Annotated in this window: 46 protein-coding genes and 6 pseudogenes (1 of these 52 only partly in view); 26 read left to right on the top strand and 26 right to left on the bottom strand. The window is 69.7% G+C overall.

The features are described from left to right. The 5 genes and pseudogenes from ABD357_RS37800 to ABD357_RS37780 all read right to left on the bottom strand — a co-directional run. Positions 1-229 (bottom strand): annotated as a pseudogene (locus tag ABD357_RS37800) (universal stress protein); its annotated part reaches 351 nt to the left of the window's first position; the annotation flags it as partial. Between the two features lie 249 nt (positions 230-478). After that, positions 479-1423 (bottom strand): ABC transporter ATP-binding protein, encoded by a 945-nt coding sequence (locus tag ABD357_RS37795; protein WP_425585181.1) that lies wholly within the window; start codon positions 1421-1423, stop codon positions 479-481. Continuing rightward, entirely contained in the window at positions 1420-4233 is a 2814-nt protein-coding gene (locus ABD357_RS37790) for a hypothetical protein (RefSeq protein ID WP_344395858.1), read from the bottom strand. Before ABD357_RS37790 ends, ABD357_RS37795 begins: the two co-directional genes overlap by 4 nt. A gap of 436 nt (positions 4234-4669) precedes the next feature. Further along, positions 4670-7897: an ABC transporter permease gene (locus tag ABD357_RS37785; RefSeq protein WP_344395857.1), complete on the bottom strand. Its 3228-nt coding sequence runs from the start codon at positions 7895-7897 to the stop codon at positions 4670-4672. A 156-nt stretch (positions 7898-8053) separates the two neighbouring features. Next, positions 8054-8467: a VOC family protein gene (locus ABD357_RS37780; protein ID WP_344395856.1), complete on the bottom strand. Its 414-nt coding sequence runs from the start codon at positions 8465-8467 to the stop codon at positions 8054-8056. 723 nt (positions 8468-9190) lie between these two features. Here ABD357_RS37780 and ABD357_RS37775 point away from each other — a divergent pair. Together ABD357_RS37775 and ABD357_RS37770 are read left to right on the top strand one after the other, a co-directional pair. Next, positions 9191-10390: an AAA family ATPase gene (locus ABD357_RS37775; RefSeq protein ID WP_344395855.1), complete on the top strand. Its 1200-nt coding sequence runs from the start codon at positions 9191-9193 to the stop codon at positions 10388-10390. Between the two features lie 20 nt (positions 10391-10410). Beyond that, a complete protein-coding gene (locus tag ABD357_RS37770; RefSeq protein WP_344395854.1) occupies positions 10411-12048 on the top strand; it encodes a VWA domain-containing protein in 1638 nt (545 codons plus the stop codon). 220 nt (positions 12049-12268) lie between these two features. On the opposite strand, the gene ABD357_RS37765 is transcribed toward ABD357_RS37770, so the two are convergent. After that, on the bottom strand, positions 12269-12463 hold the full coding sequence (locus tag ABD357_RS37765; RefSeq protein ID WP_344395853.1) for a DUF397 domain-containing protein: 195 nt from the start codon (positions 12461-12463) through the stop codon (positions 12269-12271). Beyond that, positions 12460-13317, bottom strand: a complete 858-nt coding sequence (locus tag ABD357_RS37760; RefSeq protein WP_344395852.1) for a helix-turn-helix domain-containing protein — start codon at positions 13315-13317, stop codon at positions 12460-12462. Before ABD357_RS37760 ends, ABD357_RS37765 begins: the two co-directional genes overlap by 4 nt. A 160-nt stretch (positions 13318-13477) precedes the next feature. Between ABD357_RS37760 and ABD357_RS37755 the strand changes: the two genes are divergently transcribed. The 5 genes from ABD357_RS37755 (at position 13478) to ABD357_RS37735 (ending at position 17020) form a co-directional block, all read left to right on the top strand. Continuing rightward, positions 13478-14152, top strand: coding sequence for an ATP-binding protein (locus ABD357_RS37755; protein WP_344395851.1), 675 nt, complete (start codon positions 13478-13480; stop codon positions 14150-14152). Continuing rightward, positions 14073-14465 (top strand): hypothetical protein, encoded by a 393-nt coding sequence (locus tag ABD357_RS37750; protein ID WP_425585180.1) that lies wholly within the window; start codon positions 14073-14075, stop codon positions 14463-14465. The genes ABD357_RS37755 and ABD357_RS37750 overlap by 80 nt, the downstream gene beginning before the upstream one ends. A gap of 301 nt (positions 14466-14766) precedes the next feature. After that, complete coding sequence (locus ABD357_RS37745; RefSeq protein ID WP_344395849.1) at positions 14767-15234, top strand: DinB family protein; 468 nt, start codon at positions 14767-14769, stop codon at positions 15232-15234. Next, on the top strand, positions 15231-16424 hold the full coding sequence (locus ABD357_RS37740; protein ID WP_344395847.1) for a MalY/PatB family protein: 1194 nt from the start codon (positions 15231-15233) through the stop codon (positions 16422-16424). Before ABD357_RS37745 ends, ABD357_RS37740 begins: the two co-directional genes overlap by 4 nt. A 35-nt stretch (positions 16425-16459) precedes the next feature. Continuing rightward, positions 16460-17020: a CGNR zinc finger domain-containing protein gene (locus tag ABD357_RS37735; RefSeq protein ID WP_344395846.1), complete on the top strand. Its 561-nt coding sequence runs from the start codon at positions 16460-16462 to the stop codon at positions 17018-17020. A gap of 240 nt (positions 17021-17260) precedes the next feature. Here ABD357_RS37735 and ABD357_RS44960 read toward each other — a convergent pair. The 5 genes and pseudogenes from ABD357_RS44960 to ABD357_RS37710 all read right to left on the bottom strand — a co-directional run. After that, positions 17261-17440, bottom strand: a pseudogene (locus ABD357_RS44960) (transposase); the annotation flags it as partial. Positions 17441-17510: 70 nt separating this feature from the next. Next, positions 17511-18365, bottom strand: a complete 855-nt coding sequence (locus tag ABD357_RS37725; protein ID WP_425585179.1) for a ribonuclease BN — start codon at positions 18363-18365, stop codon at positions 17511-17513. Between the two features lie 412 nt (positions 18366-18777). Then, complete coding sequence (locus tag ABD357_RS37720) at positions 18778-19629, bottom strand: N-formylglutamate amidohydrolase (protein WP_344395845.1); 852 nt, start codon at positions 19627-19629, stop codon at positions 18778-18780. Beyond that, the gene (locus ABD357_RS37715) at positions 19626-20753 is read right to left on the bottom strand and encodes an amidinotransferase (RefSeq protein ID WP_344395844.1); all 1128 of its coding nucleotides are present in this window, start codon (positions 20751-20753) and stop codon (positions 19626-19628) included. The genes ABD357_RS37720 and ABD357_RS37715 overlap by 4 nt, the downstream gene beginning before the upstream one ends. A gap of 176 nt (positions 20754-20929) precedes the next feature. Next, positions 20930-21199: pseudogene (locus tag ABD357_RS37710) on the bottom strand (LLM class flavin-dependent oxidoreductase); the annotation flags it as partial. A 91-nt stretch (positions 21200-21290) separates the two neighbouring features. Between ABD357_RS37710 and ABD357_RS44955 the strand changes: the two are divergent. From ABD357_RS44955 to ABD357_RS37695, 3 genes are all read left to right on the top strand, one after another. Further along, positions 21291-21746: a hypothetical protein gene (locus ABD357_RS44955; RefSeq protein ID WP_425585178.1), complete on the top strand. Its 456-nt coding sequence runs from the start codon at positions 21291-21293 to the stop codon at positions 21744-21746. Positions 21747-22170: 424 nt separating this feature from the next. Beyond that, positions 22171-23565 carry a prolyl oligopeptidase family serine peptidase gene (locus ABD357_RS37700; RefSeq protein WP_344395843.1) on the top strand — a complete coding sequence of 465 codons (1395 nt, stop codon included), beginning with the start codon at positions 22171-22173 and terminating at the stop codon, positions 23563-23565. 117 nt (positions 23566-23682) lie between these two features. After that, positions 23683-24954, top strand: coding sequence for a poly(ethylene terephthalate) hydrolase family protein (locus ABD357_RS37695; protein WP_344395841.1), 1272 nt, complete (start codon positions 23683-23685; stop codon positions 24952-24954). An 80-nt stretch (positions 24955-25034) separates the two neighbouring features. Here the strand turns inward: ABD357_RS37695 and ABD357_RS37690 are convergent. Next, a pseudogene (locus ABD357_RS37690) lies at positions 25035-25652 on the bottom strand (DUF418 domain-containing protein); the annotation flags it as partial. Here ABD357_RS37690 and ABD357_RS37685 point away from each other — a divergent pair. Next, positions 25647-26321: pseudogene (locus ABD357_RS37685) on the top strand (sensor histidine kinase); the annotation flags it as partial. The pseudogenes ABD357_RS37690 and ABD357_RS37685 overlap by 6 nt on opposite strands. A gap of 75 nt (positions 26322-26396) precedes the next feature. On the opposite strand, the gene ABD357_RS37680 reads toward ABD357_RS37685, so the two are convergent. Beyond that, the gene (locus tag ABD357_RS37680; protein WP_425585176.1) at positions 26397-27734 is read right to left on the bottom strand and encodes a ferredoxin reductase family protein; all 1338 of its coding nucleotides are present in this window, start codon (positions 27732-27734) and stop codon (positions 26397-26399) included. Between the two features lie 331 nt (positions 27735-28065). On the opposite strand from ABD357_RS37680, the gene ABD357_RS37675 reads away from it, so the two are divergent. Beyond that, positions 28066-29118 carry a LacI family DNA-binding transcriptional regulator gene (locus ABD357_RS37675; protein ID WP_344395839.1) on the top strand — a complete coding sequence of 351 codons (1053 nt, stop codon included), beginning with the start codon at positions 28066-28068 and terminating at the stop codon, positions 29116-29118. 35 nt (positions 29119-29153) lie between these two features. Here the strand turns inward: ABD357_RS37675 and ABD357_RS37670 are convergent, their stop codons facing one another. Beyond that, positions 29154-30584 (bottom strand): glycoside hydrolase family 43 protein, encoded by a 1431-nt coding sequence (locus tag ABD357_RS37670; RefSeq protein ID WP_344395838.1) that lies wholly within the window; start codon positions 30582-30584, stop codon positions 29154-29156. 587 nt (positions 30585-31171) lie between these two features. Beyond that, a complete protein-coding gene (locus ABD357_RS37665; RefSeq protein ID WP_344395837.1) occupies positions 31172-31636 on the bottom strand; it encodes a hypothetical protein in 465 nt (154 codons plus the stop codon). A gap of 281 nt (positions 31637-31917) precedes the next feature. Here ABD357_RS37665 and ABD357_RS37660 point away from each other — a divergent pair, with 281 nt between their 5' ends. Then, entirely contained in the window at positions 31918-32871 is a 954-nt protein-coding gene (locus ABD357_RS37660; protein ID WP_344395836.1) for an expansin EXLX1 family cellulose-binding protein, read from the top strand. Between the two features lie 144 nt (positions 32872-33015). Here ABD357_RS37660 and ABD357_RS37655 read toward each other — a convergent pair whose 3' ends face one another. Next, the gene (locus tag ABD357_RS37655) at positions 33016-33579 is read right to left on the bottom strand and encodes an MBL fold metallo-hydrolase (RefSeq protein ID WP_344395835.1); all 564 of its coding nucleotides are present in this window, start codon (positions 33577-33579) and stop codon (positions 33016-33018) included. Positions 33580-33634: 55 nt separating this feature from the next. After that, positions 33635-34249 (bottom strand): TetR/AcrR family transcriptional regulator C-terminal domain-containing protein, encoded by a 615-nt coding sequence (locus ABD357_RS37650; RefSeq protein WP_344395834.1) that lies wholly within the window; start codon positions 34247-34249, stop codon positions 33635-33637. A gap of 181 nt (positions 34250-34430) precedes the next feature. On the opposite strand from ABD357_RS37650, the gene ABD357_RS37645 reads away from it, so the two are divergent. Beyond that, entirely contained in the window at positions 34431-36128 is a 1698-nt protein-coding gene (locus ABD357_RS37645; RefSeq protein WP_344395833.1) for an amidohydrolase, read from the top strand. A gap of 37 nt (positions 36129-36165) precedes the next feature. Then, positions 36166-37653 (top strand): APC family permease, encoded by a 1488-nt coding sequence (locus ABD357_RS37640; RefSeq protein ID WP_344395832.1) that lies wholly within the window; start codon positions 36166-36168, stop codon positions 37651-37653. 72 nt (positions 37654-37725) lie between these two features. On the opposite strand, the gene wrbA is transcribed toward ABD357_RS37640, so the two are convergent. Continuing rightward, complete coding sequence (gene wrbA, locus ABD357_RS37635; protein WP_344395830.1) at positions 37726-38361, bottom strand: NAD(P)H:quinone oxidoreductase; 636 nt, start codon at positions 38359-38361, stop codon at positions 37726-37728. A 56-nt stretch (positions 38362-38417) separates the two neighbouring features. After that, positions 38418-39917, bottom strand: coding sequence for an aldehyde dehydrogenase family protein (locus tag ABD357_RS37630; RefSeq protein WP_344395829.1), 1500 nt, complete (start codon positions 39915-39917; stop codon positions 38418-38420). A gap of 143 nt (positions 39918-40060) precedes the next feature. Between ABD357_RS37630 and ABD357_RS37625 the strand changes: the two genes are divergently transcribed. After that, positions 40061-40768, top strand: coding sequence for an IclR family transcriptional regulator (locus ABD357_RS37625; RefSeq protein WP_344395827.1), 708 nt, complete (start codon positions 40061-40063; stop codon positions 40766-40768). An 80-nt stretch (positions 40769-40848) separates the two neighbouring features. Here the strand turns inward: ABD357_RS37625 and ABD357_RS37620 are convergent, their stop codons facing one another. From ABD357_RS37620 to ABD357_RS37610, 3 genes are all read right to left on the bottom strand, one after another. Next, positions 40849-42795 carry a primary-amine oxidase gene (locus tag ABD357_RS37620; protein ID WP_344395825.1) on the bottom strand — a complete coding sequence of 649 codons (1947 nt, stop codon included), beginning with the start codon at positions 42793-42795 and terminating at the stop codon, positions 40849-40851. Positions 42796-42856: 61 nt separating this feature from the next. Then, positions 42857-44326 (bottom strand): APC family permease, encoded by a 1470-nt coding sequence (locus ABD357_RS37615; RefSeq protein WP_344395824.1) that lies wholly within the window; start codon positions 44324-44326, stop codon positions 42857-42859. A 331-nt stretch (positions 44327-44657) separates the two neighbouring features. After that, entirely contained in the window at positions 44658-45437 is a 780-nt protein-coding gene (locus ABD357_RS37610; protein WP_344395823.1) for an IclR family transcriptional regulator, read from the bottom strand. Between the two features lie 111 nt (positions 45438-45548). Between ABD357_RS37610 and ABD357_RS37605 the strand changes: the two genes are divergently transcribed. From ABD357_RS37605 to ABD357_RS37560, 10 genes are all read left to right on the top strand, one after another. Beyond that, positions 45549-47141, top strand: a complete 1593-nt coding sequence (locus tag ABD357_RS37605) for an acetolactate synthase large subunit (RefSeq protein WP_344395822.1) — start codon at positions 45549-45551, stop codon at positions 47139-47141. An 11-nt stretch (positions 47142-47152) separates the two neighbouring features. Further along, positions 47153-48715, top strand: coding sequence for an aldehyde dehydrogenase family protein (locus ABD357_RS37600; protein ID WP_344395821.1), 1563 nt, complete (start codon positions 47153-47155; stop codon positions 48713-48715). 76 nt (positions 48716-48791) lie between these two features. Then, positions 48792-49586 carry an SDR family NAD(P)-dependent oxidoreductase gene (locus ABD357_RS37595; RefSeq protein WP_344395820.1) on the top strand — a complete coding sequence of 265 codons (795 nt, stop codon included), beginning with the start codon at positions 48792-48794 and terminating at the stop codon, positions 49584-49586. 61 nt (positions 49587-49647) lie between these two features. After that, a complete protein-coding gene (locus ABD357_RS37590) occupies positions 49648-50670 on the top strand; it encodes a WD40/YVTN/BNR-like repeat-containing protein (RefSeq protein WP_344395819.1) in 1023 nt (340 codons plus the stop codon). Between the two features lie 2 nt (positions 50671-50672). Next, positions 50673-51200 carry a VOC family protein gene (locus tag ABD357_RS37585; protein ID WP_344395818.1) on the top strand — a complete coding sequence of 176 codons (528 nt, stop codon included), beginning with the start codon at positions 50673-50675 and terminating at the stop codon, positions 51198-51200. Positions 51201-51242: 42 nt separating this feature from the next. After that, positions 51243-51887 (top strand): amino acid synthesis family protein, encoded by a 645-nt coding sequence (locus tag ABD357_RS37580; RefSeq protein WP_344395816.1) that lies wholly within the window; start codon positions 51243-51245, stop codon positions 51885-51887. 1 nt (position 51888) lies between these two features. Further along, a complete protein-coding gene (locus ABD357_RS37575) occupies positions 51889-52761 on the top strand; it encodes an alpha/beta fold hydrolase (RefSeq protein ID WP_344395815.1) in 873 nt (290 codons plus the stop codon). Then, positions 52758-54440 (top strand): bifunctional 3-(3-hydroxy-phenyl)propionate/3-hydroxycinnamic acid hydroxylase, encoded by a 1683-nt coding sequence (locus tag ABD357_RS37570; RefSeq protein ID WP_344395814.1) that lies wholly within the window; start codon positions 52758-52760, stop codon positions 54438-54440. The genes ABD357_RS37575 and ABD357_RS37570 overlap by 4 nt, the downstream gene beginning before the upstream one ends. Continuing rightward, a complete protein-coding gene (locus tag ABD357_RS37565) occupies positions 54437-54775 on the top strand; it encodes an NIPSNAP family protein (RefSeq protein WP_344395813.1) in 339 nt (112 codons plus the stop codon). Before ABD357_RS37570 ends, ABD357_RS37565 begins: the two co-directional genes overlap by 4 nt. Beyond that, a complete protein-coding gene (locus ABD357_RS37560; RefSeq protein WP_344395812.1) occupies positions 54772-55206 on the top strand; it encodes a carboxymuconolactone decarboxylase family protein in 435 nt (144 codons plus the stop codon). The genes ABD357_RS37565 and ABD357_RS37560 overlap by 4 nt, the downstream gene beginning before the upstream one ends. 137 nt (positions 55207-55343) lie before the next feature. On the opposite strand, the gene ABD357_RS37555 is transcribed toward ABD357_RS37560, so the two are convergent. The 3 genes and pseudogenes from ABD357_RS37555 to ABD357_RS37545 form a co-directional block, all read right to left on the bottom strand. After that, positions 55344-55769, bottom strand: coding sequence for an alpha/beta fold hydrolase (locus ABD357_RS37555; RefSeq protein ID WP_344395811.1), 426 nt, complete (start codon positions 55767-55769; stop codon positions 55344-55346). Positions 55770-55771: 2 nt separating this feature from the next. Continuing rightward, positions 55772-55873: pseudogene (locus tag ABD357_RS37550) on the bottom strand (SsgA family sporulation/cell division regulator); the annotation flags it as partial. 578 nt (positions 55874-56451) lie between these two features. Next, the coding region (locus ABD357_RS37545) for a hypothetical protein (RefSeq protein ID WP_344395810.1) at positions 56452-57495 on the bottom strand (1044 nt) is incomplete at its 5' end.

Here is a 57495-nt window from a genome sequence, read left to right as displayed (position 1 = left end):
GCCCGGGCACGTTCGACCGCCTCGGCCACCAGACGGTCGGCCCTCTTCTGGAGCCCGCCCTCGGGCGGCCCAGCGGAAACGGGCCCAAGGACACATGCATGGCCGGCCAGATGAACGCGTACACCACGCGCAGCCCCGTTCCACGCGCCTGCGCCTCCCGTGCCGCCGCCTCCACCGCGGCGAGACCCGCCGCCGACCCGTCCACACCCACGACCACCAGACCACTCATCGTGCCTCCTACGTCCAGACGCCTTGCTCTCTCCTCCCAGCCCACCCCGGAAACACCCTCGTTGTCATGGGGCCTAGTGGCCACCAGGACGGGCCGGACTGTCCCCTGTTCGGTCCGGCGTCGGCCGCGCCGCGCTTTGTCGAGCATTTTCGGCGTGGCGAACGCCTAAGGGCCCCCGGGCGGCGCAGCGGTCGCCGACATGCTCGAAACACGACCTGAGGCAACACAGCGTGTGTCCACAGAACACTGCTACGGCAGACCGGCAGGCCCGGGCCGGTCGCTCTCGTCCGGCCATACGCCCACATGCTCCGCCTCCGCCGTCAGGCGGACCCGGCCGCGCAGGCCGTAGCGTTCCACGTAGTCGCGGGGCAGTTGGAGACGGCCCGTGCGATCGAGGACCGTGTACTCCTCCGCGTCCGTGCCGTCGGGCGTGCGGAGGGTCTCCGTCGACGTACGGCCGTCGCGGATGCGGACCGTGCGGCGGACCTGGCCGGAGACGAGCGGGTCGTGGGTGACGACGAGGACGGTGGCACCGAACTCCTCGTTGGCGCGGCGCAGCGTGGCGAACACCTCCTCGCCGCTCGCCGTGTCGAGCTCGCCCGTGGGTTCGTCGGCGAGCAGCACGCGCGGCGCGTTGGCCGTGGCGACCGCGATGGCGACGCGCTGCTGTTCGCCGCCGGAGAGTTCGGCGGGTCGGCGGTCGCGGCAGTGGGCGACGCCGAGTACGCCGAGGAGTTCGGCGGCGCGCGCGGCCCCTTTGCCGCGCGGCACGCGCGCGTACTTCATCGGCAGTGCGACATTCTCCAGGGCGGTCAGATACGGCAGCAGGTTGCGTCCCGTCTGCTGCCATACGAAGCCGACGGTGTGCCTGCGGTAGCCGAGCCGTTCGCGGCGCCCCATGGCGAGCAGATCGTGTCCGGCGACCCTGGCCCGGCCCGCTGTGGGCAGGTCGAGCCCGGAGAGGATGGACAGCAGCGTCGACTTGCCGGATCCGGAGGCGCCGACGAGCGCCATGCACTCGCCCTCCTCAACCACGAGGTCGAGGCCCTGGAGCGCCTGCACCTCGACCTCGTCGGTGCGGTAGACGCGGACCAGGTTGTCGCAGACGACGAGCCCGTCGTCCGCGCGCGGACGCTGGGCTTCACGGGCCCGCTCCTCCAGTTTGCGCAAGTCGTTCCCGTGAGGTTCGGTCACCGTTCCTCCGTGAGGCGCAGGACGGCGCCGAGTCCGCGGCGCCGTCCGATCCAGGTCTCCACCGCCACCGCCACGATCACCAGCAGACCGAGGCCGGCGCCCAGGGCGGCGGTCAGCAGCAGGTCGGGGCGTGGCGTGGGGGCGGCGGGTCCGCCCGTGAACTCCCGCAGTTCCAGGGCCGGTCCGAGCAGTGCGGGCAGTGTCAGGCCGAGCGCGGTGCCGCCCGCCACGGCAGCCAGCACCATCGGCAGCAGTTGGAGCAGGTGCAGCGCCGAGGTGGCACGGTGGCCGAGGCCCAGCGTGCGCAGGTAGGAGGCGGTGCGGCCGCGGGCCGGGGCGGACAGCATCAGTTCGAGTACGAGGGCCAGCAGGGCGAGGAGTACGGCGAGCCCGGTGCTCGCGGTGTGCGCGGCCGTCAGGACGTCGACCATGCCGTCCGCGTCGGCCTCGGCCTCCTCCTCGGCGCGGATGCGCAGCTCGCCGACGGCGGTGTCGGAGGCTGCGTGCGGCACGAGGGCCCGCAGGTCCGCCACGTCCAGCCGTGGGCCGTACAGCAGCAGGGCGCTCTCCTCGAAGTCGCTTCCGGGGAAGTCCTTCAGGTCGCGGTTGTCGGCGAGGAGCAGTTGGTCGCGGGGTGCCGTCGTGGCGCGGACGGGGCCGATCGCCGGGTCGCGGAGTACGTCGTCGGGTAGAGCACCGACGACGCGCAGGCCGATCTTCCTGCCGTGCGAGGTGATGGTGAGCAGGTCGCCGGCGCCGGCTCCGGTGGCCAGGACGCGGATGTCCCGGCCGCGTCCCGGTGCGGTGAGTCCGGCGTCGTCGAGCGCACGGCCCGCGGCCGAACCGGGCGCCAGCGCCCGGAGTTTCGCGCTGTCGACGCCGATGAGGCTCGCGATGCCGTACCGCTCGCCGCTGGTACCGCTCGTCGGGTCGACGCGCAGTTGCCGCACGCTGACGGTGTCGCGCACTCCGCGCACCCGGGTCAGGCGTTCGGCGACGTCGGGGTTGCGGCCCGCGCCGCGGAAGGAGGCGTCGGCGCCGACCTGCCAGGCGGCGGCCTCGCGGCGCCCTTCCGTCAGCGTCCCGGCCACCAGCCCGCCGAACACCGCTCCGGCCAGCGTCACCACCAGGACGAGCAGCGCGAGCGCCCGGGCCGGCGCCTCCTTCGCGGCCCGCGAGAGCGCGATGAGGGCCACCACGCCACGCCGCCGCGCGGACCAGCGCGCCAACAGCCGTACGGGCAGCGGATAACAGCGCACCAGTACGGCGACGGTGGCGAGCCCCAGCAGCGCGGGCACCGCGGCGAGCAGCGGGTCGGGCCCGGCGTCGCCCGCCGTGCCGCGGGTCCGCAGCGCGAACACGCCGGCCGCGGCGAGCAGCAGGACCAGTGCCTCGGCGACGACCCGGCGTCCCTCCCCCACTCTCGACTTCGCTCGAGCGGGGGGACCCCCACCGTGCCGGTTCGGCTCATGCCGGGTGCGGGTGGTGCGGTCGCGCAGGGCGTGCCAGGTGAGCGCGGGGAACAGCAGCCAGACGAGTACGGCGACGAGCACTCCGTAGTCGTACGCGGGTGAAGGGCCCGGCAGCGCCCGCGCGACGGCGAGTCCGGCTACGAGCCCGAGCAGTGCGGCGGGCGCGGTCTGTGCCGCACGTGCCAGTGCGAGGCCCGTCGCGGAGGCTCCGCGGGCGATCTGCAGCCGGTGGGCGTCGAGGCGTCGGCGTACCGCGAGCAGCGCCGTGACGGCGGCGGTGAGCAGTCCGGTGACGAGGAGGGACCCCAGCGCGAAGGAGATCACGGTGCTGCCCTGCCGCCACTGCGTGCCGAACTCCGTGATCACGTCGGGAAGTTGGGTGCTGTCCTGCAGGGTGGAGGCGGCGTGCTGGCCGAGCTGGCAGAAGTTGCCGCCGTAGTCGGCGATGTCGCCGCAGAAGACGGTCCGTGCGTCGTCCGGGTAGCGCGCGAGCAGCCGCTGGAGTTCGCGCTGTCCCTGCTCGTCGGCGAACCGCGTGGCGGTGTCCGCGTCGAGGTCGAGGCGCAGGCCCCAGTTGACGGTGAGCGGGGCGCCCGCCTGCGACTGGAGGGTGGTGACGGTGCGCGGGGCGACGAGGGCGCGGGCCTCCCAGTCGAGTCCGGAGATGCCGCGCGGGGGATGCTGCGAGGGCCGCACCAGCTGGGGCTGCTCGCGCCACAACCGGTCGCGATGCGTGGTGAAGAACCCGACGACGACGGCGGTGGCGTGGACGTGCTTCAACGAACCGGGCTGGACAGGGAGTTGCTGCCCGAGCCGCAGCTTCAGCGCATCGCGCGTGAGGGTGGAGACGGCGATCTCCACGGCCTTGCTGTCCGGATCGGGCGGCCGTCCCTCGGCGTAGGCGGCACGGCGCGGCGCGTCGGAGGCGTACACCAGCCCCAGTCCCACGTCTCCAGCGCCCGTGGCGGTGCGGACGAGCGGCAGCTCGACACGGGTCGAGTCATGCACGAGGCCGCCGTCGAGGCCATCGGGAGCCGCGTGCTCGATCACGTCCGTGACGGGACCCAGATCGTCACCCAGATCATTCGCGGGGAGGTCCTCCCCCACACTCTCCACCGGGTCGAACCGCGCGCTCAACTGAACGCCCGGCTCCGCCCGTTGCTCCTGTTCCAGCCGCGAGACAAGCGCCCGCCCGGCAAGCCGGTCGAGCAGCCCGGGCCCCGCGGCGGCGACACCGGTGAGCACCGCCACGAGCACGACGAGGCAGACCAGCAGGGGCAGTTCGGCCCGCATCTCGCGCAGGGAGACGGAAAGGTCCGGCCGCGTCGGGCGCCTCATATGCACTCCCCCGCGTGCGGCAGCTCGCCAAGAGGCGGGCCAGCAGGGGCAGTTCCGGCCACACCTCGACGCAAGCCGACGGGACTCAGCGGCAAGGCAACGCGCCTCATCGGTCCTCCCCGTCCCGCGACACCTCGCCAAGAGGCAGCCCAACAGGGGCAGTTCGGCCCACACCCCGGCCCAAGCCGAACACGGCCCGGCAGCCACACGGACGCCTCATCGGCCCTCCGCCCGCCCGCAACACCTCGCCCAGAGGCAGACACAGGGGCAGTTCGCACCGCGCCCCTGGTGCAAGCCGCCGGGGCCGGGCGGACACGCGATGTGCCGCATCGGCCCTTCCCCGCCCGCAACAACTCGCCAAGAGGCTGACCGGCAAGGGCAGTTGGGCCCGCAACCCGGCCCAAGCCGACAGCGCCCGGCAGCCACACGACGCGCCTCACCGGTCCTCCCCCGCCCGCAACACCCGCGCCAGATCAACCCGCCCCAGGAACCGCGCCGCCACAGTCACCACGCCGCAGATCACCAACGTCGTCGCCGCTGCCGTGAGCACCACCCGCCCCCACGGCACCTCGGTCAGCAATCCGGGATAGACCGGCCGGCCGGTGTCGTCGACCGTGACCACCGGCATGATCAGCGCGGCGAGCAAGGTGCCCAGCACCGTGCCGAGTACCGCCGCCACGCCGGCCAGAGCCAACTGTTCGGTCCACAGGTACCCGGCGAGCTGGCGGCGTCGTACCCCGAGGGCCCGCAGCAATGCGAACTCCCGGGCCCTGGCCCGCGCCGAGAGCGCCGTGTGCAGGGTGAAGCCGACGACGGCGAAGGCCGGAGCGAGGACGAGGCACAGGGTGAGCGCCCCGCGTGCGCCCTGCCGCAGCGGGTCGGCGGCCAGCCGGGCCCGGGTCCCCGGCACGTCGACGGCCGTGCCGAGCCGGGGGTCGGCCCGAACCGCGCGCAACGCGGCGCCCGCGTCCCCGCGCTCGGCGGCCACCCACCAGGCGGTGTCGGCGCCGGGCAGCGCACCGCCGAGTACGAACTGAGCCGCCATGGCACGGGAGTCGGCGAGCAACCGGGGTCCGTCGCGCTCGGCGCCCGGCACGGCATCGATCTCCCCGACGACCTTGATACGGGCAAGGCCGCCGCCCGCCCGCTGCAACCTGACCGTGTCCCCGACGCGGACCACACCGGAGTCCAGCAACGTCCGGTCGGCGAGCGCGGGCGCGGCAGGCCGCCCCTTGGCGCGGTCGGTGCCGAGCCTGACGCTCCATGTCGGGTACTTGAGCTCGGTATTGGGGCCGCGCAGCACCGCGTCCAGGAGGGTGCCGGGAGCAGGGCGATCGGAGCACAGTACGGGCCCCGGAGCACTACCAGGCCTCTTCGAGGGCTCGGCCGCGGGACAGCCGGCGACCCGCCGGTCCGGGGCATCGGGGCGCACATCGCGCCAGGCAGCGGGCCGCGCGAGACCGGGCACGCGGTCGACGCTGAGGCGATAGGTGCGCCGTACGCTCTCGCCGGTCATGCTCAGGCCGAGTTGAACGATGCGTACGCCATCCCCCTGGGCCGGAACCTTCAGCCGTACGGTACGAGCCGCGCCGTCCGTGTCCTCGAGCGCGACCTCGCTCGCGTGGGCGAGGCCGTCCGCGTCCACGAAGTGCACGGTGAGCCGCACAGGCACAGGGGTTCCGGGTCCACCAGCCAACAGCCGTACGTGCAGCGGGAGTTCGCGCGGAGAACCGTCGAGCGGCAGCCCGTACGCGGGGATGTTCCGGCCGAGCGGGGCGACGAGCTCGGACACCGGCCGGTCGCTGAGGTCGGGCCGCAGGGCGGGGGCGGGACCGCGCGTGGTGTCGATGCCGGTAACGGTGACCCAGCTCTGGCCGAGGTAGCCGTCGGTGTCGACGACGGGGGTGACGGCGCGGGCGCCGGGCAGTGCCGCGTACGCCGTGCGCCGCTCGGCGGGCGCGAGCCGCCCGCCGGGGTCGATCCGCAGGTCGGAACCGACCCGGAAGACCGCCTGGTCGTGATCGCCGCGGTCCAGGATCGCGAGCGCGGTGCTGCTGAGCGCGGCGACGGCCAGGGCGAGCGTCACCAGCAGCGCGGGCCCGGCGTGCCGCGCGGCACGCCGCGCGATCTGCCAGCCGCCGAGAGGCAGCACGAGCCCGGTGCCGCGCCGCGCCAGGGGCTCGGTGACCCGCGCGAGCACCGGGAGCGCCCGCAGGACGAGCAGCGCCGCGGCGGTGGTCATCGCGACGGGCGCGAGCACGAGTACGGGGTCGACGCCACCGCCCGTGACCGGCGAACGATACTGCCGCAGCTGCAGCCAGCCGAGCACGGCGACAGCCGCGAGCCCCAGATCGGCGCCCAGCCGCTGCGCCCCCGCGAACCGCCCCAGGCGCAGCCTCAGCCTCCGCACCGCATGCCGGTCCCGTACGGTCCGCACGGTCGGCAGCAGCAGCGCGGCACCGTGCACCGCGACGGCGAGCAGCGCGGCAGCCCAGCCCGCGGTCAGCGTCGCCGATGCGGGTACGTCGCCCGGGATCAGCCCGGCGCCGTCGAGCAGCCGCAACAGCGGACCGCCGAGGAACGGCGCGGCCAGCCCCGCGGGCACGGCCACGGCCGCCCACTGCACGGCCGTCGCCAGGGCCAGCCGCGAGGTTCCGGCCCCGCGCGAGACCAGCAGCGCGAGTTCGGGGCGGCGGTGCTCGGCGAGCTGGCGCGCGGTGAGTACGAGGGACGCGGCGGCCAGGGCGGCGAGCAGGGTCGCCGGGATGTAGAGGCCGGCCCGTGCCACGGCGATGGGGGCCGTCAGGTCGTCGAGCGCATCGTCAAGGGTGGACTTGGCAACAAGCTCGGTCGTGGGCTTCGTACCGCGGAACACGGAGAGCGTCACGTCGCTGCCGCCGAACCGTCCGGCCCGCCGCTCCAACGGCCCGATGTCGCCGAGCCGCAGCCCGCCTGTGTCCGGAATGCCCAGCCAGAGGACGCCCGCGTCCCGGGCCAGACCGGGCGTCGCCGTCAGCGCCTCGCGCTCCACCAGCGCAATGGAGTCGGACGTACCGAAGGTGGTGGTGCTCAGGTTCGCCCAGACGGCTGGGCTGCGGCCGTCCGCCCGGTACAGCCCGGCCACCCGCATCCGCACCTGCGGCCCTTCATCCGACTGCACCCGCAGCTCGTCACCGGGCCGCACCGCGAGCTCCACCGCGAACACATCGCTGAGCGCGGTCTCGACGACTCCTCCCGCGCCGGCCGCGCTCGGCCAGCGGCCCGCCACCAGCCGGGCATGCCGCCGCGTCTCCTGAAGAGCCACCACAGACAAGCTGGCATCGTCCCGCCGACGGCCGCCCGCCTCCGTCACGCTCAGCTCGGAGGACCGGACAGCCGGGACCCGTAACGCGGACCAGGTGTGATGCGGCACGCCACCGAAAGCACGGCCGACAGCGGCCCGTACGAGACCGTCCAGCTCCCCCACACCACCCGACGGGTATGCCCCGGAGACATCGACCACGGCCTCGGGATCACCGGCGAGCCGCCGCTGCACCCCGCCCTCGACAGCCTTCTCGGAGAGCGCCGCGAGCGCCGCCAGCACGGTGGCGGCAAGCAGCACGGCAAGCCCCGCGGCGCCCAGCACCAGCCCGTGATACCCGGTCCCCCGCACCGCGGCAGGCATACGTCTCCCGCTCAACTGCCCGGTCTCCCCCCGTAGTCCGGCACAGTATGGGTCGGTACGTTCGAGACCCGCAACGGTGTGGAAGCGGACGGGCACAGTGCATTTGGCACGAGGCGGAACCGGAGGAATCTGCTTCCGCCCCGCCCCGTTCTGCGCTCAGCTCTGCGCCTCGCTGATGTTCACCATCCACTGGATGCCGAACCGGTCCGTACACATACCGAATACGTCGCCCCACATCTGCTTGTCCAGCGGCACCGACACCGAGCCACCGGCCGACAGCTTCTCCCAGTACCCACGCAGCTCGGCGTCGTCTTCGCCGGTCAGAGCCACCGAGAAGTTGTTGCCCGGCTTGTACTCCTCCCCCGGAGCGCCGTCGGCGCCCATCAGGGTAAGGCCGCTCGGGGTCTCCAGCATGCCGTGCATGATCTTGTCGGCGAGGGGCGTGTCCCCCTGCCCGAACTCGGCGTAAGTGTTCACCGACAACGTGCCGCCGAACACCTCCTTGTAGAACTCCAACGCCTGCCGGGCGTCACCGTCGAAGCTGAGATACGGATTGAGCCGCGTGGCCATCAAAACCTCCCTGATCGGGGAAATCGGTCAGATGCGCGCAGACTAGCGCGGGGCACTGACAACGGCCTGCCGACTGCGACCGTCTTGATCGGGGGACGCTGAAGTGCGGCCGGTGTGGCTTGACCGCTCCTCCTACGTGACCGGCACGGTCCTACGGGTCGACGGCGGCGCGCGGGCCTGAGCCGGGGATGCCTTCATCCCTGTTCACAGCCTCTCGTTGATGGCCGCCATGAGGACGGTCGCCTCGTAGCGGACCGATCGGGCGCGCACAGCGACAGCGGCCACCCGTCGTGCGCCGGGAGGGCGGAGCGCGTGACATGAGCGGCGCGCCGCCTTGCCACCGACCGCTCCACCGTCAAGGCCTTCGTGGATTGGCACGACGAGTGGCGGATCGAGGACCACGACTGACTGACACTCAGCGGCCTCGTTCACGAAGAGCAGCAGTTCTGCCGAGGCGGCGTCCGCGGCCGGCTCTTGGTTCAGTCCTGGGCGAGGCTCGCCCGGGCGTCGCCAGAGGGCTTCGGCGTCGTCGCCGAGCCTGCGCACCGCGATGACGTCCGCGCCGATCGCCGGACGGCGGTGTCGGTCAGTTCCTTCACCTTGTCGGCAGGTACGGCTGGACGTGGACCGGGGAGACCAGGGCGTTCTGGTCTCCGGGTTATCTTGCTCGGGCAAAGGGCCGTCGCGTCAGCCCAACAGGGCGTCGCGGGCAAGGAGTTGAATATGGACTTACCGGACTCGCAGGACGCGGCCAAGAGGCTGCGGGCGATCAGCGACGAGCTGTCGGACCGTTTCTATGAGCGGGCTGACGTGGTGCGGACGCTGGTCGTGACCCTGTTGGCCGGGCAGCACTCGTTGGTGCTCGGCCCGCCCGGAACGGCGAAGTCCGAGATGGCCCGGGAGCTCACGAGCAGGGTCGAGGGGGCGTCGTACTGGGAGATCCTCCTGTCGAAGTTCACCGCGCCGACGAGGATGTTCGGTCCCATCGACGTCGCCGCGCTGGCCCGGGGCGAGTACCGCCAGGTGTACGAAGGCCGTGCCACGACCGCGCATGTCGCGTTCATCGACGAGATCTTCAAGTGCTCCACGGCGGCGCTGAACGAGACGCTGGGCTACCTCAACGAGCGGATCTACCACCCCGAGAACGGCGGCGAGCCGATCCGCTGCCCCCTGATCGGGGCCATCACGGCGAGCAACGAACTGCCCGGCGGAGAGGATACGGCCGCCATCTACGACCGGCTGCTGGTGCGGATCGAGGTCGGGTACCTGGCAGACCCCTCGAACTTCGCCGCGCTGGTCCGCTCCGCCGTCAGCCGCCCGGCGGCACCGACACGGACCACCATCGATTTGGCCGCCTTGCAGCACGCCGTGACCGAAGCCGTCCCGGCCGTGGACGTCCCCGAGGGAATCGTGGATGCGGTGTGCACGCTGCGGGCCGCCCTGCGCCGCAAGGAACTCGTAGCCTCCGACCGCCGCTGGCGGCAGACGGTGGGCCTGCTCCAGGCGTCCGCGTACCTCGACGGCCGCCCGGCGGTCGCCGAGACCGACCTGTCGGTGCTGACTCACGTGCTGTGGGACTCCCCCGCCGAGCGCCCGACCGTCGAGCGCGAGGTGCTGCATCTGGTCAACCCCGACGCCAAGGAGGTGCTCGACCTGGCCGACGCCATCGATGAGCTGGAGGCCCAGCTCGACGCCATGGCAGGGCAGTCCCGCGAGGCGCTGAGCGAGTGGGTCATCAAGAAGGCCCACAACCAGCTCGCCATGGCGGGGAAGCGGCTGGAGAAGCTGGGCGAGGAGGCAGCGGGCGCCGGCCGCTCCACCGCCGCCATCGACCGAGTCACCGGCCGCCAGCGCGCCGTCCGCGCCCGCGTCCTCACCGAGGCCCTCGGCATGGACGCGAGCATGGTGCAGGCCCAGCTCTGAACACCGGGGGGATCAGGCCCATGGGCAAGACGGGCAGGACACCGAGCACGCTCAACGAGCTGGCGAGCCGGGCCGGGAAGTGGCTGGGCCTGTCCGCCGCCGCTCCCGAGCGGCACACCGCGGCCGTGGTCGCGGACCGGTTCGAACAGATCACATGGCGCGACACCTACGAGCAGTCGGCCGGACTGCGCGAGCTGGCGCAGGAGCTGAACGAGCGCTACGACCACACCACCTGCACCACCGACCTCCTGACCGACGCGTTCCTGGCCGCCTACAAGGTCAGGCCACGGTTGCGCGAGCGCGCGCAGATGGACCCCTCCCGGCTCGTCAACCACCAGGTCATCACCTCACTGGTGGAGTCATGGGAGTTCGCCGAGCTGCGCCGAGAGACGGCCGGCGACCCCTATGCCGCCGCCATGGCCGTACTCGCCCAGGCTGCCGCGCTGCGCCGGATGCTGGAGAGCTCCCGGGATGCCCGGGAAAAGGCCGACCAGGCGAAGGAGGCCCAGCAGGACGCCGAACGCGCGGCGACCGCCGTGGGCGAGGCACTCCAGCAGGCCGCCGACGAGGCTGACGAGGAGGGCACCGTGCCGGCGTCGGCGGCCGACGCCGTACAACGGGCGATCGAAGCCGCCGAGGCGGCCGAGACCACTGCGCGGCAGGCCGCTCAGAACGCCGCGCAGGCCCTCGCGGCGGCAGTCGCCGGCATCCGTGCCGCCGCGCGGACCGCGGTGGCGAAGGCCGCCGAGGCCGTACGCGAGGAGGCGGCGCTGATGCGGGCATGGGGTGTAGGCCCCGGCGAGCTGGAGCGGATGCCGTTCGACCAGCGCGCCCGGCTCGCCGAGCGGCTGCGCACCAGCCGTCTCGCACAGTGGGCCGAACTGATCGGCCGCTTCCGGCAGATGGCCGACGGTGAACGCGCCCGCAAGGTGGAGAACGCCGCCGGGGAGCTGATCGGCGTCACGCTCGGCAACGACCTCTCCCGCGTCATCCCCTCCGAGCTGGCGGGCCTCGGCTTGCCTGAGCTGCGTGCGGTGTTCGCCGCGCGCTACGCCGCCGGGGAGCTGATGCTCTACGACAGCCAGGGCGAGCAGACCACCGGCCGGGGCGCCATCATCGCGTGCGTCGACACCTCGCACTCCATGTACGCGGAAGGGCCCGGCGGCATCACCCGGGAAGCTTGGGCCAAGGCGTGCGCCCTCGCGCTGCTGGACCAGGCCCGCCACGCGGGGCGTGACTTCGTCGGCATCCTGTTCGCCGCCGCCGACAAGCTCCAGGTCTTCCGCTTCCCCGCCGACCAGCCGACCGGCACCGCCCAGATCCTCGACTTCGCGGAGACCTTCCTCGGCGGCGGCACCAGCTACCAGAGGCCGCTGACAGCAGCCCGCGATCTGCTGGAGGAGGAGTTCAACGACGCCGCCCGCACGCGCGGCGACATCGTGATGCTCACCGACGACGAATGCGACGTCACCGAGGAATGGACGCGCGGCTGGAACGACGCCAAACACCTGCTGGGCTTCCGCGTCTTCGGCGTGGCCATCGGCACCCTGCCCGCCGCCGAAGCCGGCTCGGTCCTGGACGCCCTGTGCGACAACCTCCGCTCCATCGATGACCTCACCGACGTCCACGCCGCCGCAGACCTCTTCCGCGTGATCTGACCTCGCCTGCTCCCCGCGCCCCCGACACGCCCCACGTGGCGACGCTCCCCAGTCGACGAGTACGCCCAGTTCGAAGACGACCGCAGCCCGTCCGAGATCGGTTCAGTCAAGGTCGCCTATGTCGAGCGGGTTACTTTGCCCAACTGACGTACCCGGTAAGTCGATTGCCTCCCGGCGGCGTACGCCGCAGCGTCACCGCCGGGATGCGCGGGTTTCAGCCTCAGGCCCTCGGCGCGGAGCTCACGAACCCCACGAACTGTGACCATCCCTCACGCCCGACGGCGAAGTGAGGCTGCGCCACATCCTTGGAGTCCCGTACGTGGATGGCCTGTTCGGTGACAGCGACCTCAATGCAGCTGTCGCCCTGGCTGCCGCTGTAGGTGGACTTGAACCAGGCGAGTTCCGTCGTGCTCATAGCTCTCCTCGCAGTCGCTCCAACAGGCCCCGCGAGTCTTTGGGGTTGAGGGCCTGCGAGCGCAGTGTGTCATAGCGCTGCTGGAGGAGACTCACCTCTCTCACGTCGGCGATCAGGCGCCCGTTCTGCTGCCCTTCGGAGTACGCGAACCGCCGCCCCTCCGGTGTCTCCAGCAGTTGCACGGGGCCATCCAGACACGTATGCAATCCGCCGTCCAGCGGCACGATTTGAAGCGTCACGTTGCGCGGAGCACTGTGCTCCAGCACGTGGTCCAACATGCCCCGCATCTGCTCCGCGTCCCCGAACCGACGCCGAAAGAGATGCTCCTCGACGATGAAGCTGAAGGGGACGGTCGGCCGCTCGTACAGCATCCTCTGCCGATCCGTCCTCACCGCGAGCAGAGCCTCCAGCCGCTCGTCCGAGACCACCGGAATCGTGCCCTCGAACACCGCCCGCGCATACCCCTCCGACTGCAACAGCCCCGGCACCAGCCTGCACTCATACGTACACAAGCTGACAGCCAACTTCTCCAGCCGAGCCCACCGCCGGAACCAAGCCGCCAGCCCCGCCTCCCCCCGCGTCAGGAATCTCGCCGACTTCCGCAACGCACCCGTGTTGCCCAGCGCCTCCTCCGCCCGCTCCACGAACGACTCGTCCGGCATCCGCCGCCCCAACTCCACGGATTCCACGGTGTGTTTGGAGAACCGGACCAGCCCCCCGAACTCGACCCGGCTGAACCCGGCATGCTCGCGCAGGGCCTGGACGACGGCTCCGAAGGTCCGCAGACTGTCGGAGGGGTCGGGCTCCCGCTCCCAGTCGGCGTCGCCCGTCGCTTCGGCGTTGTCGGTGGTCATACGCGGCTACCTCCAGGTGCGTTCGTGCGATGCCCCGCGATCGACGCACCCAGAGTGACGGAAAGATCTACGTACCGTCCACCGAATGTGCCCGTACGCTGACGCAGCGTACGGGGCGTGTCACTGGCAAACACCCCCTCCCGGCCGCCACGGTGGCCGCATGAACGCGACCGCACCTCAACTGACCTCCTCCGTACGCACGTTCGCGCAGCGCCTGTCCTCCACCCGCCGTGGAGCCCGCCTCGCCCGGCTGCTCGCCGCCGAAGAACTCCGCACCTGGCCCGCATCACCGACTGTCACCGAACGCGCCGAGCAGATCATCGCCGAGCTCGCCGCCAACGCCGCACTGCATGGTCGCGTACAGGGCCGGGACTTCAAGCTCACACTCACGCTCGACGAAGCGACGGGAGTCGTACGCATCGAGGCCACCGACACCCGCGGCGAGAAGCTGCCCGCGCTCCCCCAGGAACCACAGCCGGACGACGAGTCCGGCCGCGGCCTCCTCCTGATCGCCGCACTGGCCGACCGCTGGGGCACGGAGCCGTACCCGCCCAGCGGCAAGATTGTCTGGGCGGAAGTCTCAGAAGCCATCCGCTTTCCGAACGTGATCGGTTGGTTCGGCTGTGGTGGGCATGAACTCCGCTGTGCGGCGGGAGAGATGGGCGTGGTTGGTCCGCTCGGGTCGCTTGTGGAGGTGGCTGGTGCCGTCGGTGCTCGGTCTGCTGGAGGCTCGGGAGAAGAAGGTCCGGGAGGAGGTGGCGCGGTTGCGGGCTGCGCTCGGCGAGGCGGAAGCTGCGCTTCAGCGGCTGGTGGATGCCCGTGTGACGGTGACTGAGGTGCTGGCCGAGCCGTCTTGCGTGGTCGCGGAACCGCGGAGCGCGGTGGCGGGATCGGTGGTGCCGCACCGGGCCGAGGGCAGGGAGGCGTCGGTGCTGGCGCCGGACTACGAGCGCATTGTGTCGGTGCTGGAGTCGGAAGCGGGCCGGGAGGGCGTGCGCTGCCAGCAGCTGGCCGTGGCTCTTGGGCTGGAGGCGGTCCCGGCGAAGGTCGAGGGGCTGCGGTCGAAGGCGAAACGTCTGGTGGAGCGGGGATGGGCCCGTCAGGTGCGGCCCGGGGTGTTCACCGCGCTCGCGGCGCCGGCCGGCTGAAGGTGCCTGGGCGGCGTCCGGCCAGGCGCCTGCTCATGAGCATGGTCATCGGCCACAGAGCTTGTTCACGTTCGTGTCACCCACGGGCAGCGAGACGGGAACGGGGTCGCCGCCGACGGAGGAGACCGCAACTCGGAGACACTGCTCAACATGGTTACATTATCCCTCTCAATGGACTCGACCTGCACTCTAATTTCTTTTATCTCTACGCATAAGCTATATTGATCAAGTCGATGAGACACCACTTTGACAGGTGTCTTCTCCCGACCGATGCTGGTACTCCTGACCGACAGGAGGCACCATGCACGAGCACGACGAGTACCTGTACTTTCTTCGCCGCGCCTTCGACGGCATGCTCGGCGCCCTGGAAGAACTGGGTGATGACCTCGCCAACACCGCGCCGCACCTGCCCGGCGCCAACTCCCCGTACGCCATCGCGTACCACTGCGTTGCCGTGGCCGACTACTGGCTGGGCCACGTGATCGCGGGGCGCCGCGTCGACCGCGACCGTCCCTCCGAGTTCACGGCGAAGGGGGACGTGCCCCGTCTGCGGACGCAGGTCGACGCGCTCTTCGCCCGCCTGCAAGCAGACCTCTGCGAGGCGCTGCCATCACAACCGCCGCGCAACACACCCCCTGCCGACTTCGAGGGGCCGGACCGTCCCCTGAGCGTGCGGGGCGTCCGGCTTCACGTACTGGAGGAACTGGCCCAGCATCACGGGCAGGTGCAGATCACCCGCGATCTGCTGCAGGCGGGGGTCCCGGCATGAGGCCCGCACCGGCCCGGGGGATACCCGGCTTCGACCACCTCGACCTCGACCGGCTGCGCGGTCGCGGCAGCGTGAAATGGCACCGTCCGGAGCGAGACGTCCTGCCGGCGTGGGTGGCCGACATGGACTTCCCCACCCCGCCGCCGGTGGTGGCCGCGCTACACGAAGCCGTCGACCGCCATGATCTCGGTTACCCGGACTGGCCGGACGGCAGTCCGCTGCGCTCTGCCTTCGCCAAGCGGATGGCCGAGCGCCACGGATGGGCCGCGTCGGCCCACCGCGTGCGCGAGCAGACCGACCTCATCCAGTGTCTGCAACTCGTCCTTCACCTCGCGACGTCGGACGGGGACGCGGTGGCGGTGCAAATTCCCAACTACCCACCGTTCCTGTCGACGTTGCGGACGATGAGCCGGCGGATCGTGCCCATCCCGATGAAGGACACCGACGACGGCTGGCGGATGGACTTCGCCGCCCTGGACACCGCGGTGAAGCGGTCCGGCTGCAAGACAATCGTCCTGGTCAACCCCCACAACCCCACCGGCCGGGTGCTGACGCCCGACGAACTCGGCGAGATCGCGGCCATCGCGCGACGACACGATCTGCTCGTCATCAGCGACGAGATCCACGCCGAGCTGACCTACACGGCCCATCGGCACATCCCCTTCGCGAGCCTGTCCGACGACGCCGCGCGCCGCACCGTGACCGTGACCTCCGCGACCAAGGCGTTCAACCTGGCGGCCATCCGCTGCGCCGTCACGCACTACGGCCCAGACCGCCTCCTCGCGCTGCGGGACGCACAACCGCCCGACCTGTACGGCACCGTCTCACCCCTCGGTGTCATCGCCACCCTGGCCGCGTGGGAACACGGCGACGCCTGGCAGCGCGATCTCCTGACCGTGCTGGACCGCAATCGTCGGCGCATCCGCGACGTGGTACGCGACCGGCTCCCGCTGATCCGCCACCACCTGCCCGAGGCCACGTACCTGGCATGGCTGGACACCCGGCCGCTCGGCCTGGACGAACCGCCGGTGGAGAAAGTGCTCAGGGACGGCCGGGTCCTGCTCGACGGCGGCGCGCCCTTCGGTCCGGACACCGAGGGGTTCGTGCGGCTGAACTTCGCCACCTCGCAGCAGGTGCTCGACGAGATCCTGGGCCGGGTCGTCGACGCACTGGGCGGGCAGGAGGGGTGACGCCGGTGCCGGACGCCACCTGGCACCATGGCCGTGTGAATGATTTCGTCTTCGTCAGCGGGCGGCTCTCCCTGGACCTCGCGGGCACGCTGCTCTGGCGACGAAGCCGACGCACCGAACTGCTGCGTTCCCCCGACGACCTGCGACGCTGGATCCACCAGGCCGGACTGCTCGACGCGCCCGGCCTTCTGGACGCACGCGCCCTGTCGAGAATGTGCCGTCTCAGGGAAGCGGTGTACGCGCTGGTTGGCGCATGGCCCCTGACACCGCCCGCGGACAGCGAGGTGCGGGAAGCCCTCGCCGAGGTGAACGAGACGGCCCGGCTGCCGCTGCCGAGGCTCCAACTCGACGAGGACGGTCGCCTGACACGTACCGGGGGCATCGACGAGGTGCTCGGCGCGGTGGCACGGGACGCAGTGGACCTTCTGGGCGGCACCGACTTCACTCGCGTGCGGGAATGCCTCAACGAGGACTGCACCCGGCTGTTCGTGGACCTGTCGCGGTCCTCCAACCGCCGCTGGTGCGGCATGACCGAGTGCGGGAACCGACACAAGGTGGCCAACTACCGCAAGCGGCGGCAGGGGACAGCACGCTGACCGCCTCCGAGCATCGTCTGCCGCCCGGCAGGAGCCCCTGCCGTACCGAGAGTGCAGGTCCTGGGTGGCCACCCGGCGCAGGTAGACGGCGGCCAGGGCACGGTACTGATCACCCGACCTCGGATTCCACTGGACTCATCCATGACGCTCATGATCAAGGTGGTCCACCAACGCCCCCGACTGCGCTTCCTGCGTGATGATGAACGACCAGGCCGTGCGGTGTGTCCACCGCCGTCCGGCCAGGCGCCTGCTCATGAGCATGGACATCGACCACAGCACCATGGCCTCGTGCATGGCAGGCAGCGTCTCGACATCGCGCACCAGGCGGCGCGAGCGCATCAGCCAGCTCAGCGTTCTCTCCACCACCCATCTGCGCGGGAGCACCACGAAGCCGGTGGTGTCGTCGGAGCGTTTGACGATGACAAGGGCGGCAGGGCACGCTCGTCGAGCACGGCTCGTAGGACTTGCGGCTCATGCGTCGGCGTACGCTTCAGCGCTTCCTGGAGTGGGCGTGCGGGTGCGGAATGTGGTGCGGTTCATGGAGGTACCAGTAGCGGCCGACCAGGGCGCCGCCGAAGACGACGAACCCGACTCCGACCAGCCAGGACGTCACGATCAGGACCGTGCCGACTTCACCGTACGAGACCGCGTTGCTCACGATGAGCGGGGAGAAGACCAGGGAGGAGAACACACGCAGGCCGCCAAGCCCCACCATCGTGGCGATGGCGCCCGGCAGGAGGGCGCGCCAGGAGATCCGGCCGCCCAGCAGGAAGCGCTGCCCCCACCAGAAGAAGAGCCAGCCGAGCAGCGAGGACAGTCCGATGCGGGCCCATGTGCCCAGGGCTCCCGGCCCCAGGATGTTCCCGCTTTGCGCTACGGCGAAGAGGTAGGCCGTCAGCGCGGCGAGCCACGCCACGCGTCGCCATACGGTGTGCCAGCGTCCGGCCGCCAGGTCCCACACTTTTTCGTAACCGGTCTGGACACTGCCCGCGAACGGCACGCCGAAGAGCGCGAGCAGCACCACACTCAGGACGCTGGTCGTGCTCAGGACCTTGCGGGGCGTGGCGAAGAGATCCTGCACGGCGTCTGCGGGACGCCCGGACAACCCCATGCCGTCCACGACCCACTGGGCAAAGCCGCGCTCTTGGATCGGGGCGGTCGCCGCGACCACGATCAGCAGCGGGGCGATCGTCACCAGCCCCAGGGCCGCGAAGCCCATGGCCCGGTGCAGCAGCTCCACTTCCTTGCCGCGCTGCCATACGCGCGTACTCCTGATGTGGATGAAGCGGCCCAGTTCCCTCCTCCGGTGCCCGCGGCCTCGGAGGTGGCTGATGCCTGCGCTCACCGGGTCGGCCGCGTCCGAGGGGACCCGAGAATCAGTCGCCCCGGAAGAATCCGGAGCACCGGGCGAGCCGACTGGCTCAGACCGGCTCGACGATCCGACGGGTTCCCCGGATTCCCCGGGTTCCCCGGGTCCGACAGGCTGGTCATGCCCGCCGCCCCGCTCCTCGCCGAAAGGGCCCCGACAGGCCAGGCGCATTGGTGGCACGACCCCGTGGCGCATGCGTGGTCACCTCGTCCTGTTCCCGTGCACCGGCGTGTGACTCGTCCCCGCGCCGCGCGCGCCGCAGCAGCGCGAGTGGCTGCTTCCAGCGTGCCCCGCCCGCTCCCGATCTGCGACCGGCTCAGCGTCCTCGGTACGCGTTCCGGGGAAAATGAAGTGGCTCGAGCCCGTTCCTGGGGGAGGCGGGCGCGTGTCAGGGCCGTGCCGCACCGGCTGCACCGGCTGCACCGTCGGCACCGTCGGCACCGTCGGCACCGGCCATGTCGACCAGTTCGCAAAGTGCGCCCGCGAGCGCATCGAGGCCGGTGCCTGCCGGACCGCCCGGCTCCGACATGTACACGTTCCGCCGGATCTCGATCATCAAGGCGCTGACCCTTGGGTCGTTCCCGTAGTACTTCAGCGGGACGTACGTCCCGCTGAAGGGACTGTTGACTGCCGTGCCGCCTAAGCCCGCGAACGCCCTCTCGGCGTGGGCCAGCAGATCGGCCGGGGTGTGGAAGGCGTCCCGGCCCAGGCAGACGGGCGGCCGGGGGTCTTCACCGTGGAGCTCGTAGGGCAGGCGCTCGGTCGGGTAGGAGTGGACGTCAATGATCACGGCTCGTCCGACGGCGTCCAGTCGCTCGGTCACGGCGTCCGTCATGGCGGCGGCGTACGGGTGGAAGTACCGATCTATGAGCGGCTGTCCGTCGTGGTCGGCGGGCCGTAGCTCCTCCCGGTGGGTGGTCCGCGTGTAGACCGCGCCCATGCCCACGGCCAGCATCTCCTCCCGCTCGTCCGGGAACCGTTCGGGGTCGACGACCAGCCGCGACAACTGGTTGACGAACCGCCATGGCTCCGTGGCGGCACGAGAGGCGGCCTCCGCCGCGATCCGAGCGGTGTGCGAGTCGGTGATGTGGTCCAGCTCCCGCTCCAGCTCTCGATCGGCGAGCAGGATCCCGGCCCGTACGTCGGCAGGTATCGCCCGCGAGGAGTGCGGCACGTGCAGGATCACCGGAGAGTCCGGTGCGCCCGGCATGAGCTGGTAGGAGGCCGGCACGTCGTTCATTCGTTGTCGAAGTAGGACTCGAGTGTGCCGCGACGCCGGATGTCGAGTGTCGCGCAGTGGAATGAGCCGCCGAACGGCGCGTAGTGCCGCAGGTCGCAGGGGATCGGCTCGAACCCCCACCTCTCGAGCGCGCGCAGCATGTCGGTGTGGTGCCGCTCCGCGATCACATGTTTCTCGTCGATCATGAGTACGTTCATGCTGAGCCACTTGCCGCACATCGAGGTGATCCTGAGCAAGGGGTCGTAGATCGGACTGGGCTCGGGGGCGATCAGGATGTCCCACGATTTCAGCACGTGGGGCAGGTGGTCGACGTCGATGTATTCCGGATTGACCAGTACCTTGCCCGGCGCGAGCAGGACGAACGTGGTGTCGATGTGCATGGGCGTGCGGCAGCGGCTCTCGTTCTCGTGGATGCGGTAACCGGGTCCGAGATGGCGGCGCAACCACTCGATACCCATCCGGTTGGTGACGTTGCTCCGCGTGACGAACAGGTCGCGTCCCGCGCGCACGCAATCCGCCGCGTCGAAGACGGGCTCGAACTCGGTCAGGATGTGGCGCACCGGTTCGCCTGCTTTGGGGACGGAGAAGTCCGCGTCGAACAGTTCGTCGGTGAGCTGCGGCTTGGGTGCGGCCGTCCAGCGTGCGCCGCGCCGGAAGTAGTCCTTGAGGATCGCGCGATAGGAATGGGTCTCGAAATACCGGCACGGCCATGCCATCGGGGTCTCGATGATCTCGTCGCCGATCACGAGCATGCTGTCCCGCGGGCAGGTGTTGCAGAAACCGCGCGACGACCAGTCGGGGGTGCCGAAGCGTCGCCTGTGGTCGACCGCGTCCGGGCGCCTGACCGTGACGCCGAGGGACCGCAGGAGAGCGATGAACTGATCGAGTTCCTGCTGCGCCCGCTCGGTCAGCACGCGCGGATACCTGAAGCCGGCGGCGAGCCCCTGCAACTGCGCCGCCCACGGTGGCATGTTGCAGGCCACGACCGGGTGGTGGGAGGGGATCGTCGCGCCCTCGAGACGCCCGACGATGACCTCCTCCAGCGGGTCCCACTCGTTGTGCGAGTTGACCGGCGGAACGAGAGCCTCCGCAGCATTGTCAGCCGTGGACGATGGCGCCGGCATCGATACTCAACCGCCTCCGAGCGCGGAAATGGTCATCCGATCTCTTGCCCAACACATTGTTCAAGGTGGCGTGGCGTGGCTGTCCGCGTCAACAAGCGGAACCGGTCAGGCCGAACCACGTCCGGACGGGGCCCGCCCGTAAAAGATCAGTCATGACGGCCTTACTCCTTCAAGCATCAGCTCGAATGGAACGAGTGCCCCCGTCGGCGCCATTCATCCGCCAGCAGTTCGTACGAGCGGACCCGGTCCGCATGGTCGTGGGTGATCGTCGTGATGAGCAACTCGTTGGCCTCCGTGGCCTCCTGGAGCTGTTCCAGTTGATCGGCAACCCGGCCCGGGGAGCCGACGAACTGCGTGTCGAGGCGGTCCTGGACCAGGGCCCGGTCCTCGTCCGTCCACGCGTGGGCGCGCGCCTCCTCCGGCGTCGGGAACTCGACGACGCCCTCCAGGGGGCGGTAGGTGCCCGCCAGCAGGGCGAGGATGTCGTCGATCTGCTCGGCGTAGTCCTGCGCGGGCTGCCGACCGGAGAGCCTCCTGATGGTCACACCTTTGCCCTCCGACGTCACCGCTCCCGCCGACAAGGGGCGGAACCCCAACACCCCCGATGACCTGCCGCGAATCGTGCCGCGCCGGCACATCGGCCGCTGGCTGACAGCCGTCGCCGCGCTGTTGGTCTTCGCGATGGCCGTCAACTCCGTCGTCCGCAACGACGCCTTCCAATGGGCCGTGGTGGGCCGGTACTTCACCACCGCCGCCGTAGTCGACGGGCTGCTGCGTGCACCGCGGTGTAACGGCTCGATCAGGGCTTCGACCGCCGGCACCAGGCCAGGGTCGCTTGCATCCGCCGCCGGGGCGGCGCACCCGTCCCTGTACCGTCGCATCGCCTGCGAGCTCGTCCACCGCGACCGTTCAGGCGGTTCTCGTCCTTCACCTCGTCACAGGGCGCGCCCGCTCGCATTGATGCGCTTGTCGCATGGACAGATCTCGGTTTGATGCTGGACACCGTTCCGTCCGTGCTCCGAAACTCTCGCATAACACCTCGGCCTGCCCTCGCACAGCCCCCGCCCACCGCCGCCGAGGGCCGTCCCCGAGAAAGCGAGCGCCGCCATGCCGGCAGCCCTGGGCTTCGCTCCGATCGCCGCCTCCACCTTCCGACTTCGGCGTCGCCTGGGCTCTGGTGGCCTCTTGCCTGCGCGGCCGCCGGGCGCGCAACCGTCTCGGCGCGCTGTCCCCGCGGGGTTCTGCCACCGACGTGCGCAAGGGCGAGGTCGAGTGGAACGACCGTGAACCAGTCGCTTCGACGACTGCCACGACTGCCGCGGCAGCCGAGCCGCCCGCTCCGTAGCCCGAGCCGGGCGACCGGATCCACACGCAGAGGCACCTGGTCCGGGTGCCCCGCCGACCGAGAAGAGGACGCATGAGATGGATCACCAGACGTACGGTGCTCGCTGTCACCGCAGGTGCCGTCGCAGCGCCGGCGGTGAGCACGGCAACTCCCGCGGCCGCCGACACCACGACAGCCGCAACTGAAGGACGACAAGCGGCCTCCGGACTCAATCCGGTGCTGCGAACGGACCTCGTCACGCGGGTGACGCCGAGGAACAACTGGCTGGTGACAGCCGTCGCCCTCCAGTACTCGCATCGCATCGACTTACGCGGCGGGGTGATCCCGCCCTCGGCCTTCCAGGTGAAGGCCACTGTGGGCGGGCAAACAGCGGCTCGCACGGTGACCCGGGTCTACTCCAACGCCACCGCCGAAGTGGACGGCCGATCTCACCCCGGGCGGCCGGGGGACCGCCTGATCATCGAACTCGACCCGAACGACTCCAACGCGCGGGCCGCCGGCGCCGATCCCCTTCCGCTCGACCGCGCGTACGCCGTCAGACAGGTGGAGGACGTGCGCACCCCAGGAGGTCAACTCGTACTCAAGGCGGGTCCGTTCGCGAGCCGGAACGACGGCGTCATCAATCCCGTGGTCGACGACTTCGCCGCCGGTTCCTTCACCGACTCCGCAGGTTTCGAACTGGACTTCCGGCTGTACCAGCCCGAGGGATTCGTACGGAACCCGCAGACGCGCAAGCGGTACCCGCTCGTCGTCACCCTGCACGGCGGTGGCGAAGTCGCGGACAACAACATGACCCAGCTCACTTCCAACCGGATCGCGGTCACGTTCGCCAAACCGGAACGACAGCGCCGCAACCCCGCGTTCGTCCTCTCTCCGCAGATCCCCCTGCCCCGTCCCATGGACGGACCCGACGGCACCGACTGGACCGACGCCAAGGTCCAGGCCGCGCTGACCGAACTCATCGACACCTTCGTGAACGAGCACGCCCGCAACGTGGACACAGCCCGGCTCTATCTCGTCGGCCTGTCCTCGGGTGGGCGCGGTATCTACAGCCTGCTGGCGAAGCGACCCGACGTGTTCGCGGCAGCCCTGCCCACGGCCGGCTGGGGCGACCCGGCCGCCATGGAAAGGGTCACGCACATCCCGATCTGGGCCGACCACTCCGTCGACGACCCGGTCGTCCCCTACCGGGAGGGCCGGTTCGGCAATCCCGGCACCTGGACACTGATGAGCGCGCTGGAGACCGCCGGTGCACGGGTCACCCGTGGGGAGTGGGCCAACGATCTGCCGAAGGCACAGTTCGAGGCCCGTTCCCGGGCGCTCCTGCGGCAGGCCCGGGCCACGCGCAGTCACGTCCTGTTCACGAGCTACACGCCCGGAACGACACCGGTGAACCCACACCTGTCATGGGCCCAGACGTACGAGAACGACGTGGTCATCGACTGGCTCTTCGAACAGTCCCGGTAGCCGGCCACACCTCGCTATCCGGTTCCCGCGCTCTCACCGCTTCCCGGAGGTAAGTCAATGCGTCCATCCAGTTGTTCAACCGACACGAATGCGCCGTTACAGACCCGCTCCCGTGCCATGACGGCACTGATCGCACTGGTAACCACCATCGGCTTGGCGCTGACTCTGCTGACAGCCGCCGCCCCGCCGGCGGCCGCCGCCGACTTGCTGTCCCAGGGCAAGCCCGCGACCTCCTCGTCCACCGAGAACGCATCCACCTCCGCGTCAGCGGCAGTGGACGGCAACACCGGGACGCGCTGGTCGAGCACGTTCAGTGATCCGCAGTGGCTCAGAGTGGATCTTGGCGCCACCGCCACCATCAGCCAAGTGGTGCTGCGCTGGGAGGCCGCGTACGCCCGCGCGTTCCAGATCCAGACCTCCGACAACGGCACCGCCTGGACCACCATCTACTCGACCACGACAGGCACCGGCGGCGTACAGACCCTCGACGTGAACGGCAGCGGCCGGTACGTCCGCGTCCACGGCACCCAGCGCGGCACCGCCTACGGCTACTCGCTGTGGGAGTTCCAGGTGTACGGCTCCGGTGACGGCACCCCTCCGGGCAACGGGATTCCGGACCCGACGACCGCTTCCCTCGAGGCCGCCAACGGGCCGCTGACCACCGCCACTTACACCGTTCCCAACCCAAGCGGGTACGGCTCCGGCTCGGTCACGTACCCGACGACCAGGGGCTCGTACCCGGGCGTCGTACTGATGCCCGGCTATCAGGGCACACAGCAGAACCTGCAGTGGCTCGCACCCCGCCTCGCCTCATGGGGCTTCGTCGTCATCAACGTCGGAACCAACACACTCACCGACGATCCCGAATCGCGCGGCCGCCAGATCACCGCTGCCGGCACCCAGCTACTAGCGCTCGGCAACGCCACCGGCAACCCGATATCGGGGAAGGTCAACGGCACGCTGGGCGCGGCCGGTCACTCGATGGGCGGCGGTGGCGTCATGGCGGCCCTCCGGGACGACTCGCGCTTCCGGGCGGGCGTGCCCACGGCCCCGTACTACGTGAACGGGAACTTCTCCACAGTCACCGAGCCCACTTTCTTCATGACCTGTCAAAGCGACGCTGTCGCAGGCGGCAACAGCTACGCGGTGCCCTGGTACAACTCCATGTCCCAGGCCGAGAAGCTGTACATCGAGGTTCCAGGCGACCATCTGTGTCCGATGACGGGCTACGGCAACAAGGCCAAGCAGGGCAAGTGGATCGTGTCGTTCTTCAGCCTCTGGCTGCGTGCCGACACCCGCTTCAGCCAGTTCCTGTGCGGTCCCGCCCGCGAAGCCGACAAGAACAACACCTCCCTGGTCACGCGCTGGATGGACACCTGCCAGTTCTGACCGGCGAAGGCCGGTGCCCGCCCGGGAGGCTTCCGGGCGGGTACCGCGCTCAGCCGCGAGCCGAGTCGTCGGCGCTCCGTTCACCGGACGTGGCGCGCGACGCCGGACGCCTTCGCCATCAGCCACTCCAGCGGGCCGCGTGAGACGTACCGGGACCAGAGGGTCGCGAACACCATGACCGCCATGATGAAGCCGAGCAGTACGTACGGCGGCGATCCTGGCAGTTCCTCAATGCCAAGGAGCTGGATGCCGACGATGTGCAGGACATAGGCCGTCAGCGACATGGAGCCGACCGCGACGACCGGCCCGGCCAGGCGGCCCAGGCGGGGGAAGGTGTCCATGGCGGCAAGGCAGGCGGTCACGACGGCGATCGCCACGCCTGTGTTGCCGACGATCGACAGGGTCGTCTCGCTGTGCGGGGAGGCCGCCAGCAGCCAGTGAGGATTGGTATCGAGCGGGAAACCGGCGGTGTCGGACCACCACGCGCTCGCCGGGTCACCGCCCTGCCCGGTTGAGCCGATCGCGGAGATCGCGCCGGGCACGAGATGGATAGCCAGCCAGGAGCCGCCGTAGCCGATGACCGCGAGCGCGACACCCGTCAGCGCGAGGCGTACACGCACGGCGGTGGCGGCAAGGTCGAGGCGGGCGACGGCCATGCCGGCGATGACGAACGGGATCCACGTCAGGGCCGGGTAGCTTTGCGGCTGGCGGAAATCGAGGAGGCCAGGGAGCACGAGCGGGCCCTGCACGCCCAGGCCGTGCTCGCCCGCGAACGCGCCCAGCTGGCCCGCGAGATGCACGACGTGGTCTCCCACCAGGTCAGCCTGATCGCCGTACGGGCCGGAGCCCTGCAGGTCGCCGCCAAGAACGCGGACGCCAAAGAGGCCGCCCGCACGATCCGTTCGCTGAGCGTCACCACACTCGACGAACTGCGCACCATGGTCACGCTGCTGCGCGCCTCCGGCGGTCGCGCCACCGAGCTGACTCCTCAGCCCACCCTGGCCGACCTGCACAAACTCGTGGAATCAAGCGGTACCCAGGCGCAGTTGACAGGTGAGCTTCCGCCCACGGTGGGCACACCCGCCCAACGGGCCCTCTACCGCACGGTCCAGGAAGCGCTGACCAACGTCCGCAAGCACGCCCCCGGCGCCACAGCCCGCATCGAGCTGTGGCAGGACGCCAGCGACGTCGGAGTGACCGTCACCAACACCCCGCCCACGCGCCCCTCCCTGTCCCTCCCCGGTTCCCAGCAGGGTCTGGCCGGCCTGCGGGAACGGGCCGACATCCTGCACGGCACCCTGGAGGCAGGCCCGACCGCGGAGGGCGGCTACCGGGTGCGGCTGCGGATTCCCCTCAGCACGGACTGAGACCGACCAGGCCGGTCCTCAGCCCGTGCGTGGATTGCGCTGAGGCTTCGATCGCTTCGGTCGCCCCCGCGCGCGTCAGGCCAGGCCGAACCGCTCGGCGTGCACCTGCCGGTGGGGAACCTTCAGCGTGCGCAGGGTGCTGAGCACCGTCGATGTCATCGCGGGCGGACCACAGACGTAAACGTCGCGTTCGGTTATGTCGGGAATCAGGGCGAGGAGGCTGTCGGGCTCGAACGGCGGGCTCGTCTCCCCCGTGCGGCCGGCGAGCAGGTGCAGCCGCCCGCCGCGGTCCGCGACCAGAGTTCGTACCTCGTCGACCAGCACGGCGTCGTCCTCGCTGCGCACCCGGTAGAGCACGACGACGTCACCGGCCGGTTCCTCCTCCACCAGGGCTCGAACCGGCGTGATTCCCACTCCTCCGGCGATCAGCAGCGCGCCGGGCCGCGTTCGATGCAACGAGGTGAACGCCCCGTACGGCCCCTCGACGAACGCGCGGCTTCCGACCGGGACTTGCCGCAGACCGGCACTGGTGCTGCCCACCGCCTTGGCGGTCAGGCGCAATGTGCGGCCGTCGGGTGCCGCCGACAGCGAGAACGGATTGGCCAGCCACCAGTGGTTGTGCCCGGGGAACCGCCAGATGCAGAACTGGCCCGCTCTGGCCGGCAGCCTGTCGAGGTGGCGGCCGGTGACGTGCACCGACACCACGTCGTCCGACTCCGGCACCACCGCCGTAACCTCGAATCGGTGATAGGCGTTGCGCCACACAGGCATGACGATCCGGCCCGTGACCAGGGCGCCGAACGCGAACAGCCACAGGGCCCACCAGTAGAGCATCGCGGGCGCGGAGGAGCTGAAGGTCGTGGTCTCCTGCAACTGGTGGACGAATGCCAGCCCCAACGCCAGGTACAGCAGCAGGTGCACGCCGTGCCAGGTCTCGTACCGCAGCCGCCGCCTCACCTGTCTGGCGGAGACCGCGGCGACCACGACGACGATCGCCGCGGCCAGCATCCCGAGCAGGGAGGCCGGCACTCCGGCCAGCGCGAAGAACGTCTTCGTCATCGACGCGTCATCGAGCGTCGCGTAGCCCAGCACCACCAGCACGGCGTGGGTGAGGAGGGTCCACAGCAGGGTGAAGCCGACCCACCGGTGCCACACCGTCAACCGGTCCATGCCGATACGGCGGTCGAGCCACGGCAGCCGGGCCACCAGCAGCAGCTGGAACAGCATCAGCACGGCGGCGTGCAGGCCGAAGAACTTGGCGACCGTGAGCACCCCGTTCTTGCCGGTCCCGGCGGTGAGGAACAAGGCCTCGACGATCACCAAGTTGCAGATGACAAACGTCCACAGCGCCCAGCGCGCCGCAACGACCGGAGGTATGGTGCCTGGCCGCACCTGTGTATTCGTCGCCTCCACCGCTTCCCCTTACTTATGTCCATGTGACGCGTTCGCGCCCGCCACCCGCGAGGTCGCGAGGACCCGAGCGTCCTGATCCGATACGGCCCCGGTCGGGGCAGGAAATGGGAACTTGGCGCAACCAGGGCTCTATTGGGCCTCGGCCGTTCTTGTTCCGCGATCGGCACGCTGGTCGAGCGGACCATACCGTGCCTTACAGGCTTGTACTGCGAACATCTGGCATCTGATAACTCCCGACCCGGCCGCTGTCGCCGCGTACGCTGAGTGATTAAGGTGTTAACCACAAGCCGTCATGGGGCTGTTGGGAACAACAGGCACTGTTGAGGAACACATGAGAAGCTCGCGTGTCTGGCAACGCCCCACGCTCGGTGCCGTGGCCGCACGGGCCGGGGTTTCCACGGCCACGGTGTCGAACGCGCTCAACGGCACCGGCCGGCTGTCCGAGGCGACCAGGCAGCGCGTGCTCGCCGCGGCACGCGAACTCGGTTACGCCCCGGTCAGCACGGCCCGTGCCCTGGCTCGCGGTGGCACCGGAGTGCTCGGTCTGACCATGACCGCATACGGCGACCTTCCCGTCCCGTACACCGAGATCCCGTACTACGCACAGCTGGCGCTGGGCGCCATCTCCGCAGCGCATGAGCGCGGTTACCTGCTCATGGTGATGCCGAGTTCGTTGACGCCGTGGATGTGGCTCAACACGCCGATGGACGGCGTCATCCACGTCGATCCGCGCGCCGACGACCCGGTGCGTTCCCTCCTGCGGAAGCGTGGCATCCCCATGGTCTGCGACGGCCGGCCGCCCCAGCCGCACTGGGGCGACGTGTGGGTGGACATCGACTACGACGCGGGCCTGCGCCTCCTGCTCGACCACCTCACAAAGGCCGGCGCCCGGCGGATCGCACTCTCCCAGCCGCTGCACGACAACGAGTACCCGCACCTGATCGGACGCGCCTACGCCTCCTGGTGCGCCGAGCACGACATGCCCGCCCTCGTCGAGGAGTACGCCTCGCTGCCCGACTACTTCACGGCTGAACGGGACGCGGTCGGCCGGCTGCTCGACCGCGATCCACGACCGGACGCCGTCATCGGCATCTACTCCGACTCCGGTCACAACATCCTCGCCGCCGCCCGGCACCACGGGCTTCGAGTGCCGCAGGATCTGCTGGTGGCGTGCATCAGCGAGGATCCGGATTACGCGACGACGACCCCACCCGTCACCACGCTCAGCCTCCGCCCGGACCGGGTGAGCGACGAAGCGGTCGACCTGCTGATCGCTCTCATCAACGCCCGCACCTGTGTGGACCGGCATCGGCTCGTGCAGCCGGTCCTGGCCCCTCGCCGGTCCACGCGAGGCCCCGTACGGCGAGGGAACAGCACACTCTGACCGCACGGGGCACGGACCGCATCGTCGGCGTCGGGTCAGTTCGTCACGCGGAAGGTGGCGTCGCCCCGCCCTGTCGCCGTGGTGATCGGGTCGAGACGGAGCTGGTACCCGTAGTGGCGGATGTACCGGTCGGGGTGGTTGTACGACTGGAACGACGACCAGTTTGCGTCGGCGAGCCCGGCGACCTGGCGGAACGTGGCGTCCGCGGCGAACTGACCGGTGCCGTCGTTGTAGGCCAGCTGGAAATCGTAGTTGGAGTGCCGCAGGAAGTATCCGGGGAAGTTCACCGACTCGAAGGAGACGGTGCCGGAGCCCGCCAGACCGGGACGCAGCCGGAACTGGGCGTCCGGGCCGGTGATGTTCTGGTCGATGCGCACGTCGAAGTCGGCGTGCCGCACGTACCGGTCCTGGAAGTTGTACGACTGGAGCCGCTTGATCGGGGTGTTCGCCCAGCGGGCCTGTACGCGGCTCTCCTCGGCGGCCGTCAGGTTCAGTATCGAGCCGTGGCGCTTCTTGGTGCCGCCCATGTTGTAGCTTCCCGACGCCGGGAGCCGGTAGGTGCCGGAGGCGGACGGGTTGGTCGTCGTGACCGGCATGTAACCGCGTCCCGAGGCGTACTGGTCGAGGTAGAGGGCCCACTCGTTGCGGTCTCTGAACTTCATCCACATCGGACCCTCGACCTGGGAGCCGGTCAGGCCGATGCCGGAGAGGTTGCCGAGGTTGGTCCAGGTGCCGAGGATCGAGTTGCTGCCTTCGAGGGTGATCTGGCCGTCACCGGAGGCCCGTACGTAGCGGTAGTCGCCGACACCGGCGGGGACCTCGACGATCTGGGTGTCGATGATGTTCTGGGTGCCCGGGCGGTCGATGTAGAGCTGCGGGGTGGTGATGGTGCGGAAGTCGCTGGTGCGGGCGTAGTAGATGCGGTGCTTCAGTACGCCATTGAGGGTGGAGTTCGTCGCCCAGTACAGGACGTAGTCGTTGGTGGCCGGGTTCCAGATCGCCTCCGGCGCCCAGGCGTTGCGGCCGTCGGGAATCGCTCCGGCGACGTTGAGCAGCCGCGGCGCCGACCAGGTGACCAGGTCCGTCGACTCCCACACCACGAGGTTGCGGCTGGCGTTGTTCACGGCGTCGTCCCATGACTGGCCGCAGCCGATGCACAAGTCGGTCGCGATGATCCAGTACTTGCTGCCGTCGGGAGAGCGGACCAGTGCGGGGTCGCGCACCCCACGCGTGCCCACCGTGGAACGCAGGGCCATCCCGCCGCCGTTGAGGTCGCTCCAGTTCAGGCCGTCCGCGCTGTGCGAGAAGTAGATCTGCTGACCGGTCGCCCCCTCCCCGATGAAGTGCGCCATCAGATAGCCCGGATCGGCGGCGCCAGCCCGCTGCGGTGTGGTCAGGGCTTGGCCTGTGAAGAGCAGGCACACGGCGAGCAATATCGCCGACAGCCGGGCGCGGAGCGCGGACATGTCCATCTCCTATCGTTCTGCGAATGCCACTATCGGGCGAAAAGGAGCGAAGCAGGGTCAACCGGGGGGTTCAGTCCCAGAGTTGGCGGGACAGGGCCGACTACCGCACGACGCGGAAGCGGGGATCGGATCCGCGCAACGGCATGCCTCTGGCCGGCACGGTTGGTCAATCCAAGAGCGGGTGAGAGCGGAAGTTGTTCGGTTGCTCGAACGACGTTCGCGATGTCGGACAGACGTTAAATGTGAGCAGCGGGATGCGTCAATACCTTCGACATCCGTAGTCCGTGGGACCTGAAAAGACTGGTCACGGGCGGCTGCGGGTGCGGGGTGACAAGGCGTACACCACTGGGGTGAACTCCATTGCCCTACGCGGATGTTGGACCCGGCAACGCTGAAATCCGCCGGCCCTCCGAAGAGGTCCGGCGGTCAGTCCTTCCGGCCGGGCTACTGCCCGTCGGCGGCGACATCCCAGTGCTCGATGATCTTTCCGTCGACCACTCGGAAGATGTCCGCGACGACGTAGTCGGAGCTGAAAACCCACACCAGGTCCCCGTCGGCGAGGGTGTTGCCGAACCGGCCGGCGATGACTAGGTCCAGGTGTCGCCGCGCTTGAGGAACAGCCGGACCTTGGACTTGCCCGCGCCGACCAGCTGGAGGCCACCGTTGGCGGCGTCCGAGACGTTGTCGACCGGGACCGTGCGCAGCGGCGCGAGGTACTCGGGCGCCCGCACGACGTTGCCCTGGGCGTCGTTGCAGGCCTCAAGCTGAGCATTGGACAGCCACCGGCCGTCCGGTGTCCTCGTCTTACAACGCCGCTGTTTGTCACCGATGTTCGGCAGGAAGACCGCGCCCCGCCCGCTGCGCCACGTCGTCTTGCCCGCGAAATCGGAACCACCGGAGACATCGACCGCACCGTCACGGTTCGCATCGGCACGAATGTCCGCCCGTATCCCCCGGCGTCGGCAGCACCGGCCGCCGTCCCGGTGCCGGAGACGGCCGCCATGACGATCGCCAGCGCTGTCACGGCCCTTGGCCTCACTCTGCTCATGCACCTACTCCTCGTAGTCCTGACCGGTACCTCCATCCCATCGCGGCGCCTTGAGGCGTTCTCTCCGCCGACCGGCGGGACAACCCCCGTCGACAGGGCGGGCTCCGACCATCGATAGTGGGACCCGCGCCACCAGACGGTTCACCGGGAACGACCCTGGCAAGCCGTCCGGATACGCCTGCCGCGGAACTCCGATGCGCCCCAGTGAGAAATCGACGGCAACCTTTTCGCTCTCTGCGGTCACTGAGCAGTGCACCATCGGCTCGATCTTCCGAACGGACAGGTATGCAGACAGCAAGGCAGGCCGCGCGCCAGCGCAGGCAAAGACGCAGACTTGTGCTGGGCACCACCTTGGCGGTGACCGCCGCGGGCGTTCTCGCCTACCTGGTCATGGGGTCGCTCCCCGACCGCGAGGCGGAGGCAGGGCATGCCGCGGCCACACCCGCCGCCACCACCAAGGTGAAAGCCACCACCACGACTGAGACGGGCACCCCGAGCGCGTCGGCGACGCCGACCGCGACCGGCACCCCGACGCCGAAGGCCGCTGCAACGACCCCTCCGGCACGCCCTTCGGCCAAAGCCACCCCGCGGCCCCCGCGAACGGCATCCACCCCGCCATCGTCGGCAGGGCGGATTCGTCCCAACACCACCTACACCGGAGTCGCCACCGCCTACGAGGCCGCCGACGGAGACGGCGCCTGCCTGTTCGGCCCGAGTCCCGACCTCATGATCGCGGCCATGAACACCACGGACTACGAGACGTCCAGGGCGTGCGGCGCGTACGTGCTCGTCCGCGCGGCCAACGGCAAGTCGATCACGGTACGGATCACCAACGAATGCCCCCTGCCCTGCGCACCCGGGCAACTCGACCTCAGCCAGCAGGCCTTCGCCAAACTCGCCGATCTCAAGGTCGGCCGGATACCGATCACCTGGCAACTGCTGAGTCCCAGCACGTCCGAGACGATCTCCATCAGGTACAAGACCGGGTCCAGCCCTTATTGGTGCGGCATCCAGGCGATCGGCCACCGCAACCCCGTCGCGCGCCTGGAGGTCCGGACCAGCGGCGGCTGGCGGCAGTTGCCCCGCACCGAATACAACTACTTCATCTCCGCCGACGGCGGCGGGTGCGGCAACTCCATCAGAGTCACGGACATCTACGGAGAACGACTGACCATCACCGGGATCGCGCTGCGGGCGAACGTCGTGCAACGGACCGGGGTTCAGTTCGCCCGGCACTGACCCCGCCGCGCACGCGTGCGTCTCTTTCACCGGAAGTCGGGGCGGCGACTGCCGGTTCAGTTGGCGGACACGGCGCTCAACCGGCCGCAGCAGGCAAGGCGCCCGGCAGGTCTCGGGGACAGGCCGGCCTTGGAGAGGCGCGGCCTAGAGGGGCGTCGTCGACGACGGCACGAAGGGTGCACCGTGTCCCGGCACGATCAGGGCCGGGCCGAGTGCCAGGACCTTCTCCCTGGCCGCCCGCAGTTGATCACGGTCGGGCGCGAAGGGATCGTCGGCCGGCCCCTCGGCGGTCCACCACAGATGGGTCAGGACCACCAGGCCCTCGTCCGCCGTCACCAAGGTGCTGACGTCCTCGGCGGTGTGGCCGGGCGTGGTCATGAGAGTGATCGACGAGGAAAGCCGGTATCCGTCGGCGTCCCGGTCCTCCCAGATGTCGTCGCGGTAGATGGCCATGTGGTCGTGGAAGCGGGCTTCGGGAAACAGGGCGGCGTTCAGCGTGTGGTCCGGGTGGTGGTGGCTGAAGATCACGTCGGTGACGTCCTCTGGGGCGAGTCCGTGGGGCGCCAGCGGGTCCAGGATGAGCCGGCGGTCGGCGACCATGCCGGGGTCGACTATCGCGACGGTCTCGCCGTCGACGAGCAGGGTGACGGTGCCGGCGACCCGCGTGTCGGCGTAGCCGGTGGTCAGGACGTGGAACGAGGCGGTCATGACGGGGCTCCTCTGGTGACGCCTTGAGTGATGGGTGTGGGGCCGTGCGAGCCGGTCACCGGGGAAGGAACGCCCGGAAGCCGGTGATCAGGGCGCGGAGACCGACGTCGAAGGCGAGTTCGGCGCGGCGGTGGTCGGTGGGGGTGTCGTCGAGTACGGCGGTGAGGTGCGGGGCGGTTTCACGGGTCACGTCGGAGACCATCACCGGCGGGGCCACGAGGTCGAGGGCGGAGCCGAGGATGAAGCTCTCCATTGCGGTGATCAAAGGCATGACCTGGCTCGCGGTGAAGCCGGCGGTCAGCAGGAGTTCGGCGACCTTCTCGTACATCGCGTGCATGAAGGGTTCGGCAAGCGGGGCGGTGGCGAGCAGGGGCACCGCACCAGGGTGCGCGGCGAAGGCCTTGCGGTAGGAGCGGGCCCATTCCTCCAGGGCCTGCTCCCAGGGCTGTGACGAGTCCCAGTCGTCGGGGCTGGTCTCCAGGGCCAGCTCTTCCCGCATGAGCGAGATGATCTCGCCCCGGCCGGACACATGGTGGTAGAGCGCGGACGGGGCGACGCCGAGCTCCCTGGCCAGGGCGGGAATGGTGAGGACGCCCTGCTCGTCGGCGAGTCTCAGCGCTGCCGCGCCGATGCGTCGGCGGTCCAGCAGAGGGGTGCGCGGCCTTGGCACTGGGGCTCCTCTTCGTATGTCTCCCCGTTCGGCAGGCGGCACGGTCGCCTGCACGAGGTCACCGGAACTTTACCGAACGACTTTCAGTAAAACTCTTCCCGGCTGTTCGAGTGACCCCTACATTACCGAAAACCGAATGACTTTCAGTTAAGTCGTCGTACGACGGGAGGGCGTCACCGCCATGCAGGCCGACATCGTGTTCACCGGAGGGACCGTCAGGACCGGGGCCGCCGAAAGCCCGGTGCTCGACGCACTCGCCGTCACGGGCGGCAGGATCAGTGCGCTCGGGCCGGAGGCGATCGCCGCCCGGGGCAGGGACACCACCGTCGTCGATCTACGAGGAGGCGCGCTGCTGCCCGCGTTCGGCGACGGACACGTGCACCCGGTGATGGGCGGTCTGGGCCTGCTCGGAGCACCCGTGCGCGAGTGCACCTCCGTGGAGGCGATCGTCGACGCCGTACGGCACTGGGCCGACGGGCACCCCGAGGCCGAGTGGATCACCGGCGACGGCTTCGACGCCTGGCTCGCCCCTAACGGTCGGTTCGACGCCCGCCGACTGGACGAGGCCGTCCCCGACCGGCCCGTGGTGCTGCGCACGATGGACCACCACACGGCGTGGGTGAACACCGAGGCGCTGCGCCGGGTCGGGTTCACCGCCGCCACACCCGACCCGGACGGCGGGGAGATCGTGCGCCGGGAAGGCTCCACCGAACCGCTGGGCACCCTTCGGGAGTTCGGTGCCGTGCTGCCCGTACTCGACCTCGTACCCCAGCCGGCCCACGACGCGCAGGTGGAGGCGCTGCGGCAGACCGCCGCCCGGTTCGCCGCCTCCGGGGTGACCTGGGTGCAGGACGCCTGGGTGGAACCGCACCACGCCGATGTCTGGATCACAGCGGCGACCAGCGGCTCAGGGCTTCCCGTCCGTGCCGACCTCGGCTTCTTCCTGGGGCCGGAGCACTGGCGCGAGAACATCCTCCGGCTCGCTGCCGAGCGTGAACGTGTGGAGGGTGCCGCCCCCGGGCTGCTCACCGCGCACACCGTGAAGTTCTTCGCCGACGGGGTCATCGAATCCGGCACGGCCACCCTCCTCAAGCCGTACAGCGACTGCCCGCACTCCCACGGCATCGCCAACTGGACACCGGCCGAACTGGCGAATGCCGTCACCGCGGTCGACGCCCTCGGCTTCCAGCCGCACATCCACGCGCTCGGCGACGGCGGCGTCCGCGTCGCCCTCGACGCCATCGAGGCCGCGACCCGCACCAACGGCCCCCACGACCGCCGCCCGGTCATCGCCCACGCCCAACTGATCGACCCCGCCGACCTCCCCCGCTTCGCCGAACTCGGGGTGATCGCCAATCTCCAGCCGCTGTGGGCCCAGCCCGACAGGCTGATGACCGAACTCATCCTGCCGAAGATCGGCCCGGAGCGCGGCGCGCGGCAGTACCAGATCGCCGCCCTGCTCGCCTCCGGCGCCCGCATCTCCTTCGGCAGCGACTGGCCGGTCACCGATCACGAGCCACTGCGGGGCATCGCCACCGCCGTGACCCGCCAGACGCCCGAGGGAATCCCCGACGGCGGCTGGCTCCCCCAGGAGCGGATCGACACCGCGACCGCCCTGGCCGCCTACTCCGCCGGATGCGCCTACCAGGCGTTCGAGGAGAAGAAGTGGGGCATCCTGCGCCCCGGTATGTGGGCCGACCTGGTGCATCTCGCCGCCGACCCGGTCGAGACCGCCCCGCGCGACCTGGCAGGCCTGCCCGTCCTGGGCACCTGGCTCGCCGGACGGCGCACGTACGGCTCCTGCGCCCCCTCCCCCGTTCCTGCCGCAGGACGGTACCGAAAGGCGCCGTCACGGCCGGACCGCGCACCAGGTCAGTAACCCACCCGTCGACCTCACGCATCACGCGGAGACCTCCATGACCGAGCCTCACACCTCCACCGCTCCCCAACAGCCTCCAACGGCCCCCGGGTCGGAGCCGACCGGACAACTGCAGCGGGGCGCGCTCGGCGTCACCGACATCGTCTTCTTCGTCGTGGCGGCCGCCGCCCCGCTCACTGTGATGGCCGGTATCGCTCCGCTCGCCATCCTCTTCGGCGGCATCGGCGCCCCGGTCGCCTACCTGACGGTCGGCGTCGTGCTGTGCCTGTTCGCGGTCGGTTTCACCGCCATGACGCCTCACATCCGCAACGCGGGCGCCTTCTACTCGTACATCGCCCGGGGCCTGGGCCGCCCTGCCGGGCTGGGAGCGGCGCTGCTGGCGGTGTTCTCCTACAACGCCCTGCAGATCGGCACCTATGGCGCCTTCGGCTTCTTCGCCGCCGGCACCGCGGACGACCTCCTGGGCGTCGACCTGCCCTGGCCGGTCTACGCCTTCGCCGCGATCGCCGTGGTGTGGTTCTTCGGCTTCCGGTCGATCCATGTGGGCGCCAAGGTCCTCGCCGTCCTGCTGATCGCGGAGACCGCCATCCTGGTGCTGCTGGCCGGCGCGATCCTCGTCAAGGGCGGTGCGGACGGCCTGAGCCTGGCCTCCTTCGCCCCCTCCAACGTCTTCACCTCGCAGATGAGCGCACCGCTGGGCCTCGCCATCGCCGCCTTCATCGGCTTCGAGGCCACCGTCCTCTACCGCGAGGAGGCCCGCGATCCCGACCGCACCGTGCCCCGCGCCACGTACGTGGCCGTCGGCTTCCTCGGCCTCTTCTACACGTTCATCGTCTGGGCCATCGTCCAGGCCTTCGGCGACGGCAAAGCCGTCGGGACCGCGGCGCAGAACCCCGCCGAGATGTTCTTCACCGCCATGACCCGCTACGTGGGCGGCTGGGCCACCGACCTCCAGCGCGTCCTGATCGTCAGCAGCCTCCTGGCCGCTCTGCTCGCCTTCCACAACGCCATCACCCGCTACGGCTACGCGCTGTCCGTCGAGGGCGCCGCCCCCGCCCGCCTGGGCCGCATCCACCCCCGGCACGGCTCACCCTGGATCTCCGGCATCGCGCAGACCGTGCTGGCGGCCGTCGTCACCGCCGTCTTCGCCGCGATCGGCGTGCACCCGTACACCGAGTTCCTGCTGTGGGTGAACACCCCCGGAGTGGTCGGCATCCTCGCGCTGCAGACGCTCGCTGCCTGCGCCGTGGTCGCCTTCTTCCGCCGCAATCCCGGTATCGGCGGGGCGGGACGCCTGCGCACGGTAGCCGCGCCCGCGACCGCCGCGCTCCTCCTGGCCGTGATCACGGGGCTGGTCTGCACCCGCCTCAATCTCTTCACCGGCGCCCCGCCCGCCGTCAACTGGACGCTCGTCGCGCTCACTCCGGTCGTCTTCGCGATCGGCGCGGTCCTCGCGATGCGGATCCGCCGCAAGCGGCCGGAAGTCTACGCGAAGCTCGCCACCACCGACGTCGACTCCGTGTGACCGACGGGCAGGCCCCGTCGCGGGACGGCAGATCACCGCGACGGGGCCGCAGCCGCACGCCTACGTGCCCGCTCAGCCCTGTACGGCGGACGCCTGCGCCCTGTCCGCCGCGAGCAGCGTCGCGAACCGCGCCAATCGGGCTCCCTGGAAACGGGCGCAATCCAGCGTGACCTCGTCCGGGGCGTTGGAGGGGAATCCTGCGGGCCACGAAGTCCCGTAGGGGTTTCCACCGGCGGCGTAGACGATGTCGTCCGTGTAGCCGAGAGGGACGATGACCGCGCCCCAGTGGTAGAAGACGTTGTTCAGCGACAGGATCGTCGACTCCTGGCCGCCGTGCTGCTCGGCCGAGGAGACGAAGGTCGTCACCGGCTTGTCCGACAGCTTCCCCGCCTGCCAGAGACCTCCGGCGGTGTCGATGAACTGCTTCAGCTGCGCCGCCGGAGCGCCGTAACGCGTCGGTGTGCCGAAGGCGTATCCGTCGGCCCACTCCAGGTCGGCGAGTTCGACCACCTCGACGGTCGATTCGGTCTCCTGCCGATGCGCGGCCCAGTCCGGATTCGCGTCTATCGCCTCGGCGGGAGCGAGTTCGGCGACCCTGCGGAGCCGTACCTCGGCGCCCGCGGATTCAGCTCCTTCGGTCACTGCCTTCGCCAGCCGATGCACGGACCCCGTCGCGCTGTAGTAGACGACCAACACGTGTGCTGACACAGAAAACCCCTTCCGAGGGATGATGCTCGATCACGAATTAGGCGCCAGGCGCCGGTTCACTTGTCGGGTGCGTACGAGAGGACGGCGGTGACCGTCTTCTCCTCGGTGTTCGCTTCGATACCGGCCCAGCCGAGTTCCCGCCCCTGGCCGCTGAGCTTGGAACCGCCCCATGGCAGGCGGGGGTCGAGGGGCGCCCAGCCGTTGATCGCGACAGCACCGGCCTTCACGCGGCGAGCGACCGCGTGTGCCCTGCTGACGTCGGAGGTCCACAAGGTGGCGGCCAGCGCGTAATCGCTGTCGTTGGCGATCCCGATCGCATCGGATTCCGAGTCGAAGGGGATGACCGCACCCACGGGCCCGAAGATCTCCCGCCGGGCGATCGTCATGGTGTTGTCGACTTCGGCGAACAATGTCGGTTCAACGAAGAACCCTTTGCCGTCGGGCCGGCCGCCCCCTGCGATCAGGCGGGCGCCGTCGTCGATTCCTGCCGCGACGTACTGGGAAACACGCTCCAGCTGCCGTGCGTTGATCAACGCGCCCATCGTGGTGTCGTCGTCGAACGGGTCGCCGACCTTGATGTCGCGGGCACGAGCCACCAGACGTTCGACGAATTCGTCGTACACGGAACGAGCGACCAGGATGCGGCTGCCCGCAGCACACACCTCGCCCTGATTGGCGAAGATTCCGACCGCCACTCCCTGCGAGGCCTCGTCCAGATCGGCGTCCCCGAAGACGATCTGGGGGCTCTTGCCGCCGAGTTCGAGGGTCGTGCGCCGAAATCCCTTCGCGGCCGCGACGGCCACCTTGTATCCCGTCTCGGGGCTTCCGGTGAACGAGATCTTGTCCACCCCCGGGTGATCGATGAGCGCCTGGCCCGTCACGGCTCCGAGCCCCGGAAGCACACTGAACGCCCCGGCCGGGAACCCGGCTTCCTCAACCAGCGACGCGAGGAGAAGAGAGGTGAGGGGCGCGTCCTCCGGAGGCTTCAGGACGACGGCGCACCCCGCGGCGAGCGCGGGCGCGATCTTCCACGATCCGATCATGGTCGGTGAGTTCCAGGGCGTGATGGCCGCGACGACTCCGACCGGCTCGCGCACGGTGTAGCTGTGCGTGGGCCGGCCCATGTAGGGGGACGTCGGGACGGAGCGGCCCTCCAACTTGTCGGCCCAGCCGGCGAAGTACCGGAAGGCCCCGATCGCCTGGGGCAGGTCGATGGCCCGCGGCTCGAAGCCGGGCTTGCCGATGTCCAGCGACTCCAGCGTCGCGAATTCCTCGCTCCGGGCCTCGATGAGACCGGCCAGACGGTGGAGCAGGAGCGCCCTGGCGCTTCCGTCCGTTCTCCCCCACTCACCTTCGTCGAGAGCGGACCGGGCGTGGGATACGGCCTCGTCTACTTCCCGGGCCCCGGCGGCGGCCACGGTGGTGAGCCGTCGTTCGGTCACCGGGTCGATCACGTCGAAGGTGTCGATGCTCTGACCGCTGCCCCATCGTCCGGCGAAGTAGGGCTCCGTCGGAACCGTGCTGACCAGCTGTTCGGCTTCTGCGCGTGCTAGCATGGGTACGATTACCGTTCTATGTGGACGATATTCGAAACCATAAGGATGAGGGTGACCCCGGGTCAAGGGGTCGGAACCAGGGGGCCGTTCGGGCGGCCGTGACATGATGTCCGGCACAAAAGGGTGGGAGGCGAGAGAAGATCGTGGCGGCAACCGGCGGGGAAACGTCCCTGACTCTTGACCGTGGGCTGACGGTGTTGTCATTGCTCGCGAGGAACGCCGACGGTCTCACGGCGGCAGAGCTCGCCGAGCGGCTGAGCATCGCTCGGGCGGCCGTCTACCGTCTTCTGCGCACGCTGGAGGCGCACAGCCTCGTCGCCCGTATCGGCACGCGATACATCCTCGGGTTCGGCGTGGCCGAATTGGCCGGGCAACTCAAACCACGGCTGCAGGCCACCGTCCTGCCGATTCTGCGACGGCTCAGCGAACAGACCAACAGCACGGCGCTGCTGAGCGTCGCCGACAGCGACCAGGCCCTGATCCTGCTGACGGCGGAGCCGCCGAACTCCACCATGCACCTCGCCATGCGGGAAGGCGCCCGGCACGCCCTGACCATCGGCGCGGACGGCATCGCCATCCTCGCCGGCAGGCCGGAGAGCGACGAGGACACCGACGACGTCCGCGAGGCCCGTGGTCGCGGCTACGCCGTCAGCGTGGGCTCGATCCAGGAAGGTGCGATCGGCATCGCGGCCCCCATCCGGGTCTCGGACTGGTCGACAGCGAGCCTCGGAGTGGTGCAACTCGGCCTCAAGCTCGTCGACGACGAGGTTCCCCATCTGGTGACGGAGGCCGCCGGGACGGCCGCGACCCGGTTGGTCGGCGCGGCCGGCCCGGAAGCGGTCAGGCGATAGCGCCCCACGCCGGTGCGTCGCCCCGGCGGGACAGCCGGAAGCCCGCACGCGTCCGGTGTACGGGTGCGGGCCCGGCAAGGTCACTCGCCGTGCCGGTCACCCTGCTGTGGTGCGGAGTGACAGCTCTTCGCGCCATGCCCGGCCGGGGGCGGCACGTCCAGCGAGGGGTTGCGGTCGAAGAACCCGACCGGCTTCAACGCGAACCCGACGTAGTCGCACGGCATGATGGGCCAGTCCTCCGGCCGTGGCAGATGCGAGGTGCCGAAGGTGTGCCAGAGCACCACGTCCGTGTCGGCCAGATCGCGCTCCTGCTCGATCCACTGGCCGATCCCGTCGCCGGGGTGCTGGTTCGGGTAGTCGCCGGCCGCATGCAGTTCGTCCGGGCTGTACCGGGTCACCCACAGATGCGCCCGCGCGAACTCGGCGCGTCGTGCCAGATCGCTTTCGGGAGCGGCGAGCAGCGTCGGGCCGACGAAGGGGACCAGTTTGTAGGCGACGGGCTCGTCGAAGCGGTTGCGCACACCGGGATTGGTGATCTTCCAGGTGCGAGAGGTGAGCGGATCGCACATCCTGCGGCCGTCACGTTCGTTGGTGATCTCCGTGCGGCGGGCGACGATCGCGTTTCCGTACGGGTTGTCCGGCCCCATCGGGAGACCCACCGCGTCGACCTCCACGACCGTGTTGCGCGGCCCGTCGACTTCCATGTCCAGCCGCATGTTGAACAGGTGCTGGTGGTTCGGCGCGTCCAACTGGGGCGCCACGAGCGTTCCGTAGGCGGGTTTCTCGCCGGGAGCCACGGCCCGCGTCTGGACGATTCCGGTCAGCTTGGCCTCGAACTGGATCGTCCCGTCGAGGTAGAAGTACCAGAAGAAGCCGTACTCGTAGTTGCCGATCGTGTGGATCGACGACACGACGAGCCGCCGGGAACGCCTGACCTCCGCCTGCTCGACGTAGCGGAAGTCCCAGTGCTTCCAGAGGATTCCGTAGTCCTCCTCATGCAGACAGATGGCGTTGGTGATGGTGTGCGGGGTGCCCGACTCGTCGGAGAGCACGGAGTCGAGGTATCGGATCTCCCCGAGACAGTCGCATCCGAGACTGAGCGACCCCACGGTCTTCCCCAGGCTGTATTCGCCCGCGTCGAAGACGTTCCGGAAGTAGAAGTCGTCGCTGGTGTCGCCGTAGGGCACCACCATCTCGCTGATGCCGGCCCGGTGCACGATCGGGCGCCTACGTCCCCCGTCCTGGTAGGAGACATCGCTGATGACGAGGCCCTCCACCACGTCGATGTGGGCGTGCAGCCGCCATCGCTGCCACTCGATGACATTGCCGGACACCGTGAACGAGGGTCCTTCCGGCTGCGTGATCTCGATCGGGCGGAGGTCGTCGCGCAGCGGTCCCACGCTGCCCGGGTCGTAGTTCCCGCTCTCCGGCGGGAGCGGGAGCGGATCCCCCTCCGAGATGGCCGCCACCGAACGGGTGTCGCAGTCGATGACGAAGACGAGGTTCCCCACGGGCCTGGCGTAGCCGTTGTCCGCGGTGAAGTGCCGGATGTACGCGGTCGCGCGGATCACGCGTCGTCGCGCGTCCACACCCTCGATCGGCAGGGTGCCGGTCGACCAGGGGTCGAACTGCACCTGCGAGAGATCGTCGACTCCGTGCCGTGCCAGGGCCTCCACCGCGGCCGGGTCGTTCTTGACGATCTCGTCGAGCGCCATCAACTCGTCGATCATGATCGGCGGTTGCAGGCCCGGGAGGTGCTTGAAGGAGACCAGGCTGTCGTCGGTGAGATCGACCCGGGCCTCGAACATGGCGCTGGCCTCGGGGTCGTAGACGACGAGAAAGGCCACGCGGGGGATTGGGCTCGAGGGGTCGTACGCCCGCACCTGCTCCTTGTCCGGGAGGTCCAGCCGCACCAGGGGGAATTTGATCGCCCCCCGCTGAGGGTGACTGGCACGCACCACACCGACGGCCGTTTTTATTTCCTCGGCGGTCAGCGGATCGTACGGGTGTGCCGTGGTGGTGGTCACTGCCTTTCCTCCTGATGGCATGGGCGATGACGGGTGAGGTGGGTGGTGGTCCGGGTTGTCGTCAAAGTGGGGTCACTTCACTGGCGCCTTCCGCCGCCTGGTCCGTCACGGGTTCTCCCTGGCCGGAGGACCGGCCGAGCGCGAAGAGAGACCAGACCGCGCCCAGTGCCACCCACACGAGCAGAGCCCAGGGAACGGTGTCGAGAGGGCTGGCCGCCTGGTAGAACGAACCGAACACCGCCCCGGCCGCCACTGCTACACCGGTGCTTCCCGCGATGAGCAGTTTGGTGCGGCTGACATGGTTCCAGAGGCCCTTCACCCCCGCGGCACCGACGACGAGATACATGATCGCCATGCCTGTTCCGCCAAAGCCGGCCATCCAGCCGAACGCCGACGCCCATTGCGGCTGACCGGCCCCCTGGCCGAACATCCGGTCGCCCCCCACGCGCACGCCGACGATGGCGACACACGAAACAGCGCCCATCAGTACGGCGCCCCATACAGGAGTACGGAACCGGTGGTGCAGAACCGCCAGCTTCGACGGCAGCCGGCCACTGCGGGCCATCGAGAGCATGCCTCGAGTCGATGCAACGCCGACTCCGATTGCCACCGCGAGGATGTCGAGAATGATCAGGACCGCCAGGAAGTTTCCGAACGCGGCAGACCCGAACTCCCCACCGTACGAGAGCGTTTCCAGCGGGAAGACACTGTTCTTCCACGCCTCCGCGTCGAGGCCGAAACCCATGACCTGCGCGTAGGCCACCACCACGTAATAGACCCCGACGATGCCCAGCGACAGCATGACCGCCCGCGGCACATGGCGCTTGGGGTCCGAGGTCTCCTCAGCGAGATTGGCCGCCGACTCGAACCCGATGAACATGTTGATGCCGTACAGCACACCGAAGAGAAGATTCAGACTCCCCACGGCGAAGGGATTGAAGGGTTCGACGGACCAGCTTTCGCCGTTCTGGCCGCCGCGGAAGATGATGACCAGCGAGAAAGCAAGGACGACGACCATGGCGCTCAGGGCGAGGATGAGTTGCGCCCGGATCGAGACGTTAACGCCCACCACGAGAATCGTGAAGGCGACGGCGGCGTATCCCAGGGACAGCGGCCACCACGGCACGTCCACGGACATGGCGCTCTTGAGCCATGCCTGTGTGAGTCCGCCGAGGACGAGGAATGTCGCGGCTCCCAGAACCATCATGGCTCCGTAGTAGAGCCATCCGGTGATCACACCGATGCGCGGTCCGGCGGTGTCACTCACATATTCGTAGAGAGAGCCGCACAGATGGATGCGCTTCGCGTACTGGGCGATGATCCATCCCACGCCGCACATGCCGATGCCCGCGATGATGATCGCGACCGGCGTGGCGACGCCGGCACCGCGTCCCGTGGCCGACAGACCGACGATCAGGGGCAGTAGGGCCGCGACCGAGAAGACCGGTCCCATGAAGCCGAGTGATTGAGTGAGGACGCCGATCAGGGACAGGCGGCCTTGGGCCAGGGTGGTGCGATCAGGGCTTGTCATCCCGATCAGCCTCCAGTTGTCACCGCTGTGCGATATTCGTACATGGTGTACGTTTGTTGAGAGCACATGGTGTTGTGGCTCGTGGCGGGTGTCAAGGCCCGACGGACACAAATGCGGCCGCCCCCGCCGAAGCCCTTCGGCGGGAGCGGTGGTTGACCGGGGAAGAAGGCAGGATGGGCGGCTCTAAGCGGCCTTGGTGAAGTCCGGTGCGATATCGCGCCCCATAAGGGGCGCGGGGAACTGCGCGACCAGCCACGACGGCGCCGCAGACGACCGACGGCCCGTCACCGCCCCGCGGCGGAGCCGCAAATTGGCACAGCCGGCGGAGCGCTCAGCGCGGGCCCAGCAGGAACGCTCGGGCCGCTCCCGCGGCGGAGACCACTTCCGGTGTGGCCTCGTCGACGCGGTCCTGCCGGTGCGAGACGAACATGACGCAGGCGTCCAGTACGTCTCCGTCGCGGGCCAGCGGAGCGGCGACCGCGTGGGCTCCGGGCTCCACCGCGCCATGAGTGGTGACCCAACCCCGGCGGCGCGCCTCACGCACGGCGTCCGAGTCGCCGGCGGCGGGCGCCCGCCCGGCCCGGATCGCACACGGGGCGGCCCCGCGGTCCAACGGCTGGCGAGATCCCTTGCGGTAGGCGAGGTGGTAGTCGGCGTCCTGGGGAACCGCGGTCGCCACGGCGACGACACAGTCCGGTTCCGGGAAGAACAGGATCGCCGTACCGCCGTACCGGTCCGCGAGCTGTTGCAGCAGCGGCTGGATGAACTCGGCGAGGGTCGGCCGCGAACTACCCGCGAGCGTGTGCAGTTCTCCCCCGGGTACGTACGCGCCGTCCGCGCTCTTCGCCAGGAATCCCTCCGCGGCCAGCGTGCCCGCGAGACGGTGCACGACGGTCCGGTGCAGCCTCGTCCTGGAAGCGATCTCGGCGACCGTCAGGCCACGGGGCTGGTGAGCGACGGCCCGCAGGACGGCGAGGCCTCGGACGAGCGTCTGCGACGGTGGCTGACTGGGGCGCTTCGCCTTCTCCTCGCGCGCGCCCCCTGCTCCGTTCTCCGTGTCGTTCGCGGCCTCTGCCCCCACGCCGCCTACCACCTTCCGAGTTCCGCTCACGCGTTCAGCGTATGGCACGGGTTGGCCCCGGGGGTTGACGCCGGACTCTTCCCATGCTGATGCTGTGCACTATACGCACGGACGGTGCGCATAGTGCACGGAGGAACTTCCATGACCCACGCCACCACCGTCTGGCAAGCGAACCGATCCGGCGGCCTGATGGGGGCCGAGGCCTTGATCGAGACCTCGCTCGCCGCCGGGGTCGACGTCTGCTTCGCCAATCCGGGGACCACGGAGATGCCCCTCGTCGCCGCGTTGGACTCGGTTCCCGGCACCCGCGCGGTGCTCGGGCTCTTCGAGGGTGTCTGCACCGGAGCGGCCGACGGCTACGCCCGGATCGCCGGCCGGCCGGCGATGACGCTGCTGCATCTGGGCCCCGGTTTCGCCAACGGCATCGCGAACCTGCACAACGCACGGCGGGCCCACTCGCCGGTCTTCAACGTCATCGGAGACCACGCCAGTTGGCATCTCGCCTTTGACGCTCCCCTGACCTCGGACATCGTCTCCCTCGCGACCCCTGTCTCCGGCTGGGTCGGCACCGCCACTTCCGGCGCGGGCCTGGCCCAGCTCACCGCCCGCGCCGTCGCGGCCGCCACAGCCGCACCCGGCTGCGGGGCCACCCTCATCGCCCCGGCCGACTTCCAGCAGGAAGTGCTCAAGGCCCCCGTGGACGTCGAGTTGTCCCACCCCCGGAGCAGACCGGAAGTGGCGGCGGACGTCATCGACGCGATCGCCAAGCGGCTGCGTGCCGGCGAGCGGGCTGTCCTCGTGCTGGGCGGTGCGGCACTCGACGAGCGCGGTCAACGGGCGGCTGCCCGGATCGCCGCCGCCACCGGGGCGCTGCTGTACAGCGAGACCTTTCCGGCCGCCGCCGAGCGCGGCGGCGGCCTTCCCGACCTCGACCGGCTCCCGTATTTCCCGGAGAAGGCGATCGAGGCCCTCGCCGGGGCTCAACTGGTCGTGCTGGCCGGCGCGTTGGAGCCGGTGTCGTACTTCGGCTACGAAGGGGTTCCCAGCCTGCTGGCTCCCTACGGCACCGTGGAGGTACTGGGCACCCCGGAGGAGGACGCCGCACGCGCGCTCGAAGTCCTCGCGGCCGCACTCGGTGCTCCCGAACCGACCCCACAGCCGCCCCGACCGTACGACGAAGGACTCCCGGACGGAGCGCTCACGCCGCAGTCGGTCGGCCGGATCGTCTCGGCGATGCTGCCCGAACACGCCATCGTCTCGGTCGAGGGCGGCACCTGCGGCTACCCCTTCTTCACCGCGTCGTCGCGCGCCGCCCGCCACACCGCACTGACCAACACCGGCGGAGCCATCGGCCAGGGCCTGCCCGCCGCTGTCGGCGCCGCGATCGCCGCACCCGGCCGCAAGGTCGTCGCCCTGGAGTCCGACGGAAGCGCGCAGTACACCATCCAGTCGCTGTGGACGATGGCCCGGGAGCAACTGCCCGTCGTCACCCTCATCGCCTCCAACCGCGCCTACAACGTGCTGCGCACCGAGCTCGGCCGGCACGGACAGAGCCGTCCGGGCCCGGGCGCGACGGCGCTCACCAGCCTGGACGGCCCCGCCTTCGACTGGCCCGCGCTGGCCCGCGGCTACGGCGTGCCCGGCACACGGGTGGAGACGGGCGAGGAGCTTCGGCGCGAACTCGGCCGCGCGCTCGCCGCCGACGGTCCTCAGCTCATCGAGATGGCCCTGTGAGAGGAGCCACCATGCACAGCGCAGCAGCCCCGGTCACCGGCGCGGCGGAAGGGGTCACCGACGCGGCGGAAGCGGTCACCGACGCGGCGGAAGCGGTCACTCGCTTCCTGGCCGAACCACGGACCATGTTCATCGGCGGTCACTGGGTCGGGGCCCTGAGCGGCCGCTCGTATCCGAGCGTCGACCCCTCCACCGGTACCGTGCTCACGACCGTTCCCGACGGCGACGCCGCCGACATCAACCGGGCCGTCGCAGCGGCGCGCCGCGCCTTCGACGCCCCCGGCTGGCGGCGGATGAGCCCCATGGAGCGGGGCGCGCTGCTGAACCGTGTCGCCGACGTCATCGAGGCGCACGCCGAGGAACTGGCCCTGCTGGAGTCACACGACAACGGCAAGCCGGTCTCGGTGGCGCGGGCCGTGGACGTGGGCACCAGCGTGAAGCTGTTCCGCTACTTCGCGGGCTGGCCGAGCAAGCTGGAAGGCAGCACGATCCCCGTCTCGCCGCGCGGCGGGCTGCGGGTACTGAACTACACCACGCGGCAACCGCTGGGCGTGGCCGGTCTGATCGTGCCGTGGAACTTCCCCGTGTCGATGGCCTGTTGGAAGCTCGCGCCCGCACTGGCCACCGGCTGCACGGTCGTCCTCAAGCCGGCCGAGGAGACCCCGCTGTCCACGCTGCGGCTCGCCGAGCTGCTCCAGGAGGCAGGAGTGCCGGACGGCGTCGTCAACGTCGTCACCGGGCGCGGTGCCACGGCGGGCGCCGCCCTCGCCGCCCACGACGGAGTCGACAAGATCGCTTTCACCGGGTCCACCGAGACGGGCCGCGCCATCGTCCGTGCCGCCGCCGGGAACCTGAAGAAGGTCTCCCTCGAACTCGGCGGCAAGTCCCCGAACATCGTGCTTCCCGACGCCGATCCGCAGGCCGTCGCCGAGGCCGCCGCCCAGGCCGTCTTCTTCAACCAGGGCCAGGTCTGCACGGCCGGCTCCCGGCTGTACGTGCACCGCAAGATCTTCGACGAGGTGCTGGACGCCGTCGCGGAGCGCGCCCGCGGCATCGTCGTGGGGCCCGGCAGCGACCCGGCCACCGAGATGGGGCCGCTGGTCTCCGCGAGGCACCACGAGAGGGTCAGCGGATACATCGCCGCAGGCCGGGAGCAGGGCGCCCGGCTGGCGGCGGGCGGGGGGCGGCCCGACCTCGGCGCGCCGTACGACGGCGGCTACTTCGTCCAGCCGACGGTGTTCGTGGCGCCCGACGACAGCCTGAGCATCGTCCAGGAAGAGATCTTCGGTCCCGTGCTGGCGGCGATGCGATGGGACGACGTGGACGACCTGGTCGAGCGGGCCAATGACTCCCCCTTCGGACTCTCGGCCGGCATCTGGACCTCCGACCTGGGCCACGCCCACCGCATCGCGGACGAACTGCAGGCGGGCACGGTGTGGATCAACTGCTACAACCTCACGGATCCCGCTTCGCCCTTCGGCGGGTTCAAGCAGTCCGGCTGGGGCCGGGAGATGGGCCGGACCGTGCTCGACCTCTACACCGAGGTCAAGAGCGTCTGGGTCAACCTCAGCTGACATCCGAAGGCCCTTGTTGCCGAAACACCTTGTCGCTGAAGCCCCTTATTGCCAATCGCCTCTGTGGGAGACACGCATGGACCTGGAACTGGGCGGCAGGACCGCCGTCGTCACCGGCGGCAGTCTGGGCATCGGCAAAGCCACCGCCCGCGAACTCGCCGCCGAGGGTGCGACCGTCGTCATCACCGCCCGTCGGCTGCCCCTGCTGGAACGCACCGCCAAGGAACTCGAGGCCGAGACCGGCGGCCGGGTCGTTCCTTACGCCTCGGACACCGACGACACCGAGTCCGTACGCGCCATGGTGCGGCGCGCGGCCGACGACCTTGGGCGGATCGACATCCTCGTCAACGGCGCGGCCGCCCCTTCCGGGCTGGTGCGCAACTCGGTCGAGGAAGCCGACCCCGAACTGCTGCTGGCCGACATCAACACCAAGGTCGTCGGTTACTTCCGTTGCGCGCAGGCCGTCACCCCGCACATGAAGGCGGGTGGCTACGGCCGGATCATCAACATCGGCGGGCTGACCGGCCGTTCCAGCCACGCGCTCTCCGGCATGCGCAACCTCGCGATCGTCCACCTGACGAAGGCCCTCTCCGACCAGCTCGGCCCGTCAGGCATCACCGTCAACACCGTGCATCCCGGTGTGGTGGAGACCGAGCACATCCACGAGCTGTATGAGAAGGAGGCCGCCAAGCGCGGCATCACCGCGGCCGACGTCGAGGCGGACTTCGTCGCCCGTACACCGATCCGCCGGGTTCTGGAGGCGGACGAGATCGCCCAGGCCGTGTGCTTCCTCGCCTCCCCCAGGGCCGCCGCGATCACCGGTGAGTCCCTGGGCATCGACGGCGGTCTCACGCGCGGCATCTTCCTCTAGCTCCCTGCCGCCTCTCACCCACCCCCTTTTTGTTCCGCAGCTCCGAAAGGAAGCCCACGACATGGAAGGCACCATCCTGGTCGCCACCGCGGGCCAGGGCGTCCTGCGCTCCTCCGACGACGGCGCCACCTGGTCCCGTCTCGGACTCGGGCAGGCCCTGGAATTCGACGCCGTCGTCCGCTGCCTGGCCGTCCACCCCGAACAGCCCGACGTCGTCTTCGCCGGCGCCGACGCGGGTCTCGTCCAAAGCAGCGACGCAGGCGTCACCTGGCGCCGCGTCGACTCGCCCATGAACGACCGGACCATCTGGTCGCTGGCGATCGACCCCACCAACCCGGACACGATGCTCGTCGGAACCGGCGCTCCCTCCCGGGCAGCTGTGTTCCGCACCACCGATGGCGGGGGGACCTGGGAACAACTGCCACCTGAAATCCCGGAATTCTGCGCGGGCGTGAACCGTCCCAGGATCCTGACCTGCGTCGTCGACCGCTACGAACCCAAGAACATGTGGTTCGGCATCGAGGAAGGCGGTCTGTGGCGCAGCGGCGACCGGGGCGACACCTGGGAGCGGATCGACGGCACACCCGCCACCCTGCCCCACGGCGTCACCAACTCCGACATCCACTGTGTGCTCGTCCTCCAGGGCCCGCCGAAGACGATCGTCGTCGCCGTCGTCAACGCGCTCTTCGTCAGTCAGGACGACGGTGCGACCTGGACCCGTACCGACTCCCGCAAGACGTTCGGCATCTACTACACCCGGCTGGTCAAGCAGCTCCCCGGCACCGACGACCTGTTGCTCGGCATCGGCGACGGCACCCCCGGGACCACCACCAGGATCCTGCGCTCCGAGGACCTGGGGCGCACCTGGCAGGACACCGCCCTGGACACGCCCGCCAACTCGACCGTCTGGGCCTTCGGAACCCACGCCGCCGACCCGGAACTGGTCTTCGCAGGGACGAAGTACGGCCATCTCCTCCGCTCCACCGACGCCGGCCGCACCTGGCGCAAGGAGTGGCGCGAGTTCAGCGAGATCACCGACGTCACCTGGACTCCGGCAGTAGCACCCGCCACGGAAGGACACTGACAGTGGATCCCGACGAGCGCATACTCGACCCGAACGAGGAGCCCACGCCGATCCCCGCCGACCCGCAGGACGCTCCGAAGCCGCGGGTACGCCGCACCCATCTGTCGCTGTTCGTCCGCGACCCGGAGGCCTCGGCCAAGTGGTACGAGGACGTCCTCGGCATGGAGGTCACCGCACGCGGCCCGCAGTGGGTGTTCCTGTCCTTCGGGAAGAAGCACCACGACATCGCCCTGATCCGCGCCGAGGAAGAAGCCGCCGGCGGCGGCATCGGCCTGCAGCACTACGGGCTGGAGGTTGAGGGCGATCTCGACGAGTGGCGGCGGCTGTACGGGATGCTGCTGGCCAAGGGCGTACCCGTGGTCAAAACCACGGATCACAAGATCGGCTTCGGCCTCTACTTCACGGACCCGGACGGCAACCGCTTCGAGTTTTTCCACGAGACGGTCACCGACGACGAGGAGGGCAAGCGCGTCCTCGCTCTTTACGGCGCCCCCAGCGACCCGGTGGAGATCGAACCGCTCCGCGGTTAGTGCTGCCACCTCCGTCCCGCCCCGCCTCTTCACGGAGCCCCCATGCCCGCATCCCGTCGCCCTGATCACCCCGAGGAAACACCCGTGCCCCAGCCCAACTTCGCCGGCTACCACATCCGCAAGTGGTTCACCCAGACCGAGGACACCCTCGCCAACGAGACAGGGGCCCTCGCGGACGGCGAGCCCGTAAGCAAGATCGTCATTGCGGCCGCGATCCACAATCCCTACGCCGGACGGTTCAGCCAGGACCTCGGCGACATCGTCGCCGATTCGCCCAAGCTGGGTGAGGAGTTCGGCCGGCGGATCCAGGAGGCGGCCGGCGGCCGTGCCGTCCAGAGCTACGGGAAGGCGTGCCTGGTCGGCACGGCAGGCGAGTACGAACACGGCAACGCCTTCCTCACAGCGGTCTTCGCGGACCCGGTACGCGGGGCGGTCGGCGGCGGGAAGGCGTGGGTGCCCTCGACCGGAAAGCGGGGCGGGCCCGGTACCGTCCTCGACGTTCCGCTGGCCCACAAGGACGCTCTCTACGTCCGTTCGCACTACGACACCGTCACGGTGAGCTTCTCCGACACCCCGAACCCGGACGAGGTCGTGGTCGTGTTCGCGTTCGCCACGCGTGGCCGACTGCACGCCCGGCTGGGCGGCATCAGCGCCGACGAGGTGCAGGGCCAGGACGGGCTGCACTGAGATGGCCGCCGACACCACCGCAGTGGGGCAGGACCGCTTCGTCACGCTGGGCGGCCTGCGCACGCACTATGTCGAGTGGGGCGACGAGGACCGGCCCGCGATCGTCATGCTGCACGGCCTGCGCAGCTACGCCCGGACGTTCGAGCCGCTGGCGGAGCGGCTCGCCGGCCGCTACCGCGTCCTGGCCCCGGACGCTCGTGGGCGAGGTGACAGCGACTGGGATCCGCGAGGCGAGTACTACACGGAGTCCTACGTCGCCGATCTGGAGCAGTTCACCGACCGCCTCGGCCTGGACCGGTTCGTGCTGCTGGGTCATTCCATGGGCGGCACCACCACGTACGTCTACGCCGCGCGTCACCCCGAGCGGGTGGGCGCGGCGGTCGTCGAGGACATCGGGCCCGGCTCGTCGCTGTCCGGCGAGGGAGCCGAGCGCATCAAACGCGAAGTGGCGAACACCCCCCGCGACTTCCCCAGCCGGGAGGCGGCCCGCGCGTACTGGCGCGGCATCCGCCCGCACATCTCCGAGGACGCCCTCGAATCCAGGGTGCGGCACACCCTCGCTCCGGACGGGGAGGGACGGTGGCGCTGGAAGTTCGACCTGACGGGCATCGCGGCAGCCCGCCTCGACCCGGATCCGGCCCGGCAGGTGGACCTGTGGCCGTACGTCGAGACCCTTCGGTGCCCGACCCTGGTCATCCGGGGCGGGGAGTCGGACTTCCTCCCCGCCACCACCATCGCCGCGATGGCGCAACGCAACCCGCGCATCCAGACGGTGGAGATCCCCGGGGCAGGCCACTACGTGCACGACGACGCCCCGGATCTCTTCCATCACCACCTCACAAGATTCCTCAGGAGTTCGGAGGTTCTCCGATGACCGCACCCGTCGAACACCGCACCCAGGTCGCCGTCGTCGGTGCCGGGCCCGTCGGAGCGACGGTCGCGAACTACCTCGGCCTCTACGGTGTGCGCACCCTGCTGATCGACCGCAGTGAGGAAATCGTCGACTACCCGCGCGCGGTCGGCATGGACGACGAATGCCTGCGCAGTTTCCAGGGCATCGGACTCGCCGACGAGATGCTGGCCGACATGATCCAGAACGTTCCGCTGAGGATGTTCGCCGCGAACGGCTTCTGTCTCGCCGACATCCGGCCCGAAACCAAGGAGTACGGCTGGCCCCGGCGCAACATCTTCATGCAGCAACTCGCCGAGCGCACGCTGCGCGCCGGCCTCCAACGCTATCCCCACGTCCGGCCTCTGCTTGGGCACGAACTCATACGTGTGGAGCAGGACGGCACCGAAGCACGGCTCCACGTCACAGACCCCCACGGCGAACGCGTACTCGTCCACGCCGAGTACGTGGTCGCCGCCGACGGCGGCCGCAGCACCGTGCGCGAGCAACTCGGCATCCCGTTGAGCGGCGACACCCATCCCCGCAAGTGGGTGGTCATCGAGTGCGACAACGATCCGCTCGACGCCCCGTACACGGGACTGCACGCCGACCCGAAACGCCCGTACGTCTGCCTGGACCTGCCCTACAACTACCGCCGCTGGGAGTTCATGCTCTTCCCCGGCGAGGACGCCGAGGCCATGCTCCGGCCCGAGAAGGTACGCGAACTCCTCACCGGGCACGTGCCCGATCCCACGGCGCTCAACATCGTCCGAGCCCGCGTCTACACGCACCATTCGCGGGTCGCCGACCGCTTCGTGGACGGCCGGATCTGCCTCGTGGGCGACGCCGCCCACCTCATGCCCCCATGGGCAGGGCAGGGCATGAACACCGGCATACGGGACGCGACCAATGTCGCCTGGAAGCTGGCGGCGGTCGTCACCGGCCGCGCCCATCCGAGGATTCTCGCCACCTACGACACCGAGCGGCGCGAGCACGCCAGGACGATGGTGAAACTGTCGGACGCCCTCGGCCGGTTCCTTTCACCGACGAGCCCCACGGTGGCCCGCGCGCGCGACACCCTGTTGCGCGGACTCACGGTGGCACCGCCAGTGCGCGACTGGGTCATCCAGATGCGGTTCAAGCCCTTGCCCCGGTACAGCGAGGGCGTCATGCTGCACCGCCACGGGACCGCGCGGAAGAGGTCACCGGCGGGCCGGATGCTCATCCAGCCCAGGGTCGAGACCGCCGAAGGGCGGGTGCTGCCGCTCGACGAGACACTCGGCGAGTGGTTCGCCCTCATCGGCTACGGCACTGATCCGCTCGTACATCTGGATGCCGACTCCCGTGCCTTCTGGGACCGTATCGGCACTCGCTACATCACCGTCGTCGAATCCCGCTCCGGTCGGTCCCGTACCGAGCGGCTCACGTCGATGACCGACTCGGTGACGGTGGAGGACCTCGACGGCACGCTGCGGGACTGGTTCGGCCAGCACCAGGGCACCGTCGCCGTCGTCCGGCCCGATCGGTATCTCGCGGCCCTGACCGATCCCCGCGACCTGGCGACGGTGAGCGACGCCTTCGAACGAATGGTCGCGCCTTCGCGGTCCGCGGAGTTCAAGGATGCCTGGCGCTCGGTTCCCGCTGCGGAGGGAGAGGCGTCGTGATCATCGAGCAACGTGACTACCTCCTCAGGCCGGGCGCGGCGGCGCAGTATGTCCGGCTGTGGGAAGAGTACGGCCGCGAGCCCCAGGTACGGATCCTCGGCAACCTGCTCGGCTGCTGCACCACCGAGGTCGGTGAACTCAACACGGTGGTCTATTTCTGGGGTTTCGAGGGCCTGGAGGACCGTGCCAAGAGGCGTGCCGAATTGTTGAGCGACGACGACTTCACGGCCTTCCGAGGGCGCGTGCGCGAACTGCTCGTGCGCCAGACCAACCGCCTCCTCGTCCCCGCCACACCCCACATCCCCACCGCCCTGCACGAAGGAGTCCGAGGATGACCGCCGACACGGCCCCCTCGGAGGCCGCACAGGAGTACATCGACGCCATGGCCCGCGACCGCGGGTACGTCCTCGACTATCACAAGGTCATGGCGCAGCACGACTTCGATGTCCTGCAAGCGACGAACGGCCTGGTCGAGGCGGCCTATCTGAGGCCCCGTGCCCTGGATCGCCGCACCAAGGAGCTGTTGTTCATCCTCAGCCTCACCGTGATGAGGGCCGGCAAGGGACACATCCAGAGCCATATCCGGGTGGCCCTGGACCTCGGGGTCACGCCGCGGGAGATCCTGGAGGCGATCGAGATCGCCCTCCCGGAGGCGGGCATCGTCGCGTTCCAGGCAGGCCTGGAGGCCTGGCGGGAGACGGTCGGTGCCACCGGAATCGAGCCGAGGGCCGCCGTTCACGAGGGCGGTTCCGGCACGACGGAGTGAGCGGCACGGATGCGGTGATCATCCGTCAGGAGCTCCTGGTCACGAGGATCGGAGGACAAGGGCCGTAGGCGGCCCTCAAAGGGAGGCCGCCTACGGTGGTCGGTTGCGGGGCGTCGTTGGCCGCGGTCCGCGGTGGTTCAGCGAGTGTCGCGGGCAGCGCGGAGGATGAGGTCGGTTACCGCCGCCGGATGCGAGACCGTGACTGCGTGCGAGGCGCTGCCGACGGTGACGGTGTGGGCGTGGGCGCGCTCGGCTATCCACTGCTCGGCCTTGGGCGGGATGTTGTAGTCCTCGCCGGCGATCAGGGCGTAGGAGGGGATGTCCTGCCAAGCCGCCTCTGAGGCATTCTCCTCCAGGGCGAGAGTGGAGACCGGCCGCTGGGTGGCCGCCATGATCGCGGCGGTGGTGACGGGTACGTCGGCGGCGAACTGCTGGTGGAACCTGTCCTGCTGGATGGTCAGCTCTGTGCCGGTGCCACCGCCGGGAAGCGGGTAGGAGGCGGCGTTGCCACCCGATGCAGGTCCAGTTCGAACAACACCCGCATGCCGCAGTGCTCCAGGCACAGGCGCAGCATCGGCCGACCTTTGCTGATCCTCGGCCAGACCCGCACGTCCCCGATCCCCGTCGGCGCCAGCAGGCCGTCGTGAAGAAGGTCACGGCCGATCCGCCAGGTGACGGGAGGCCCACCCTCCGGGTGGAAGGTGACCGAGACGAAGACTGGCTTTTCGAGACGTACGACCTGGTCCCGCCCGGAGAGGAACTCACAGGTCTCGACTGGGACGGACTGGTGGCCAACCCGCTCGAGGACCACTGACCACCACGTCGATGGACCTTCGTTGCCCGCCTCGCACACCAGCGGAAACAACACGTGCGGGCCGAGGCTCAGCTCGACCCGCACACGTTGGGGATTGGTCTGTGTCCGAGGGGGGACTTGACGGCTGACGATACGCTCGTCGTCGCTCGGGGGCGGCTCTCTCTGCAATAGGCTCGACGGAGTGCCGCTGCCGTGCCTTCCCTTGAAGGGGACCGACGCACCACGGCTACGACGCCGTGGCCCAGTCCGTCTGGGACTGGGGGGGTGCGTCCACAACGGCTTCCTTCACCGAACCGGCCGTGAGCTTTGGACGCGGAGGTCCTGGAGGACCCCGAACTGTCCAAGCGATCTGGCTGTTGCTGAGGCACGCGCGGCCTATGCCCTTGATGGTTGTGAACGATCACGGAATCCTCGCCGATCCCATCACCCAATCAGCAGCCATACTGAGCCGGAGAGGTGCGAAGGGCCGCTCTGACGCTGTAAGCCGGGTCCGCAGCCAACTGCTCGCGCACTGCGGGATGGGACGTGTCGCCCTTCTGGTTCAATGCGCGTGCAAGCGCGCGACGAACGCGCACGTCGGGATCGGCGGCCAGGCGACGGCCCAGGTGTGCCGGCTCCCCGTGGTCGGCCCACAAAATTGCGGCAAGGCTACGGATTGCCCATCCTTGGCTGGCAAGGAAAGCAAGATCGTCCTTGACCGTGTCGCCAAGCCGCTGCAGAGCTCGGGTCGGCCAGTAATCAGCGTCTTCTCCCAGCAGCGAGTACACGATGCGTCTCACGTGATTACGTTGAGGCTCGTCTGCCGCGAGCGTGGCCGCCAGCATGACTGCTTGACCACGACTGTCGCGCGGTGTTCCATTCATGCGAAAGCCACCGAGTTTATGCGTGAACTGCTCGTTGAGTTTGTCGTGGTCCGAAGGCGTGGGGGACGTGGCCAGGCGTATCGCGGCCTCGAAGTATTCTCCCTGCTTGGACTGGTTGATATGAGGGCTGAGGTTGGCGGCGGCGATCAGATACTCGCCTCGGTCGCTTGAACTGAGGTGGGGTTCGTCGGCCCGTGCGAGGAGTTCAGCAACCGCCGAATCTATCGCGTCGGAAGGGAGATGACGGATCAGGAGCGAATCACCGATCGCGTTCGTCCCGACTGAGTAGACCCCCTCCGTGTGCTGGAGCGGTGTTGTAAGCCTTGTCAGCGCCTCGGTAGTAGCGGTGGCTTCGAGGTCTTTGGCATCTTCGAACGCCAGCGTCTCATTTGCCCAGTGGTTTCCTGCTCGTGCGAGGTTGGCGAGTGCGTCGTGGGCGTACGATCGATTCTTGTCGATCGCATCGAGGGTGGTGCTGTTGCGCGAACCGTGGGAGCGGCCGAGCAGAGTCACTAGTACTACAGCCGGTGGTTTCACGGTGAGTGAGCTTGTGCGGCTCGGGTGCGGTAGTGGCTGGCTCGGGCCCGGATCTGGTGGCGGGTGCGCCAGCGG

Source organism: Streptomyces vastus, from assembly GCF_039532825.1.
Classification (GTDB): domain Bacteria; phylum Actinomycetota; class Actinomycetes; order Streptomycetales; family Streptomycetaceae; genus Streptomyces; species Streptomyces vastus.
The sequence above is the reverse complement of the archived record's forward strand: the minus strand, read 5'-3'. Positions and strand labels throughout refer to the sequence as shown.

Bases quoted from the DNA above. Each gene is read 5' to 3' on its own strand.
- ABD357_RS37630 (WP_344395829.1), bottom strand. From the start codon at position 39,917: ATGCTAGCACGCGCAGAAGCCGAACAGCTGGTCAGCACGGTTCCGACG.
- ABD357_RS37790 (WP_344395858.1), bottom strand. From the start codon at position 4,233: ATGAGGCGCCCGACGCGGCCGGACCTTTCCGTCTCCCTGCGCGAGATG.
- ABD357_RS37745 (WP_344395849.1), top strand. From the start codon at position 14,767: ATGCACGAGCACGACGAGTACCTGTACTTTCTTCGCCGCGCCTTCGAC.
- ABD357_RS37700 (WP_344395843.1), top strand. From the start codon at position 22,171: ATGAGATGGATCACCAGACGTACGGTGCTCGCTGTCACCGCAGGTGCC.
- ABD357_RS37780 (WP_344395856.1), bottom strand. From the start codon at position 8,467: ATGGCCACGCGGCTCAATCCGTATCTCAGCTTCGACGGTGACGCCCGG.
- ABD357_RS37770 (WP_344395854.1), top strand. From the start codon at position 10,411: ATGGGCAAGACGGGCAGGACACCGAGCACGCTCAACGAGCTGGCGAGC.
- ABD357_RS37765 (WP_344395853.1), bottom strand. From the start codon at position 12,463: ATGAGCACGACGGAACTCGCCTGGTTCAAGTCCACCTACAGCGGCAGC.
- ABD357_RS37715 (WP_344395844.1), bottom strand. From the start codon at position 20,753: ATGCCGGCGCCATCGTCCACGGCTGACAATGCTGCGGAGGCTCTCGTT.
- ABD357_RS37580 (WP_344395816.1), top strand. From the start codon at position 51,243: ATGCCCGCATCCCGTCGCCCTGATCACCCCGAGGAAACACCCGTGCCC.
- ABD357_RS37605 (WP_344395822.1), top strand. From the start codon at position 45,549: ATGACCCACGCCACCACCGTCTGGCAAGCGAACCGATCCGGCGGCCTG.
- ABD357_RS37595 (WP_344395820.1), top strand. From the start codon at position 48,792: ATGGACCTGGAACTGGGCGGCAGGACCGCCGTCGTCACCGGCGGCAGT.
- ABD357_RS37575 (WP_344395815.1), top strand. From the start codon at position 51,889: ATGGCCGCCGACACCACCGCAGTGGGGCAGGACCGCTTCGTCACGCTG.
- ABD357_RS37645 (WP_344395833.1), top strand. From the start codon at position 34,431: ATGCAGGCCGACATCGTGTTCACCGGAGGGACCGTCAGGACCGGGGCC.
- ABD357_RS37570 (WP_344395814.1), top strand. From the start codon at position 52,758: ATGACCGCACCCGTCGAACACCGCACCCAGGTCGCCGTCGTCGGTGCC.
- ABD357_RS37740 (WP_344395847.1), top strand. From the start codon at position 15,231: ATGAGGCCCGCACCGGCCCGGGGGATACCCGGCTTCGACCACCTCGAC.
- ABD357_RS37590 (WP_344395819.1), top strand. From the start codon at position 49,648: ATGGAAGGCACCATCCTGGTCGCCACCGCGGGCCAGGGCGTCCTGCGC.
- ABD357_RS37660 (WP_344395836.1), top strand. From the start codon at position 31,918: ATGCAGACAGCAAGGCAGGCCGCGCGCCAGCGCAGGCAAAGACGCAGA.
- ABD357_RS37755 (WP_344395851.1), top strand. From the start codon at position 13,478: ATGAACGCGACCGCACCTCAACTGACCTCCTCCGTACGCACGTTCGCG.
- ABD357_RS37640 (WP_344395832.1), top strand. From the start codon at position 36,166: ATGACCGAGCCTCACACCTCCACCGCTCCCCAACAGCCTCCAACGGCC.
- ABD357_RS37720 (WP_344395845.1), bottom strand. From the start codon at position 19,629: ATGAACGACGTGCCGGCCTCCTACCAGCTCATGCCGGGCGCACCGGAC.
- ABD357_RS37785 (WP_344395857.1), bottom strand. From the start codon at position 7,897: ATGCCTGCCGCGGTGCGGGGGACCGGGTATCACGGGCTGGTGCTGGGC.
- ABD357_RS37600 (WP_344395821.1), top strand. From the start codon at position 47,153: ATGCACAGCGCAGCAGCCCCGGTCACCGGCGCGGCGGAAGGGGTCACC.
- ABD357_RS37560 (WP_344395812.1), top strand. From the start codon at position 54,772: ATGACCGCCGACACGGCCCCCTCGGAGGCCGCACAGGAGTACATCGAC.
- ABD357_RS37670 (WP_344395838.1), bottom strand. From the start codon at position 30,584: ATGTCCGCGCTCCGCGCCCGGCTGTCGGCGATATTGCTCGCCGTGTGC.
- ABD357_RS37760 (WP_344395852.1), bottom strand. From the start codon at position 13,317: ATGACCACCGACAACGCCGAAGCGACGGGCGACGCCGACTGGGAGCGG.
- ABD357_RS37695 (WP_344395841.1), top strand. From the start codon at position 23,683: ATGACGGCACTGATCGCACTGGTAACCACCATCGGCTTGGCGCTGACT.
- ABD357_RS37675 (WP_344395839.1), top strand. From the start codon at position 28,066: ATGAGAAGCTCGCGTGTCTGGCAACGCCCCACGCTCGGTGCCGTGGCC.
- ABD357_RS37655 (WP_344395835.1), bottom strand. From the start codon at position 33,579: ATGACCGCCTCGTTCCACGTCCTGACCACCGGCTACGCCGACACGCGG.
- ABD357_RS44955 (WP_425585178.1), top strand. From the start codon at position 21,291: ATGGTCACACCTTTGCCCTCCGACGTCACCGCTCCCGCCGACAAGGGG.
- ABD357_RS37775 (WP_344395855.1), top strand. From the start codon at position 9,191: ATGGACTTACCGGACTCGCAGGACGCGGCCAAGAGGCTGCGGGCGATC.
- ABD357_RS37615 (WP_344395824.1), bottom strand. From the start codon at position 44,326: ATGACAAGCCCTGATCGCACCACCCTGGCCCAAGGCCGCCTGTCCCTG.